A 56,013-nucleotide genomic window follows, 5' to 3' on the forward strand; every position below is an offset into this window, starting at 1 on the left:
GCTGCCGGTGACCTCGCTGGACCGGGAATGGTACGAGCTGGTCGCCGGCACCTACATGGATGAGTTCGCCGAATGGCATGCCAAGGATCTGGTGGTGCGCGAAAGCCTGTCCGGCACCGTGCCGTCGGCGGGCGTCGGCACCTGCTTCTCGCGCCGCGCATTGCTGGCGCTGAGCGAGGAAACAAACAACCAGCCGTTCAACACCGACAGCCTCACCGAGGACTATGACATTGGCGCTCGGCTTGGGCGGATGGGTATGCAGTCGATCTTTGCCCGCTTCCCGGTGGAGTTCCGCGTGCGGCGCCCATCGTCATGGTTTGGTTGGGGCGGCGCACGCGAGCGCACGGTGAAAATGGCCTTGTGCGTGCGCGAGTATTTTCCCGACAACTTCCGCGCCGCGTACCGGCAGAAGGCGCGCTGGGTGCTGGGTATCGGCATGCAGAGTTGGGAGACGCTGGGCTGGGGCGGCAGCCTGGCCAACCGTTATCTGTTGCTGCGTGATCGCAAGGGCATCATCACCTCGTTCGTCAGCATTCTGGCCTACGTGTTGTTTGCGCAGCTGCTGCTGTTCTGGTTGTTGAAAGTGACCGGCGTGTGGACGATGGAATTCCCCACGGTATTCCAGGCCGGCTCATGGCCGATGCGCATTGCCTTGTTCACCACTGCTGCGCTGGGCATGCGCGTGCTGCAACGCATGTATTTCGTCAATCGCCTGTATGGCTGGGAACATGCACTGATGTCGGTGCCACGCATGATCGTGGGCAACGTCATCAACTGCGCGGCCACTGCGCGCGCCTGGCGCTTGTTTGCGGGCTACCTGCTGCTCGGCAAGAAGCTGGTCTGGGACAAGACCATGCATGATTTCCCCAGCAACTCCCAGCTGGTGCAGACGCGCCGGCGTCTGGGCGAACTGTTGGGCGTGTGGCAGGCGGTGGAACCGGCACGCTTGCAACAGGCGCTTGATGAACAGCAGGACGGACGACAACAGCCGTTGGGTCGGATCCTGGTATCGCAGGGTTGGCTCGACGACGAAACCCTGGCTGAAGCTATTTCCTTCCAGGAAGAATTGCCGCGCGCCAGCATCGACGTGGACTACCTGAAGCAAGGTTACTTCCCGCTGTCGGTGGATGCCTGCGTGCAGTGGCGGGTACTGCCGCTACCCAGTGCCACCGCGGATGTACTGCGCTTGGCCGTTGCCAGCGCGCTGCCCGAAGCGACGCTGCAGATACTGGCTGAGCACGCCAAGGTGGAGCAGGTCGAGCAGCTGATTGCCCGCGAAAGCGAGATCAATGCTGGCCTCCGTCTGATCTGTGGTTCGGACTATCGGATCAATGCGGTGCCCTTGCTGGGCGATCTGCTGGTGGAAATGAAGCTGATCTCGCGTGAGCACTTCCAGGCCGCGCTGGACGAGTACCGGCCACACCGCGATGGCCGCATCGGCGACTACCTTGTACGCCGGGGTGTGGCCAGCGAGCAGGCCATCGCCACCGCAGTGGAAGAACAACAACGACGTGCCGATGGAGCACGTCTGCACCCGGATGTGTTCCTGGCATGAGCATGAAGCTGCTGAAACCCCTCGTTGCTTTCGTACTTGCTGGTGCCAGCGTGACAGCGCTGGCGCAGGAGTTGCCGTTATCGGGTGCTGCGTACCGGGTGGCCGAGCAGGCGTATGCGGCGTATGCCCGCGGTGACTATGCGGAAGCCGCGCGGCAGGCCAGCGAAGCGGTGCGTTTGCGTCCGGACGTGCAGCGTCTGCGCGACCTGCTGGCGCAGTCGCAGGCGCGGGCCTCAGGTCGTGGCGGCTCCAATGTCGCGCGCCCGCCGGGCCGCACCACGGCGGCAGGCACATCGCGCCCGGCTGCCAGCCGGCAGGCCGCTACTGCAGCCACGGCGAGGCAGACACCGTTCGAGAAAGGCTATCCGCTGGCCACCGAAGCCTACGCCAGCTACTACCGCGGTGAGATGGCGCTGGCCGAGCAACAGGCCGAACAGGCCTTCCGCATTGATCCGACCCAGGGAACCTGGGCCATGTTGTGGGTGGATTCGCTGGAAGCCCAGGGCAAGCCGGATGCCGCCTTGCAAGCCCTGCAGACCGCAGTGGATCTTGGCGCGAAGAACATCACCGACCTGGAGGCACGCAAGCTGCGCATCAAGCGTGCGCAGGCGGTGGCGCCGGCGCAGGCCGGTTACGCCGCGATGATGGCATTTCGTCCTGCCGATGCCGTGGCACCGGCCCGCGAAGCGGTCGCATTGGCGCCGGAATCGGCCAGTCATCGGTTGCTGCTGATCAGCGCATTGATGCTCAACGATGAACTGGAAGCTGCCGTGCAGGCCGCCACGGATGCACTGGTGCAGGACAGTGAAGACATCAATGCCTTGGTTTTGCGTGGCTATCTGCTGCAACGGCTGGGGCGTGATGCAGGCGCCAATGCCGACTTTGACCGAGCACTCGCACAGGATTGGCTGGACGAGCAGCAGCAACACAACATCCGCCTGCTGGCGGTGGATGCAGCCTTGGCCGCCGGCGACGCCGAGCGCGCCGGCATCCTGCTGGATCCGATGGATGCCAATGATGAGGCGGTGATCAGTCGCCGCGCCGCGTCGCGCAAGCGCTCTTTGGCGCGGGCATTGGATGCAAGTCATTTCCCCGCGCCGTTGCAGGCCTGCCGTGACACGCCTTACGGCACCCAGTGCGAAATGCGGCCCGCCGACCAGACTCTGGATACACCGGCGGCCCGCGCCTATGCGGCCTATGGTCGCCAGCAATGGGCCGAGGCGATCAACCAGGCGCAGGCGGCCGTGCGGGCGAGCCCGGATGATCCGGCCATGCAGCGGCTGCTGACGTCGACGCTGGCAGCGGGCAATGCCGGGCAGCGGGCGCAGGCCGTACAGCGTTTGGATGAAGGCCTGCAAAAGGAACCAGGCAACGTCGACCTGCTGATGCAGCGTGCCAACCTGCACCAGCGTGCAGGCGAGGCCGCGCTTGGTCTGGCGGATCTGGAAGCGGCCGCCGCCACCGGCAAGGCACCGCCGACGATTGGGCTTGACCAAGCCTACGCGCGCATTGGCATGGGCGAGCGCGGGCAGGCGTCGCAGCAGATCCGGCAATCGCTGGAAAGCTCCGAACGCGGTGAACTGACACTGACGCCAGAACAACGGCGCTATGCGCGTAATTCGTTGACTGAACTGGAACGGCGCTGGGGCATCACCGCCAGCGTCGGCTGGCGTGGTGCGCGGCAGACCACCGCCACGCTGGGCGGTGCGGCGCTGAGCACGCCAGGCGATGCGGCCTTCAGCTCGGTTGAGGCCTATTGGCGGCCGATCGCCTACCAACCCAACGTTGAGCTCTACGCACGGCTCACCAATGTGCTGTACGACGGCGGCGGCAAGTACGAAGCCTTGCGCAACATCGACCCATGTACCGGTGAGGATCTGGGCGGGCTTGATGACACGCAGAATGGAATGACCACGCGCACCGCCACGGGATGGCCCAGCAGCATCGCTGCGCTGGGTGCACGCTTCCGGGTGCCGGGCACCGGGCTGGGCTATGGTATCGAGCGCCGCCAGTTCATTGGCTCTGCCAACCGCCATGGTGGGCTCTACGCGCAGACAGCGGCCGAGCAATGCCGGCTTTCCGCAACCGTCGGTCGCGGCGAAGGCGTGCAGGGGCGGTATCAGCTTGACGATGCCGCCGGTGGCTGGATGACCTATCTGTCCTACGGCTGGTACCACGGTGCTGCCAGCAGCCCGGATGACCGCAGCTGGCCGAACATGCAGCTGTATGCACAGGGCGGTTATGCGTGGAGCAACAACGATGCGGATTTCCGGGTCGGCCGCATGGACGTCAACGGTGTGCAGGTGGAAGAGGTGCGTTCCAGCGGGCAGCTCAAGCGCAGCCAGCTGTTTGCTTCCAGCGAGTTCCGCTTTGGCTGGAGTTATCGCCCGCGTACGGCCAGCGACAACTGGACCCTGAACCCGTTTGCGGTAGTGGGTGCTGACTGGTACCGGCAGCGTGATCGAGCACAAGGCGTTGTCTATCCGGATGGATCACGGCAGAGCTTCCGCCTGGCTGCTGAAGATGGCGACCTGGCGCTCGGTGCAGGTGTCGGTATTGGTGTCCGTCGACTGTTCCGCGAGGACCGCTTGCATGGACCGCGTTCGTCGTTCGATGCCAGCGTGCAATACCGCTTTGCGCTCAACGGTGACCAGGCCGAACGCAACCGCGGGCTTTTCATCAACATGACGTTGTCTTACTGAGCATGACGATCGAACTGGGAAACATGGGTATGAAAAAAACAGGATGGGTGATGCGTGCCGCCGTCGCGATGGCGCTGGTTGCGGCGACGCTGGCCGCGCCGTTGCAGGCGCAGCAGTCGGACGTGGTGATCGTCGGCAAGGAAGGTTGGTTGTTCCCGGCGTGGGGCAGCTTGAGCGAGGTGGATGAAGCTGCAGTGCAGTCTTCGACCGCGCTGATTGCCGACGCCAAGCAGGCATTGGCGGCCCGCGGTGTGCAGTTGGAAGTGCTGGTGCTGCCGGACAAGGTCACCTTCTATGAAGATCGGCTGCCCGAGGGCCGGGTGGTCAGTGATTCGGTGGCCAAGCGCTACGACACCATCCGCAACGCATTGCAGGCGGCCGGTGTGGATACGCTGGATGCACGCAAGGTATTGGCCGATACCCGCGCCACCGGCAAGGACGTGTTCTATCGCAGTGATCAGCACTGGACCCAACCGGCGGCCGACGCCGTCGCCGACGCCATTGCCGCGCGCATCAAACAGAAAGTGCCGAACCTGGCCGGTACGCCAGGCACCGGCATGCCGCTGGGCAGCGAAACACGTGAGCGCCGCTATGGCGACCTGGCCGAGCTGTTCCTGGACCCTGCGCAACGCGCGGCAGTTGGCCGCGACACCTTCGTGGTGCGGCGCGCAGCCGAAGGCCAGTCGTTGCTGGACGACGACAAGGCACCGGTGCATGTCACCGGCCACAGCATGGTGCAGGCGTACTTTGGTTTCCCGCAGAAGCTGTCCAATGCCATCGACCGGCCGGTGACGGTGAACTGGAAGTCCGGCAACGTCGGGCCGTGGGTGGTGTTGCTGGAGTACCTGGAATCGGCCGAGTTCCGTGACAACCCGCCGCAGGTACTGGTGTGGCAGATGTTCGAGCCGGTATACGGCTTCGGCCCGGCCGCGCAGGGGCAGTGGGACAACGCATCGATCATGACCGCTGCACAGTGGCAGCAGCGCCTGCACAAGGCGTTGGGGCATTGATTCGATGAGTACTCGTCCTGGTGCGCCGGCGCCATTGCCGGCCGCAGTTCCTGCGCGCGTGCACCGTGCCACCTCCTGGGTGGTGTTTACGCTGCTGCTTGGAGGTTTCTGCGCGGGTGTATGGATGTTGGCCAAGGCGCAGCTGCCGGCGGACAAACTCACGCCGTCGCAGTGGACGGACGGCGCGGCGGGCAAGGTCATCAACGACGCGTTGAAACTGCCGATGCAGGGCAGCGCCGATACCTGGAATGCCGCCTTGCGTTATCGCCTGCTGGGCGACACCGGGGCGCAGGTAGCGCTGGGCTGTCCGGGCTGGTTGTTCTATCGCGATGGCCTGCGTCCGCAACCCGGCGTCGGCAGCGAGGTGTTCGAGCAACGTATCAAGCTGATGCAGCATTGGTCGCAGCAACTGCAGGCGCAAGGCGTGCAACTGCTGGTGACGGTGGTGCCGGACAAGTCGCGGGTCGAACAGGCGCATGCCTGTGGTCTGCGCCACTCGGCACCGATGCGTGAGCGCTACGGCCGCTGGCAGCAGGCCTTGCACGCCGTTGGCGCTGGCAGCGTGGATCTGTTGCCAGCGCTGCAAGCCGGCAACGCACCGTTGTTTTTTTCGACTGACGTGCATATGAATCGCACCGGCGCACAACGTGCGGCCGACGCGGTCGCTGCGCAGGCGCTGCCGTTGCTTGGCGGCACAGGTACACAGGCGTTCGAGGTGGGCCCGCTGGGTGCACCGCAGCCGCGCATGGGCGACCTGATCGTACTGGCCGGTCTGGAACATGCGCCGCCGGCATGGCGACCTGCGCTGGACATGGAGCCGGAACAGGTGATCGCCCCGCTGCGTGGCGGCGGACTACTGGATGACACCCCACCGGTGGAGGTGCTGCTGCTGGGCAGTTCCAATGGTCGCCGCAGCCTGTTCGCCGAGCGTCTTGGCAAGGCGATGGGGCGTGAGGTGTGGAACCAGAGCCTGGATGGCGGCCAGTTTTCCGGGGCGCTGCTGGCCGCATGGCCGCAGCGAGCGCAATGGCCGCCGAGCCTGAAACTGGTGATCTGGGAATTTTCCGAGATGGCGCTGTCTTTGCCGTTGACCGACGGCGAGCAGGCGGCATTGGCCGATATCGACTGAGCGCCTGACGACGATGCTGTTCAACTCTTTCCTGTTTCTGCTGATTTTCCTGCCCATCGCGCTCGGCGTGCACTACCTGTTGGGCGCGTTGCGGCCTCGGTTGGCGGCGCTGTGGCTGTGCGTGGCCTCGTTGCTGTTCTATGGCTGGTGGAACCCCCAGTTCGTGGTGCTGCTGTCGGCCTCGATCCTGTTCAATTACCTGGTCAGCCTAGCCATTCTGGGGTTGGCCAAACGCCCGCGCATGCAGACGCTGGTGACCGGTCTGGGCATCGCGGCGGACTTGGTGTTGCTGGTGCACTACAAGTACGCCGCAGCGATGGTGACCTTTGTCCATGACCTGGGTTTTGCGGTCGGGCCGATGGACGCACTGATTCTGCCACTGGGTATTTCCTTCTTCACCTTCACCCAGATCGGTTACTTGCTGGACTGCCGCGCCGGCGTGGTCAACGACCGCAGCCCGCTGAGCTACGTGCTGTTCGTGACGTTCTTTCCGCATCTGATTGCCGGCCCGATCCTGCATCACAAGGAGATGATGCCGCAGTTCAGCAAGCCGGAAACCTACCGTTTCAAGGCCGACAACCTGTCGGTGGGCGGCATGCTGTTCGTGATCGGCCTGGCCAAGAAAGTGTTGTTGGCCGACAGCATCGCGCCGTATGCCGATGCCGGCTTCGCCAGTACCGGTGAGCTGCAGTTCTGGGGTGCGTGGGCCACCGCAACCAGCTACGCGCTGCAGCTGTATTTCGATTTCTCCGGTTACTCGGACATGGCGTTGGGCCTGGCGCGGATGTTCGGCATCCGCTTCCCACTGAATTTCAACTCACCGTACAAGGCGACCAGCATCATTGATTTCTGGGCGCGCTGGCATATCACCTTGACCCGTTACATCACTGCCTACCTGTACTACCCGGTGGCGATGGCGGTGACGCGTTGGCGCAGTCGCCATGGTCGTCCCAATGGTCCCGGTGCAGTGGCAACGGCCGGCGGTTTTGCCTCATTGATCGTATTGCCCACCGTTTTTGCGATGGGGCTGGCGGGTATCTGGCATGGCGCCGGCCTGCAGTTCCTGATCTTCGGCCTGTTGCATGCAGGTTATCTGGCCATCAACCACGCCTGGCGCATTTTCCGTGGCGGTCCCATGGCCGCGGCTCAACGCAAAAGCAATTGGCTGCAGCACCTGGGCTACCTGCTGTTGACCTTCGCCGCAGTGCTGGTGGCGCAGGCGTTCTTCCGTGCCGATGGCGTGGCCCAGGCGTGGCAGCTGGTGCAGGGCATGGCCGGCGTGCGTGGCTGGGAAAGCATGGAGAGCCTGACATACCTCGCCGGTATGGGCGTGGCCGATGGATGGCGCCTGCTGGCCGGTCATCATGTGCAGTTGCTGTACGTTGCGGTGCTGTTGGCCATCGTGTGGCTGGCACCCAACGCGCACCAGATCATGGGCGTGTATTCGCCGGCGCTTGCCAAACCTGATCCGGCGCCGCGCACGTGGATGCGTTGGCAACCCAATTTCCAATGGCTGCTGGTGATGCTGTGCCTGCTCGCGCTGTGCCTGCTCAACCTGCACAAAGAAAGCCGTTTCCTTTATTTCCAGTTCTAGACAAGGAGCAACACGATGGACATGCAAGCACTGCAGGGCCAATTGATCGACACCGTGGAGGCCGTCATCGGCGTACGCGTGCAGGCTGACGAGTACATGGAGTCGTTGTTCGACTCGATGTCCAAGGTGCAGCTGATGGTGGAAGTGAAAGACCGTCTCGGCGTGACCTTGCCGGTGGATGAGATCGATACGCTGGTCGAATCGGTGCAGGTGCTGGCCGACTACGTGGCCTCGCGCCGCAACGCCTGATTACCGGCCCGGGAGCGGCAGCCATGCGTTTTGATTTCGAGCATTGCCGGTTCGTTGAAGCTGACGTGGCTGTTGCCGCGCCGGCGCTGTACAGCAGTGCCGGGGTGATGGACTGGGGCAGCCTGCAAGCCGCCACCGACGCCTGGATGGCGCGCGCACAGGCCGCCGGCGTCAGTGCCGGCCATGCGCTGGTGATCAGCGGTCACAAACAGGCGGCCTTTGTGGTGGCAATGCTGGGTTGCCTGCGCATGGGCGTGACCTATGTGCCGGTGGATACCATCAACCCGGAGGCGCGCCTGCACAAGATCACCCGGCTGGTGCACGCGCAGGCGGTGTACGACGCTGCTGCCGATGCTTTTGTGCCTGGCGTGGCGCAGCCAAAGCCGCTGGCCGAGCGCGATCTGGCCTACATCATGTTCACCTCCGGCAGCACTGGCGATCCCAAGGGTGTGCAGATCGGCCGTGACAGCGTCGCGCTGTTCACCGGTTGGATCCGTGATTGCCTGGGGTTGGCGCCAGCGCCGGCGTTCATGAATCAGATGCTTTTCAGCTTTGATTTCTCGCTGTTCGACCTGTGCGGCGCGCTCGGTCTGGGAGGCAGCTGCGTACTGTGTCCGCGTGAGGTCATTGCCGACAGCAACCAGTTCATCGAGCACCTGGGTGATGCGCAGGTGGCGGTATGGGCATCCACACCGTCGTTCGTGCGCCAGCAGATGCTCAACCCACAGTTCAATGCCGAGCATCTGCCAGCGCTGAGCATGTTCGTGTTCGGTGCCGAGTCGCTCACGCCACGCGTTGCCGAAGAACTGTGGGCGCGCTTTCCGCAGGTACGGATCATCAACTCCTATGGCCCGACCGAGGCAACCTGTTCGACCACCTGGGTGGAGATCGATGCGGCATTGCGCGCTGCTGCCCCCAATCCATTCCCGATTGGTGTGGCCAAGCCATATGCGGAAGTGTTCATTGACGATGGTGAAATCTGCATGGCCGGGGACCATGTGATGCGCGGCTACCTGGAGCGCCCCGATCTGGATGCCGGGGTGTTGTTCGAACATCACGGCAAGCGCGCTTACCGCAGCGGTGACCTGGGTGACATGGACGCGCAGGGGCGGGTGTATTTCCGCGGCCGCAAGGACGACCAGATCAAGCTCAATGGTTACCGCATTGAACTTGCCGAAGTCGATGCGGTGTTGTCCACCTTGCCTGGTGTCATTGCTGGCGCCACCGTGGCGATGCGCCGTCCAGACGGTACGTTGGTGCGGATGGTGGGGTTTGTCGAACTGGCAACGCCAGGCGAGGGAGCGGTGCAGCCGTTGCCGCCGGCGTTGCAGGATTGGAAGGCACAGCTCGCTGAGCGGGTGCCGGCCTACATGATTCCGTCCGAACTACTGGCAGTGGACAGTTTTCCATCCACGGTCAGCAACAAGGTTGACCGCAAACAATTGGAGCAGCGCTATGCATTGGCGCGTACGCTGCGCACGCAGGAGCCGAAATGATGATGTCCCCTAAATGGATGATGGCCGCAGCCTTGTCACTGTCGCCGCTGTTTGCCAGTGCGCAGCATGCCGCCGGTGAAGGCCGCCTGGCCCAGCTGTACGCCGCTCGGCCGCCGGCCGGTTCGGCCTTTGTGCGTGTGGTCAATCCCGGCGCTGCCACGCTGGTGGTAGCCCCGGGCAATGGCGCCGCACAGCAGGTGGGCCCAGCCAGCCGCGCCACGCGCTATGCCATTGTTGAAGGTGGCAAGCCGTTCACCGTGCGCGTAGCGGGCCAGGCGCGCACGCAGCCCGCGGTGGCGGCGGGCAGCTTCACCACGCTGGTACTGGACCCGGCCGGCGTGACCCGCCCGCTGCGGGTGATTGCCGATGGCGGTGGCAGCACCGATGCACTGAAAGCGGAGATCCGTTTCTACAACCTCGCAAGTAGTTGCCCGCAGGCCAGGCTGGCGATGGCCGACAACGGCCCGGTGGTGTTCAGCGCGGTGCCTGCAGGCAACGGCGTTGCCCGTGCCATCAATCCAGTCAAGGCACGTTTGGTTGCCGGCTGCGGCGGCAAGGACAGCGTCGCGTTTGAGTTGCCGCGTCTGCAGCCGGGTGACCGCTACAGCCTGTTCCTGACTGGCAGCGCCAGCGCGCCGGTATTGCAGGGGCAACCCAGCAGCACTGATGCAGTAGGTCGCTGAACCATGCTGGTGCGTAGCATCTTTGGTGAAGACCACGCCTTGTTTCGCGAGCAGGTCCGGCGTTTCATCGCTGAACAAATCCTGCCGCACTACGCGCGTTGGGAGCAAGACGGCATCACCCCGCGTGCGCTGTGGCGCGCGGCCGGCGATGCGGGCCTGCTCAACTGCCAGTTGCCTGAGCCATACGGTATGGGCGGCGACGTTGGCCACGCCGCCTGTGTGATCGAAGAACTGGCACGCGCCAACTGCCTTGGGATTGGCTTCTCCATCCATTCGGACATGGTGGCGCCGTATCTGCTGCAGTACGGCAGCCAACAGCTGCGTGACACCTGGTTGCCGGCCATGAGCCGCGGCACCGCCATCGGCGCCATCGCAATGACCGAGCCCGGCGCCGGCAGTGATCTCAAGGCGATCCGCAGCCGTGCTGAGTTGCGCGGTGACCACTACCTGCTCAATGGGCAAAAGACCTTCATCACCAATGGCGTCAATGCCGATGTGGTGGTGGTGGCTGCCACGGTTGCGCCGGAGCTGGGGGCGCGTGGACTGACATTGTTCTGCGTGGACATGCGTCTGCCTGGTGTCAGCAAGGGCCCGCCGATGGCCAAGATCGGGCAGCACGCGCAGGACACCGCCGAGCTGTTTTTCCAGGATGTGCAGGTGCCGCTGGACTGCCTGCTCGGCGAGGAGCAACGCGGCTTTGAGTACATGGGCGAGCAACTCGCCGGCGAGCGCCTGGCCATTGCCCTGCGTGCGGCGGCCTCGGCCGAAGGCATGCTCGATGAAACGCTGGCATATGCGCGTCAACGCAAGGTGTTTGGCCGCCTGCTTGTTGATCACCAGAACACCCGCTTCGTGCTGGCTGATGCGGCCTCGCAACTGACCATGCTGCGCAGCTTCCTGGACCATTGCCTTGGCCAGCAGATGCAAGGCGCACTGGATGCCAACACTGCGGCCATGGCCAAGCTCAATGCCACGGAAATACAGGGCCGGGTGCTGGATGCGTTGCTACAGCTGCACGGTGGCTACGGCTACAGCAGCGAGTACGGCATCGGCCGGGCCTGGGCGGATGCGCGTGCGCTGCGCATCTTCGGCGGCAGCAGCGAGATCCTGCGCGAGATCATCGGCCGCGCACTGTAATTGCTACAGCCGCCAGGCACGCCGCAGTGCTTCGGCTTGCGGTGTGTCCTGGGTAAGCCAGGGCTCCAGCGCGTAGACCAGCACATTGCCGGCACCGCTATCGCGGGCCCACTGTAACTGCTGCTTCACGCGTGCGAAGTCGGCACTCTCGCCACGAAACTGGGTGCCGTCGCCGCCCGCCGTGGGCAACTCGTGGAACAACTCGACGATGGCATCGAAAGCGATGCCGCGCTGCTTGAGCAATGCCAGCAAGGGCGCCAATGCCAGGTGATCGTCGTCGCCGGCCACGCCGACGCCATCCTGGATCATCGGCCGCAACGTGGTGGAGGCAAGCACGCTTTCCCAAAGGCTGACCAGGCTGCCCTCGGTGGGTAGCCTGCTGTAGTAGGTGGAGATGGCGCAGTCACCGCCGCGCGCCACTGCCGCCCGCTGCATTGCCTGCAGCCACTCCGCCAGCGATTGCCGGCGTTGCGCATCGGCCCAGTGGTATTGCTCCAGCTCATAGGGTAGATACCAGCCGGCGAAGCGGCGTTGGCGTGGCAGTGCGGATTGCTGCAACCACTGAGTTGCACGTTGCAGGCTTTCCTCAAAGAAGGCGCGCAGCGCCGCGTCATCGCCACCTATCGCCTGCCACCAACGTTGTTCGAATGGCAGGCCGACACGAACGTTGATACCTGCCTGGTCTGCTGCGCGGAACAACATGCCGAAGTTGGAATCGGATAGCTGCCAATCACCTTCGGTGCCGCCGAGGATGCCGCTCCATTGCACAACCAGTTGCCGACAGCCCACACGCTGGGCAAGGTTCATTGACCGTTGCCAGTCCGCCGCTGTCCAGTTTGTGTGGTCCAGCCAAGGCTGCAGGAATGTGCCATCCACCTGCTCCGGAAGCGAGCAGCCCGGCAGACCGGCCAGTGCTGCCATCGTTGGTGCCAGCAAGGCAGCTTGCAGCAAGCGGCGACGTCGCGGGGAGGTCGGCTTGGATGAAGGGGTTTCGATCATCGTGCGTACGATTGCCAGCTGGTAAGGAGCATGACTACACAGTTCAGTGTTTCTGCCAGAAGGTCAAGCTGGGCTGTGGCGTCATGGGCGATTTTAGTTGCTCAACAGGTAATAGTTGCGGATGCTGGAGTTCTCCGCGCCTCTTCCTGGGTGTGGCCTGGGCAAGTCATGATGGAGTGCCTTCCGGCTGATCACCGGACCGACTGCGGCACCCGTCGCAGCTTGCTCAGATCGTAGCCCATCGCCTTGATGCTCTCCACCGCACGTTGGTAATCCGCCGCCGAAACCTGCGGGGTGCGCGCCATGTACCAGACATAGTCGCGCTTGCTGCGGGCGACGATGGTCTGGCTGTAATCCTGGTCCACCCAGGCGATGATGTATTCGGCCTGGATCGGCCAGATGAACTGCATGCCCCAGACTGCGCCATTGCCTTCGGCTTCGACCTTGCCGATGGGGTGCATTGATTTCAGCGGCGCCTGGAAGCTGCCCTTGCGATAGGTGAAGGTGGTCTGGATGCGTCCGTCGGGCCGCAGTGCATAACTTTCCACCGCATCGAAGGCTTCGCGTTCCGGCCGCGACGGAATATGCGCGATCACATACCAATCGCCCATGAAGCGCGGAACATCCACCGATGCCGGGCGCGGGATCGGGCGCGTATCCAGATTGCTGCAGCCAGCGCCGAACAAGGCGATGGACAGCATCGACAGCAGCGGCAAGGTTCGCATGCGCGTGTCCTTTTCAGCGGGGACGGAACAGGTAGTGCGCCACCAGCCATTGCTGGCCGTCGTCGTAACCGAACAGCTCCGCGCAGGCCATCCAGAACATGCGCCAGCGCTGCCACCAGATACGTGCCGCGGCATCACTGCCGTAGGTCTGCGCCAGCAGCGGCATGAGCTGCTCGCGGGCGGCATCCTGGCGTTGCAGCCAATGGTTGGCGGTGCGTTGATAGTGGCGGCCATCCAGCAGCCAGCGCTGCTGCAACTGCATGTCACGCTGGAAATGCAGCAGGGTATCGGCAGCCGGCATCAGCCCGCCGGTGAAGAAATGGCGACCCATCCAGTTGTCTTCGCCGATCGTGTCGAACGGATACATATGCGTGCGATGGGCAAAGATATGCACGAACAAGGCGCCGTCCGGCTTCAGCCAGCGCGAGATGCGGCCAAGCAGGCGTTCGTAGTTGCGGATGTGCTCGAACATCTCCACCGAGACACAGCGATCGAACGTGGCGGCAGGCAGCTGCAGTTGGTTGACGTCGATGGTCAACACCTCGACGTTGTCCAGGCCGCGTGCCTTGCACTGGGCGAGGATGTGCTTGCGCTGGCTGTGTGAGTTGGAGACTGCGGTGATGCGCGCGCCGGGATAGCGTTCGGCCATCCACAGGGTCAGCGAGCCCCAGCCACAACCCAGCTCGAGGATGTGCTGGCCATTGGCGAGCCCGGCGCGTTGCCCGTACAGCTCCAGCATTGCGTCCTCGGCCTGATCCAGGGTCTCGGTGCCGGTATGGTAGTAGCAGCTGCTGTACTTCAAGCGGTGGCCAAGGCAGGCCTGGAAGAACGCAGCAGGTACTTCGTAGTGCTGGCGGTTGGCAGCATCCACATGCAGGGCGAGCGGGCTGCTGGACAACTCGGCGATGCGCCGGCCGAACCGCTCCGATTGCGCTTGCAGGCCTTCCTCCGATTCCTCATCCAGTCGCTGTGCGCACAGGCGGCGGATACCCCAGCGCAGTGCGGCATCCGGCAGCCAACCGCGCTCGGCCCACCCGGTCAGGCCGGGCTCGGCATGGATGGCGGAATCCAGTTGCGTGGCTGCATTCATGGTGATTGCTCCTTGGCGGTGCGAGGAAACCAGGGGAAGAACATCGGCGTGCTGCGCTGGTATGCGAGGTAGTCTTCACCGCGGCTGCGTAGCGCCTGCTTCTCGGTGAACGGCACGCCGCTCAGGTAGCGCAGGAACAGGTACATCAGCACCGGGCCGGTCCATGCCAGCCACCATAGTGGCGAGCCAACGGCCAGTAGCACGTAGGTGAACCAGTGCAGCCATTCGAAGAAATAGTTGGGATGTCGCGAGTAGCGCCACAGACCCTGCCGACAGGTGCGGCCTTTGTTGGCTGGCACGGCACGGAAGCGCGCAAGCTGGCGGTCGGCAACGGACTCGCCGAGCACGCTCAGCAGCCAAACCAAACCTGCTGCCTTCACCCAGAGGTAGCCATCGGTTCGCGGATTGCTGGCCACCGCGAGGAACGGCAGCGCGAACAGAACTATCAGCAACGCCTGTGCAATGAAGAAGCCGAAGATCTTGCCCTGATGGCTGTGCCAATGTTCGCGCAGATACGTGTAGCGACCATCTTCGGACTCGTGTCGCACGCGCTGCCATAGATGCAGGGCAAGCCGGCTTCCCCACAATCCGCCGAGCACGGCCAAGCTGATGCGCGGCAATGCTGCGCCGTCGCCCAACCACGCGAGCAGCAGCGCAGCGGCAGCCAGGCCCTTGGCCCAGAGCACATCGACGATGCCGATATTGCGATGGCGGCGCTGCCAGGCCCAGCCCCAGAGCATGATCGCCACGGCGTACAACAGTACCCAGCCCAGATTGCTCATGTTGAAGCACCTGTTGGTTGCCCTTGTGTTGGACTGCGGGTCCAGCTGCGCGCGTTCGTGACCAGCAGCGTCAGCGCCACGCTCCAGCCGATGCCAAGCAACAGCAATCCATGCCAGGCGGGCGCGGCAAAATGCACGGCGTCAAAGCCGCGTGCAGCGGATAGATAGGCCAGCGGCGCCAACAGCAGGCCGAACGTTGCTGGCAGCGCCCAATGCCGTTGCAGGAAGGCCATCGAGCAGGTCAGTGTCATCGCGAACGCGGCCCACAGCGCCATGATCCAGGGCGGCGGCGCCCTGCCGAACGGCGCAGCGGCGTAGGCGACACGACCGCTTGCCGCTGCAAGCCCATCGACCAGCCAGACGCACACCAGTGCGAGCAGCAGCAGGCGCAGCTCGGTCCGCGGCTGCGCGGCGCTGTAGAGCTGGCTGACGATGTAGAGCACGGAGGCCAGCAGCGCCGGCCACTGCCAACCTCGTCCGGCGCCGGCCACGGCGCACAGCCAGACCAGTTGGTTGCCGAGCAGGTTGAGCAGGGTCCGGCGCATGTCAGCTGATCAGCCCGGCGTTGGCGGCGGGTTGATGGCCGGGCCGGGCCAGCAACAGGTGCGAGACGCCGATCGAACGTTCCAGGAAGCCGCCCTCGCAGTAGGCAAGATAGAACTCCCACAGCCTGCAGAAGCGCGCGTCGAAGCCCTGTGCGTGCACCGCAGGCAGCTGCGCCATGAAGCGCTGGCGCCAGGCGTGCAGGGTCAAGGCATAGGAGTAGCCGAAGTCGTGCTGGGCCACCAGCTGCAGGTCGCTGGCGCGGGTCTTCGCCGCCAGGATCGCTGCGATCGAGGGAATGAAGCTGCCGGGGAACACGAAGCGCTTGATGTAGTCCACGCTGCGCCGTGCCTGTTCGTAGCGATGGTCCTCGATGGTGATCGCCTGCAGCAGCGCAACTCCATCGGGCTTGAGCAGGCGCTGCAGCGTGGCCATGTAGGTGTCCAGGTATTCGGCACCGATGGCCTCGATCATCTCGATCGAGACCAGCTTGTCGAACTGGCCCTCAAGATCACGGTAGTCCTGCATCAGCAGGGTAATCCGGTCCTGCAGCCCGGCCTCGTGCACGCGTTGCACGGCCAGTGCGTGCTGTTCGGCCGAGATCGTGGTGGTGGTGACATGGCAGCCGTAGTGCCGTGCGGCGTGCAGGGCGAAACCACCCCAGCCGGTACCGATCTCGATCACGCGGTCGCCGGCCTGCAACTGCAGTTGCTGGCAGATGCGGTCGAGCTTGCGCTGTGAGGCCTGCTCAAGCGATGTGTTTTCGTCGGCAAACAGTGCGGAGGAATACATCAGGTCCGGCGACAGGAACAGCGCGAAGAAATCGTTGCCGAGGTCATAGTGCGCGGCGATGTTGCGGCGGCTGCCTTCGCGGCTGTTGCGCCGCAGCCGGTTCCAGCCACGCAGCAGCCAGCCGCCAATACGCGCGGGGCCGCGTTCCATGCCATCGAGCAGGTCGCGGTTGCGCACCAGGATGCGCACCAGCGTGACCAGGTCATCGCAACGCCAGTCGCCGTTTATATAGCTCTCGCCAGCACCGACGCTGCCTTGTGCGGCAACCTTGCGATAGAACGCGGGATCATCAATGGTCACAGTGGCCTGCAGCTGCGCTGAAGCATCGCCGAGCACCACCTCGCCGAGCACGTCGTGCACACGCAGACAGCCCTCACGCAACGGTGCGAGTTCGGCCAGCAGCCGGCGCCGCAGTAGTGCATCCAGTGCGCCGGGCTGTGGCAGGGCCACCGAGGAAGTCATCTGGTTCATCGCGTTTTCTCGGCGAGGGAAGGATGGTCATGGACCGGGTTGCGCTTGAGCCACAGCCGCAGTGCCTGCCAGTGGATGGCGGCGACCACCTGCAGCGTCATCAGCGGATAGCAGGCCAGCACCCGCGCCAAACCGGCGCCATTGAGCGGGTGGCGCTGCATGGACTGGGTTGCGTCGAACTGGCGCTTGCCTTCGCGCCATACCTGCATATGCACCTGCAGGTCGTCATCGGGCGCGGTGAGGCGCCAGTCGTAGCGGCAATCCATCGCCATGAACGGCGAAACATGGAAGCACTTGTCGAACTGCCAGCGCAGCGCCCGGCCGTTGCTGAGCGCGGTTGCCGCGGGCAGTACATAGGCGTGGCGTTCTTTCCATGGCGTGTTGGTGATGTCCGCCACGATGCAGTCCAGGTTGACGCCATCGGCCCGGTAGCAGTAGTAGAAGCTGACCGGATTGAACACGTGGCCGGCAACGCGCAGATGGGTAAGCAGGCGCACCGGTCCGGCCGGCCGATGGCCAAGCACGGTTGCAGCGTGGTCTCTCACCGCATCGGCCAGCGGCCGCGCCGGATCGCCGAAATAGTCGCTGCGGCGGAACTCGGCCAGGTTGCGACGGTTCACCGACCACAGCCAGCGCCCGGCAAAGACCTGCTCCAGTTCGTCCAGGTCCAGCAGCAGCTGGGCGATCGGATAGCGGAACGCATGTGGATGCGGCAGATGGCGGCGATGCACCACATGGCCGAGGTAGATCGCGCTGCTGGTCATGCGGTCGCCTCCGGCTGCGGCAGCCAGAAGGCGCTTGGCCTGCGCGCAGTCAACGCATCCACCACGCGACGGGCACTGCGTATGCCATCTTCGTGGAAGCCCCAGCCCCAGTACGCGCCGGCGAACCAGGTGTGGCGCTGGCCCTGGATATCGGCCCAGCGCTGTTGTGCCGCCACGGCGGCATGGTCGTGCACCGGGTGTGCGTAGCGCATGCGCCGCAGCACCTTGGCCGGATCGATCCGAGCGCTGTCGTTCAGTGTCACTACCAGCGGCGTATCGCCTGGAAGTCCCTGCAGCAGGTTCATGCAGTAGCTGACCGTGCATGGTGCGTCGGTTGCGTCCGGCACGTGCGCGTTCCAGGCCGCCCACGCCTTGCGCCTGCGTGGCAGCAGGGAAGCATCGGTATGCAACACCACGTCGTTGTGCTGGTAGTTGATGGCGCCCAGTATCTGCTGCTCAAGCGGGTCCGCGTCATCGAGCAGGCGCAAGGCCTGGTCGCTGTGGCAGGCCATGATCACTTCATCGAAGCCTTCAACGCCTGCGGCGCTGTGGACCCACGCCCCGTCCGCTTCGCGCTCAACCTTCCAGACCGCGCATTCAAGCCGTTCGCGCACCTGCCAGCGTGCCCGCAGGGCGTCGATATAGCGCGCCGAGCCGCCTTTCACCACGCGCCATTGCGGGCGCCCGCTGACCTGCAGCATCTGGTGGTTGGCCATGAACTGGACCAGGTAGCGCGCCGGGAAATCGCGCACGGTTGCGGTCGGCGAAGACCACAGCGCCGATGCCATCGGCAGCAGGTGTTCCTCGACGAATGCCTCGCCGTAACGCTGGCTGCGCAGGTACTCACCCAGCGTGGGGCCGGCGCCGCCATCCAGCAGCGCCGGGGCATCACGGTAGAAGCGGCGCAGGTCACGCAACATGCCCCAGAAGCGTGGCGACAGCAGGTTGCGACGCTGGCAGAACAGGCCATCGAGCGAGGTCGCGTTGTACTCCACGCCACTGCGCTCGCTGCGCATGGAAAAACTCATCGTGGTCGGCTGCGATTCCACCCCAAGCTCATCGAACAGCGCGCTCAGCAGCGGGTAGTGCTGCGGGTTGAAGACGATGAAGCCTGTATCCACGGCCATCGGTATCCCGTCCACCTGCAGCGCATGGGTGTGGGTGTGGCCGCCGAGGTAGTCATTGGCCTCGAACAAGGTGACTTCATGCGCGCCATCCAGCCACCAGGCGCTGGCCAGCCCGGCAATCCCCGAACCAATGACGGCGATGCGCATGTCAGTTCCTCGCCTTGGCCAGCACCCAGGCCGGGATCGGCTTGAGCTCCTTGACCAGGCCCAGCATCGCCATCACCCGCAGGCCATACCAGGTCAGGTCTATCTCCCACCAGCGGAATCCCTGCCGCACCGTGCCGGGGAAGAAATGGTGGTTGTTGTGCCAGCCCTCGCCGAAGGTGAGCAGCGCCAGCCAAAGGTTGTTGCGGCTGTCGTCGCGGGTGTCGAAGCGGCGGCGACCGAAGCGGTGGGCCAGTGAGTTGATGGTGACGGTGGCGTGGAACAAAACCACCGTGGAGATGAAGAAACCCCATACCAGCAATTGCATGCCCGAGGTCTGCAGGCCCGGTGCCCAGCGTTCAAGCAGCGCACCCAGTGCATACAGGGCTGCGGCGAGCAGCAGCGGGACCACGGTGTCGAAGCGGTCCAGCCAGCGCAGTTCCGGGAAATGGGCAAGATCCGGCACGCGCTGCAGGTCGGTGGCGAACGCCTCACGGGTGAGGAACCAGCCGACGTGACTGCGCCAGAAGCCTTTTTGCTGCGGGGAATGTGGGTCCAGCGGCTGGTCGGCATGGCGATGGTGATGCCGATGGTGCGCGGCCCACCACAGCGGACCGCGCTGCACGCTGGACGCGCCGACAAGGGCGAACACGAACTGCACCGCGCGCGATGTCTGGAAGGTTCGATGGGAAAAATAGCGGTGATAGAAGGCGGTTATCGCGAACATCCGCACCGCATACAAGGCCAGCGCGACGCCAACTGCCGTCCACGACACTCCTGCCCAGATCACCCCCAGGCAGCCGACGTGCAGCAGGACGAAGGGCAGAGCGCGCATCCAATCAATGCGATCGCCTCGCTGAACCTCGCCAGCAGCTTCCCCAGTGCTGGCGGTGTCGAACCAACGCTGGAGCGTGCGCAGCAGGGCCACACGTCGGCGGGGAAGGGGCGCTGCGGATGCCATGGAACGGATCTCGAGAGGTTTCCTACCTCCCTCTACGCAGCGCGGCGATGATTGGATGCAGCGTAATGAAGATTCCATCGGGTCAGCCCGGCGCGGCGGCACAGCGCACCACCAGTGCCTGCTGCAGCTCCGCCTGCCATTGTGCAAGCGGACGCTCCACTGCCTTCTGCGCGAAGCGCACCGTCACCACCGGGTAATCACCGCCGCCATCACGCAGGTTGCTGGTGCCGTGGAACTCCAACAGGCGCCGATCAGCATCGGCATAGACCAGCGCCAGACGCGGCGCGACCACCCCGTACCACGCATCCAGCTGCACCTGGATCGACTGGGCATCCATTCCCTGCCAGCGGACGGCGCCGACACGCTGCACCTGCACCGGGTAGTAGCGCTGACGGCTGGGTACCAGGAACTGCAGGCTGAGCCGTTCGCCCTGCATCAATCGTTGCCAGTGCGCGCGCACGACGGCGTCGAACCCTGCATCGATCACGGCATCGGCCGGAAGTGGCAGCCGCTGTGCCCGTGCTTCCGCCGCCGCATCTTCTTTCCAATTCAGTTGGACGACGCCTCCTGCCGCTGCCACGCTGGCGGTCTGGCCACTGCGCCGGTCCTCCCAGCGATAGCTGGGTGCCTGGGCGGAACCGTTGACCTGCATGTGCTTGCGCGCAAAGGGCCGGCCGTCGGGGCACAGGTAGTGCACCCAGCGCTCCGCTGCGTCGCCGGCTCCGCGCTGCCAATGCACCTCGCGGTAGGCCACAGCCCCGTTGCGGGTCGTGGCAACGCCTTCACCGCGCAGCAGCGGCGCTGCCGACACTGTCAGGGGCAGGAACAGCAACAGGCAGGCCATGCGCATGGGGGCGTTCCGGAATGAGCTCCCATTGCCTACGGGCGGGGCCGGCCGCTGGATGCAGGCAGGGCAGTGCATCCAAACGCCGCCAACGCGCGTAGGAAGGACAACACATTCACTGCAACCCTGCCCACGCAGATGTACCCTGATCTCCGCCAAGCCCCTTCCCCATTCGACACCGCCCGGATCGTGTCCAGTTCACCGCAGCTGAGCAAAGAGCCAATGAACTGGGCCGGTGACATGGACGGCGTGGCGCGGCTGCGCGACCGTGATTGCTTCATGCGTATCTACGATCACTTCATGCCACGCCTGTGCGTATACCTGCGTGGCCTGGGTGCCCCGGAAGCGGTAGCCGAGGAACTGGCGCAGGAGTGTCTGCTGCGTTTGTGGCTGCGGGCCGCAGAATTCGATCCAGCCCAAGGGGCGCTGAGTACCTGGCTGTATCGCATCGCCCGCAACCTGCACATCGACCGTGTGCGCCATGAGCGTAGCTGGACGCTGGTGCAGGCCGCAGTCGAGCATGCGGCGGCGGCTGACGACCTCGACCGCAGCAGCGCCGAGCAGTTCGCCGATCATGCGAGGTTGCGCCAGCGGATCAATGAGCTGTCAGCCGTGCAGGCGCGGCTGGTGCGGATGTCCTACTTCGAAGCAAAGAGCCACGGCGAGATCGCGCAGGCCTTGGGGATGCCCTTGGGTACGGTCAAATCACATCTGCGGCGGGCTTTCCTGCTGCTGCAGTCCAAGGTCGGAGGTGGCTCATGAATCCGCACCACCACCTGCATGAATCGACCTTGATGAGTTACGCCGCCGGCGCCTTGCAGGCGCCGTTGAGCATCGTTGCTGGCGCCCATCTCGAGCAGTGCCTGCATTGCCGGCTACGCCTGCGCGATGCCGAAGCGGTCGGCTCGGCACTGCTGGAGCAAACCCAGCCGGTGCTGGAGGAAACGCGGCGCGAAACATTGCGCGCCGCCATGCTGGCGCAACTGATGGAACCCAGCACGGCTGCGATGCCGGAGCAGAAGCCAGAGCGCCCCTTGCCACCCGAGCGGCCACAGGCCGACCCGGAATATCTGCCCGCATCACTGCATCCTTATTTCGGCGACTCGCTGGGCAGCCTGCGCTGGCGTTGGATGGCACCGGGTGTGCATTGCATCCGCGCGAGGCAGATGCCGTCACTGATCATGCTGAAGATCGCTCCTGGCAAGTGCCTGCCGATGCACAGCCATGGCCGCAGTGAGCTGACCCAGATCCTGCGCGGCTCCTACAACGACGCGTTGGGCTTGTTCGCGCCCGGCGATGTGGCGGATCTGGATGCCGACGTGGAACACCAGCCGGTGACCGCGCCCGGGGTGCCGTGCATCTGTGTGTCGGCGCTGGATGCTCCCTTGGTGTTCAGCGGCTGGATGGCACGCAAGATCCAGCGTTTCGTCAAACTCTAGTTCGCACGGAGATGCCAGCCATGAACGATGCCGGACGCCTGAAAATCGTGGTGACCGGTGCCAGCGGTCTGGTCGGTCAAGGCGTGGCCTTGGCCTGCGCAGGTTCCGCGCACGTCAAGCGCACGGTCGCGCTGGTGCGGCGCGCGGGGGGGGGGTTACGGCGACGGAGGAGTTGACGCTGGAGGATTTCCAGCAGGCGCACCGCCGCCGTGCGGACTTGGTCGGCTTTGATGCCTGCTTTTGTTGTGCGGGTGCGGCGCCGATTGGCACCGCGGAGGATGAGTATCGGCGAGTCACGCTGGACACCACACTGGCAGTCGCGCAGACCTGGTTCGCAGCCAATCCACAAGGGATGTTCCTGTATGTATCGGGTGCGCACGCCAATCCTGAAAGCCACTTGATGCCCCTGCGCATCAAAGGCGAAACAGAGCGGGCACTTTCCCAACTGTCGGGACGTACGGTGATGCTGCGGCCAGGTGGTGTGCGCCCGGCAGCTGGAACCGGCACCCAGCATGGATTGTTGAAGCCCCTCTATGTGTTTGGCGGGCCACTGATGCAGCTGGCAGGTGTGGCCTTGCCATCGTTGTTCACCAGCAACCTGACGCTTGGCCGCGCGATGATAGCGTTGGCACGCATGCGCGATCCGCCTGCCGTGGTGGAGTGCGCACAGATCAACCAGTTGGGGGATACCGATGCGGCGTAGCCCTGCTGCCGCGCAGGCAAGGCCTTGGATTGTTTACAACAGCCCGGGATTCGCCTGCCAGACCGCGTAATTGAGCACACTGGCAAAGCTCACCCAGGCAAGATAGGGAAGCAGCAGGCAGGCCGCCAGCTTGTGTACGCGCCAGAACGCCACCAACGTGGCAAGGATCAACGCCAGCAACAGCAGGATGTCGGCGAAGGCCAAGCCACCTAGTTTCCAGCCGAAGAACAGCCAGCTCCACAATGAGTTGATGCCAAGCTGCAGCAGGTAAAGGGTCAACGCAGGTGCAGCCGCGCGCCAACCGCGTTCGCGCCAGACAAGAAACGCTGCCAGCGCCATCATCGCGTAAAGCGCTGTCCACACGGGGCCAAACAGGCTCGCCGGTGGTGCCCATGCCGGTAGTACAAGCTCGGCGTAGAAGCTGGAGGCCGAGATGGAGGCGCGGGCACCAAGCGCAGCGGCGAAGAAGGTGACCAGGAGCCAGCCGGAGAACCCGAGGAACTGTCTACGTATCTGCATGGCGCTTGTTGGTCCTTTCTGGCGTGTGCGATGTCGCTTGTACGTAGCGGCGCTGGGTTTGGATGCAGTGACAACTGCCAATAATGGTGATCGATGCCTGGATCACCCCAGCAGACCGATCCGCCTGCCTTGCATCCGCCTGAAACGGGAGGGTTGTCAGGACGCGTCACGGCTGCACGCGGCAGCCGCGACGCCCGCCATGATCGTTACTGTTTTTCGATAGCGGAAATCCGTGTCTTGCCGATTCTCCTGCCCTCCAGGTCGATGACCTGGAGGCGCCAGCCAGCCGATTCGACAGTATCGCCAGCCACTGGAAGTCGCTCCAGGGCATGCAACAGCAAGCCGGACAGGCTGACATACAGCGGACTTCTTTCCAGGGTGATGCTGGTGATGCGCTCCACGTCTTCGATCGACATGGACGCATCCACGATCCAGCTGCCGTCCACCTGTTCGGCGCCGAAATCGGCGTCGCGGGTATCGGCAAGATCGCCTGCAATGGCCGCCAGCAGATCGTTGGCGGTAACCAGACCCTGCACGCTGCCGTATTCGTCGACTACCACCGCCAGCGGAATCGGGTGCTGCTTGATCCGTTCCAGCGCACGCAAAGCAGTCGCGCCCTCGGGTAGGGTCAGCGGCTCGCGCAGGTAATCCGCCAGTACCAAAGGCTTGCCGGCGAGAACGCCTGCGAGCAGGTCGCGGCTCTGCACAACGCCTTGCAGGTTATCCAGTTCGCCATCGGCCACCAGCAGGCGGGTATGTGGCGAGCTCATCAACTGCGCGGAGGTGTGCTCTGGACCCTTGCCGAGATCGATCCATTGGATATCGGCGCGCACGGTCATCACGCTTGCCACCGAGCGGTCGGCCAGGGCCAGCACGCCACGGATCATGTCGTGCTCGGAAGCGGCAAGACCTGATGGCAGCTGATCGGCTGGCGCGTGGGTCTCGCCGGCAACGGTCTGCGTTGGGCGCGACCCCAGCAGCTTGAGCACCGCGTTGGAGGTGCGCTGCCGGAAGGACAGGTTCTGCGTGTGCTTCTCGCGGTTGAACTGGGTCCACTGGTTGAAGCCCTCGATCAGCACCGAGAACGCAATCGCAGCGTACAGATAGCCCTTGGGAATCTTGAAGCCCAGGCCTTCGGCGACCAGGCTGAAGCCGATCATCAACAGGAAGCCAAGGCACAGGATCACCACCGTCGGATGACGGTTGACGAAACTGGTGAGCGGCTTGCTGGCCAGCATCATGACTGCCATCGCAATCGTCACTGCGGCAAACATCACGCCGAGGTGGTCGACCATGCCGACCGCAGTGATCACCGAGTCCAGCGAGAACACCGCATCGAGGATGACGATCTGCGTCACCACCAGGCCGAAGCTGGCGTACACCTTGTTGTCGCCGGTTTCGTGCGAGCGCCCTTCAAGCCGCTCGTGCAGTTCCATCGTTGCCTTGAACAACAGGAACAGGCCACCGACCAGCAGGATCAGGTCACGGCCGGAGAAGGTCTGGTCGAATACGGAGAACAGTGGCGCGGTGAGCCGCATGATCCAGGACAGCGTGGCCAGCAGGCCCAGTCGCATCAACAGCGCCAGGCTCAAGCCGATGAGGCGCGCCTTGTCACGCTGGTGTGGGGGAAGCTTGTCCGCAAGGATCGCGATGAAGACGAGGTTGTCGATGCCGAGGATGATTTCGAGCACGACAAGTGTGGAAAGACCCATCCAGATTGTTGGGTCGGATAACCATTCCATGCAGGGTTGAGGTAGCGGAGGGACTTCGATCATCGCACGCTGCGGCAACCCGCTTCGCTCAAGCGCGTTGATTTCTAGTGTTGTTCATTTTCATGTTCATTCGCGCCGGGACGCTGCATTGTCGCGTGGGCAGGGATCAACGCAGCCGGTCACTTCTTGCGAGATCCGGCCGCGCATGGTCTCCATGGGCTTCGGCCCTTGGTAGAGATGTTGCAGTCTCCGCTTGGCAAATCCGCCAGGGCGTCACCTGCTGCTGATAGGCTAGGGCAGCAGCCGACGCTGTACCGGCATGCGCTCGATTGGACCTGAATGGTGATGGTGGCAGGCATTTTCCTGCAGCGACTGTGATCGGAGGAGTGGCACATGCGTGTTGCACTTGTAGCGATTTTCAATGGATTTCTGGCGATAGGTGCATCAGCAGCGCAGGCACAGGAGGCGCAGCTTGATACGCAGTTGCAGGCAGCGGCCACGGCCCAGCAGCCGGCCGTCATCGAGACGCTGCGAGAGTTGGTGACGGTGGAATCGGGCTCAAACGATCATGAGGGCGTTGCCAAGCTGATGGCGTATCTGGACAAGCGTCTGCTTGCACTGGATGCCAAGGTTGAGCGGTTCGCTTCGGCCACCGGTGGCCCGGATCTGGTCCGCGGCACCTTCACTGGCAACGGAACGTTGAAAGTGATGTTGATCGCCCACGCCGATACCGTCTACGACCGCGGCATCCTTGAGAAGGAGCCGTTCCACCAGAAGGGCAACCTGCTGTATGGCCCGGGCATTGCCGACGACAAGGGCGGCATCGCGGTAATCCTGCATTCGCTGGCCCTGCTCAAGGCGCGTGGCTGGAATGATTACGCGATGATCACCGTATTGTTCAACCCGGACGAAGAGATCGGCTCGCCCGGCTCGGGCGAAACCATTGCCAAACTTGCGGACGAGCACGACGTGGTGCTGTCCTTCGAGCCATCGCCGGCCAAGGCGGTGATCGAAAGCGAAGGCGTGCTGCTCAGTGCCGCCGGCACCTCGCAGGTACGGATGACGGTGCAGGGCCTGTCCGCACATGCAGGTGCGGCACCGGAGCAGGGCCGCAACGCACTCGTCGAGCTGGCCCACCAGATCATCCAGACCAAGGACGTCGCTGCCGGCGTCCCCGGCGCGCAGCTCAACTGGACCACTGCCAATGCCGGCACGGCGCGTAACCAGATTCCGGAGCGCGCGGAAGTTGGTGGCGATGCGCGGGTGATGCAGGTCGATAGCAATGCCAACCTGCTGGCGGCGCTGCAGGCCAAGGTCAAGCAGAGTCATCTGGTACCGGACACCATCACCACGGTGACGCTGGAGCCTCTACGTCCCATTTACATGGCGGGGGAGCGCGGCCGCGCATTGGCCGACCTGGCACAGCAGATCTACGCCGAACTCGATGGACGCAAGCTGCTGATGCATCCAACCACCAATGGCGGCACCGATGCCGGGTTTGCCGGCCGCTCCGGCCATGCGGCAGTGCTGGAAGGCCTTGGGCTTGCCGGTTGGGGCTACCACGCACGCAATGAGTACATCGAGATCGATTCCATTCCGCCACGTCTTTACCTGGCATCGCGGATGCTGATCGAGCTAGCCAAGCGCGCGCCGAACTGAGGCGGCTGACCAGGCGACGTTCGCACCCTTGCAGGTGTTTGGATGCGCGAAAGAAGCCCGCGGCAACGTGGGCTTCTGCTTTTCTTTCCTGTTGTTGATGATCCGGATGGAGGATCTGGTGGGTGGTCATCCGATGCGCGCGGAACCCGTTCTTCGTCTTGCATCTCCCCCATCGCAGCGCAGCGGAGGCCGCTGGTAGATCTGGCCTGCTATGGATAGGTGGTTGCTAGGACGCATCGATTCTGGCGAACGCGCGTATGCACAACGCCAGCGCGATGACTAGCAGACCGATATACACGAAAAGCGAAGTCATCATTGGATAGTTTCCCGGCTGCCCCATTGCTTGTCGGATGAGGTCGACCAGGTAGGTTGCTGGGTTGAACCTGATGAGCGTCCCGAGGATGGGGGCATGATGGCCTGCAGGAAGGGGGAAGAGCGCCCCGGACAGGAAGATCATTGGCATAAGGATGAAGCTGATGATGACCTGTATGGCTTGGAAGTCGTCGATGAGTGCACCGCACAGCGTGCCGAGGACGGCGAACAGGAAACCGATGGCGAGAATTGCAGCTTCCAGTCTCAGCAAGGTGAGCACGCCTGGCCATTGCGCAAGGATGAGGTACACCAAGGCCAGCACCAGCGAAGCCTGCAGCGCGGCTGTGGTGGCTGCGCCCAGGCTCCTGCCGACAACCAATTGCCAGCGCGGCATCGGCGCCACCAGGGTTTCCTTCAGGAAGCCGAATTTCCGATCCCAGAGCACCGAAAACCCGCTGATGAACGCTGTGATGATTGCCGTCATCGCAACCACACCGGGGGAGAGGAATCGTTGGTAGCTGATATGGCCGGCGGCTTGGAACACCTGATCCATGCCCATTCCCATCACTACCAGATAGAGCACAGGCTGGGCCAGGCCGCTGATGATCTTCCAGCGGCTGCGACTGAACTTCCTGATGTCGCGTAGCCACAGGCCATGTATGGGTTTGAACATGATCAGCTTGGCTCCTTGCCTGTCAGCTGCAGGTAGGTGTCGGTAAGCCCGGTCGTGCCCAGCGCACTGTTCATTGCCTGGATGGTTCCGCTGCCAAGTAATTGCCCGCGATTGATCAGCGCGACTCCATCAGCGATTGCCTCGGCCTCTTCGAGGTAATGCGTGGTGAACACGACGGTGATGCCCTCCGCCGCGGAGATGCGCTTGAGGTATGACCACAGCGTGTTCCTGACCTGGGTGTCCAGGCCGACGGTTGGCTCATCCAGACAAATGATCCGCGGCCGATGTAGCAGTGCACGCGCGATCTCGACGCGTCGCTTCTCACCGTCGGACAGGCCGCGCACCAGTTGGCCGGCACGCGCGGCCATACCAACCAGCTCCAACAGTGCGCTTGCGCGACGTCTGGCATCGGCCGCCTGCATCGAATGAATCATTGAATGCAGCTGCAGGTTTTCGTTGACGGTGAGCTCTTCGTCCAGGGAGTGGTTCTGGAACACAACGCCAATCTGGCGGCGCACGGCTACGGCATCTCTTTCCACATCGTGTCCCGCGACCGTGATCGTGCCGCTGCCCGGCCGGGTCAGGGTCGACATCATCCGGATGGATGTTGTTTTTCCAGCCCCGTTGGGGCCGAGCAAGGCAAAGAAGGTACCGGCAGCGACGGTCAGCGAGAGATCAGCGACGGCAGATCTCCCCCGATAGCGCTTGCTCACGTGGCTGAGCTCGATGATGGGATGACTTGCGTACTCACCTTCGTATTGCAAGGCTGGCTGCGGGGCGGTGGCTTTGCCAGGATTGGTATTGCGTGTTTCTGCTTCCATGTCAGGTAGCACTACCTTGCGAGGGACGACGGCTGCAGCGAAAGGGGCTGGGCGCAGCGCGAGGCTGAAATTTCAGTCGTCGCGTGCGGCCAGATCGGGATATCCGCGCTCAGATGCCAGAGTCGGTCCACACGGCAATACCGCCATGGAAGGCCAGCGCGGGTGTCGTTGTCAGTTACCCGCATCGCCGCCGGATGATCAAGTGCAGGCCACGAGGCAGCGCTGGGTACGGCAACGGGTAGGACAAGGTACGGGCGACGGAGGACGAGCGCGAGCGCAGGATGCTCGAGCGCCATGCTTAGCTTGGCAGCGGCGTTGCCCTGTATTTTCGGACGGCTGCAACCCCTATCGATGGGTTCTGGCCAGCGCAAGGTTTGATCGCGGTCCTTCAAGCATGGTGACGGCCGCGATCGTTCACCGCCATGTGGTGCTTATGGGCGCCTCAGGGGGTTGAGCCAATGCCTGTGCGTGTGTGATGCACAGGCTAAGCTTGAGCGCGTCTGTGTGGCTTAGTGCGCGGCGGTGTAGATGTCCTGCAGTACCGCTTTTTCAAGTTCCAGCTCGCTGAGCAGGTTCTTGACGATATCGCCGAGGCTGAGGATGCCAACCAGCTTGGAGCCTTCGGTCACCATCAGATGGCGGTGACGCGAATACGTCATCAGCGCCATGGCTTGCTTGAGGCTTGCCTCCGGTGCAATGCCTTCCAGGCCAGCCGAAGGTAGGCTGGAGATGACCCTGCGTCCTGCCTGAGGGCCATCCTCGGCCAGAGTGCGCACGATGTCCTTTTCGGAAATGATGCTCGCCGGTGCGTCGTCTTTCATTACCACCAGCGCGGCGATCCTGTTAGCGCTCATCTTATGCGCGGCGGCGCCGATGGTGTCTTCGACGTCGATGGTGACTACGGTTTGTTTCTTGGACTGCAGGAGTTCGCGGACGTTCATTGATGTTTCCTGGTGCAGGTTACTCAAACGGAATAGTTCGCCTGGCTACCTGTGTGCTGGTAGCCGTGGTGCCGCGATTTCCTCGGCACTTCGATGATACGAGCCCGCCAGTGCCGGTGTATTTGCGTAGATGAGACGGTTTGTCGCGGATTTACGGGTGATTCATTCCGCATTGGTTTAGGCAGCATAGTTGCGTGTGACGCTATGCCAGCGTGGTTGTCCTGTGCTCGGCGCCATACGTTCCAGTGCGGTGATTCGATGATTCTTTGGCGCCGGTCTGGCTCTGCCAAGGAAGCGTTCCATTGTGGAGTGGGAACGCAGTTGCGGCTGAATTGCCGCCGCTCGCAAAGCGTGTTTTCGCAGCAAAAATGAGCATCTGCGAAAAGCCGGGAGGCGGGGCTCTACCGCCTCCCGGCGCGTACGTCATCGCGACATTCGCGCAGCCCGATGGACTGCAGGACTCCACGGTCGGGGGAGAGACCGGGAGTTATCTCTGCTGAAGGAGAGTCAGCAGGAGATTCATTTGGCCTGACGCACATGCTTGATCATGTGCATCAAGCTGTTGATTGATGCAGAAGACTTGACCGTTGCAGCTACTGGGAAACGAACAGCGGAACGGGAACCTCCGACAGCAGTGTCCGGGTCACACCGCCGAATAGCGCTTCACTCAGCTTGGGCCGGCTATAGGCACCAAACACCACCATGTCGCAGTGCGCGGTTTTTGCGTGGGTGACGATCACCTCAGCGACCGAAGCCCCCGCCGAAGCAACCCGTTGCAGATCGACTTTCACATGATGCCGGGCGAGATAGGCCGCCATGTCCGCGCCGGGTTCGTCGCCGTGCAATTCGGCCTTGCGCTCCGCATCGATGATCAGCAAGGTGACTTCTTCGGCATTGATGAGCATTGGCATCGCATCGGCGATGGCCCTGCGCGATTGCCTGCTGCCGTTCCATGCGACAAGTACCTTCTTGCCAACCGGCTTGTCGCCCCAATCACGCGGTACGATCAGGATCGGAATGCCCGATTGCTGCAGGATCTGCGGCGCCGACCAGGTCAGAGGCGAGGCCGGAATGTTCGGGTGACTCACCACCAGCAGGTCGCAGTACAGCGCATGCAGCGAGGACTCGCTGCTGCATTCAGCATGCGATATCACCCGCAACTCACCACTGACCTCATGACGACTCAAGGCGTCATTCAAGCTTTGCCCGAGTTGGAACGCGCGCGCGGCCATTACCGACTGGTGGCGAACGATGACTTCATGCAGCGCCTCGCCTTTGGCGAAACCCGCCTGCAGGGTGGCCGGCTGCTGGGCAAGGGCGGTGATCCCGATCAGATGCGAGGCGTGGCCGCCGGCAAGACGGGTTGCCGTATCCAGGATCTGTTGGCCGGATTCGCTGGCGTCGAACAGCACCGCGATGTCTTTCAGCAGGGTGGTCATGGGCGTGCTCCGTTGTGCTCGGCTCGGCGCCGGGGTGGCCATCCAAGCGTTCAACCAGAATTAGAATGATCGTTCTAGTTAGAATGATCGTACTACACAACGCCATCGCGGTCATGTGCAGATCCGACCACGTCATCCCAGGGTGCGTTTCATGAATGCGAGCAGTAGCGCTCCAGCAAGTCAGGAAAAAGGTGAGGCGCGTCGCCAGCAGGTGCTGGACGCGGCTAGCGCCTGCTTCCGACGCAATGGTTTCCACGGCACCAGCATCGCCAAAATCTCGAAAGCGGCCGGGATGAGCCCAGGGCACATCTATCACTACTTCGAGAACAAGGAGGCCATCGTCGAGGCCATCGCAAAGCGCGAGGAACAGAACCTCTCCGAGCTTGCCCGCAAGCTGCAGGAAGACGAGAGCGGTGGCAACCTGGCAACCCGGGTGGCGCGGCAGACGGCCGACTCGGTGGACCGTTGCCTGGACCCGGCCTATCTGGAGCTGCAACTGGAGCTGGCGGCTGAGGCCGCGCGCAATCCAGCCATCCGCCGCATCCTTCGCCAATCGGACAAGGTTGTGACGGGTGAATTCATGGCTTTGTCCAATCGGGTCGGCCTGCCGAAGGGTTTGGGCGCGGCCGAGGTGGAGCTGCGGATGAACATGATCTCGGCCATTTTCAACGGTGTGATGGTGCGTGGTGCGGTGGGCACGGACGTGGACCGCAAGCAGGTGAGCCGTCTGGTCGAGAAGCTGGTGCGCTGCCTGCTTGATGATGCTGATTGAGCCCTGGGCCCACGCTTCGCAGCGGAAAAAATTTGGCGAAGAAGGTCCTTGTGTTACTCAGAAGCCAGCTGAGTTCTTGAATCCGGCGATTGCCGCTGCAATGGCGCCATCCACGCTGGCCAGTGCAGCGGGATCGAGCATCGCGCCATTGACGAACGCGTCGGCCGCACCCTGTTCGCCAGCACCGTTGGCGACGGCGCGGTAGTGGGTGAACGTGTCGAAGCCGGCGCGGCCGTGGTAGGCGCCTGATCCCGAGTTTCCTATGCCACCGAATGGCGTATCGGGCAGCAGTCCGTGGATGAAGCCGTCGTTGCGGCTGACGCCGCCGCTGGTTGTATGGCTTAGGAAATGGCGGAAGTCAGCGCCGTCTTCCCCGTACCAGTAGGCGGCCAGCGGGGCCGGGTGATGCGCGATGTAGTCGGTGGCCTGCTGCACTTGGCTGTAGCGCTTCAGAACCAGCACCGGGCCGAAGATCTCGTGGTGGTTGATCTGCGCATCCTCCGGCACGTCGATCAGCAACGTGGGCGCGATCCTGCGTGATGCGCGGTCAGGGAGGCGCTGCAGCTGGCTTTCCGGCAGGGGCTCCAGTTTCTGGGCGCCCAGGGCCACAGCATCGTCGATTAACGCCAGTACGCGCTCATAGTTGCGCTCATTGACGATGGGAACGGTCGCCGGATTGTGCAGGTAATCGCCAGCAACTCTGCGGATCTGTGTCTTGAGGTGACCAATGAATTCCTCGAACTTTTCATCCGGGACGAACACATAGTCGGGACATAGACAGACCTGGCCACCGTTCACCAGGCGTGTCGAGGTGATCCTGGTTGCCGCCAACGACAGATCCGCGTCGCGGGCTACAACTACAGGGTTCTTGCCACCAAGCTCCAACGTCACCGGCACCAGATTCCTGGCTGCCGCCTGCGAAACCAGTGCGCCTACTTCCGGGGAGCCGGTAAAGAACAGGTGGTCAAAGCGCAGCGTGGAGAACTGCTGCGCAGTGCCGAGGTCGCCATTGAAGATGACTACTTCGGCCTCATCGAAGCGGGCGCTGAATATTTCCCGTAGCAAGGCGCCGGTACGCGGATGTTGTTCGGGGAAGTTCAACATCACCCGATTGCCGGCAGCAAGCGCCGCCATGGCAGGTTGGAGGGTGAGCGCCAGCGGGAAGTTCCATGCGCCGATGATGCCAACCACCCCTTTGGGTTTGGCCTGCACGAAGCCGCCCGGTACCACGCGCGGGGCCATCCACTGCGCGAGGCTGGCCAGGGAATGTTCGATGTCACGCACCCAGCTGAGCCCTTCAAAGGCCTTGGACAGCGCGGCTGGGCGCCCGCCGTAGTCGTCAGACAAGGTCGCACTGAGGGCGTCGATGTTCTCCAGCAATGCCAGTGCCATCCTGCTTGCGCGCGCGCTGCGCGCCTGCTGGCTGGCCTCGCCCTGGCTGAGGAAGTCAGCGCGTTGCAGGTTGAGTACCCGCTCCAGCTCATTCTTGTCGTACATAGTCCATCTCCGTTACCGGTTTTTTGCCAGGGGTCTGTCTGATGTCTGTTTGACAAGGCGCCTTTCCGAAGCAGCAAAGGCGTTGCGCTGCGTTTGCAGCGGCCGGCGCGAGCTTGGATTCGGATTACCTTGATGTGGAGACCATTGCTGGGCGCGGCGCATTGCTTGCAGTCGCAGGTTGCGGACATCTTTCAACGGGAACATGCCTGGTGCTGCGGACTTCGAGGAGCGAGGTTAAGGGAAGGCAGCAGCTGCAATGTGTCAGGTCAGCCCGGACAGAAAGTTGGAGATACAGCACCATCACGCGGCGCGCAGCGTGCCTGCGACATGACCAAGTCATGGTTGTCATCCAGGCAGCAGACATATGGCGCAGCTACCGCGCCGTGAGAAAAGCCGGGCCAGGTTCAAGGGCGAGGTCATTGCTTTCACATTGCAAGGTTCCGTAGCAATGTTTTCAGGCCGCGGCCGGGTAAGCAGGCCATCTTGCTGGGCGCATACGGGGCGCACTGTTGGCGGCTATGCGGCATGGGTTGCCAGCGGATTTGACCCGCCCGCGCCACAGGTGCAAGCTCGGGTACAGTGCTGCGCAACTCAGGAGTCCCGATCATGACTGCTGTTGGTTCGATGAGTGCCCCGGGCGACAAGCTGCCGCCCTCACGCCTGTGGCGGGTGTTCTGGCTGCAGGGGGTGATTCCCAGCAATCTGTTATGGGCCGCCGCGCTATGGGCGCTGATGCAAGGCAAGACCAGCTTGCTGCTTGGCCTGTTCGCGGTGTTGCTGCTCTACACCGGCTGGATCATCCCCGCGGTGTGGCGGGCTGCGCCCAGCGCACATAACCCCGGCTATGGCATGGCCGCACGGGGGCTGACCGTGGCGTGGGGGGTGAACACCGTGCTGGTGATCTTCTTCCTGTTGCTGCAGTTGGCGACCTAGTGGAACTGGGCGCTGCTTGAGCTGCGGGCTAATAGAACTGTACGGGCGCGCCATCGCGGTCGAACGCGGCGAAGCGGCTGATCTGGCCGTCGTTGACCGCATTGACCATCAAACGCAGTGGCTGCGCGGCCTCATCACTGGAGGGAGCAATGCCCGCGCGGCCGTCCAACGAGGCGACGAATACCAGATCCCAGGGCAGGCCGGTATTGGCGGACTCGGCGGCCAGTGCGGCGAACGAGGCGATTTCCTGCGGGGCTTTGTCCACGCACAGCACCGGGCTCAGGGTGCCGCCTTCGCCGCTGTCATGGCGCGCATGTTGATCGGCGGTCGGGGATTCAGGCAGGTCGGCTTTGACGAACACGAACAACAGGCGTTGTGGCTCGGTCTGCTCCGAAGCGGCACGCAGTAGATCGTCGAAATCACTCAGCATCATGATCGTTTTCACAAGGAGGAAGCCATTGAGAAGCCATGCTGCCACAGCTGACCAGGGTCTGGCTGGGGTCTGAATTGATTTAAGTCATGCCATCGTCGCAATGCCCCGCGTAGGCTGACAACCTGTCAACAAAGGTGAGGGCATCCCGGCATGCCGGGCGAGCGTGCAAACGTGGAGTCAGAAGGTGAAACAGCCATGAGCCAACTCACCGACGGCTTCGGTCGCAGCTTTCCATACCTGCGTCTGTCGCTGACCGAGGCCTGCAACTTCCGTTGCAGCTACTGCCTGCCCGACGGTTACCAGGCCGATGGCCGGCCGCAGTTCATTGCGGTCGATGAGATTGAACGCTTGGTGCGCGGGTTTGCCGCGCTGGGCATGCACAAGATCCGCCTGACCGGCGGCGAGCCCAGCCTGCGCAAGGACCTGACCCAGATCATCGCCACCGTGGCGCAGGTGCCGGGTATCCGCAAGGTGGCCATCACTACCAATGGCTGCCTGTTGCCGCGGCATCTGCCCGGCTGGCACCGCGCCGGGCTCACGGCGCTCAATGTCAGCATGGACAGCCTGCAGCGTGATCGCTTCCACGCCATCACCGGCCATGACCGCCTGCCCGAAATCATGGAAGGCCTTGCCCTGGCGCAGGAACTTGGCCTGCAGTCGATCAAACTCAACGCGGTGCTGCTGCGCGGCCTCAACGATGACGAGCTGCCGGCGTGGATGGAGTTTCTGCGCGAGCGCCCAATCAGCGTGCGTTTCATCGAGCTGATGCGCACCGGTGACAACCGCGAGTACTACGAGCGCCATCATCTGCGCGCCGACGTGGTGATCGAACAACTGTTGGCTGCCGGTTGGCGCGAGCGCAAGCGCGCCGCCGATGCCGGCCCGGCACGCGAGTTCAGCCACCCCGAGCATCGCGGCAGCATTGGCATCATCGCCCCGTATTCAAAGGATTTCTGCAAAGGCTGCAATCGCCTGCGGGTCACCGCGCGCGGCGATCTGCGCCTGTGCCTGTTCGGTGACTTCGGCGTGGCATTGCGTCCGCTGCTGCAGTCCGACGATGACCAGGACGCGCTGCTGGCGCGCATCACCACCCAGCTTGGGCTCAAGGCAGCCGGGCATGGACTGCACTTCGGCCAGACCGGGCTTACCCCGCACCTGGCCTCGATTGGAGGATGAAACACGCAATGAGTGGGCAGATAAGTGCGGCATTCCATATGGCCGATGTACGCGACAAACGCATCACCCGCCGCCGCGCGGTGGCGGTGGGCGAGCTGATCGCCGGGCCGATTGCCTATCCATTGATCGTCGAGCGCCGCCTGCCCAAGGGCGATGCGCTGGTGATGGCTGAGATCGCCGGTCTGCAAGGGGCAAAGATGGCTTCGGCATTGATGCCGATGTGCCATCCGCTGCCGTTGGAGCTGGTGCGCGTGTACTGCGCGCCGGTGCCGGAACGGCAGGCGATCCGGGTCTGGTGCGAGTGTGCCAGCGAAGCGCGTACCGGGGTGGAGATGGAAGCGCTGGCTGGCGTCAATGCGGCCTTGCTGACCTTGTACGACCTGAGCAAGCCGGTCGAGCCGGCGCTGGAGATCAGCGCCATCCGCCTGCTGTTCAAGGAAGGCGGCAAGAGTGGCGTGTGGACGCATCCGCAAGGCATGGATGCCGGCGAACTCGAACGTTTCCGCCCGCGCCGGCCCAAAACCTTGGGGGCCGCGCGCTGTGCAGTGATCACCCTCAGCGACCGCGCAAGTCGCGGCGACTATGTCGACGAATCCGGGCCGGTGCTGGTCAAGGGCCTGCAGGCCTTGGGCGGTGAGGTGGTCAGCAACGAAATATTGGCCGACGGCATCGAACCGCTGGTCGCGCGTCTGCGCGCGCTGGCTGCAGATGGCGTACGTCTGTGCCTGTGCACTGGCGGCACTGGCCTGGGGCCGCGTGATCTGACGCCCGAGGCCTTGCAGGCATTGGGTGGACGCCCGGTGCCCGGACTGGCACAGATGCTGCGCGGGCTCAGTGCCCAGCACACACCGATGGCCTGGCTGAGCCGCGCAGAAGTCGTGCAACTGGACGATCTGCTGGTCATCGCCTTGCCTGGCAGCCCGCGCGCCGCCGCACAGTGCATGAACATCCTCACCCCCGTGCTTGGCCATGCGCTGGCAATGATGGACGGGGGCGCACACGCATGATCAGTTATGCGCAGGCGCTGCAGCAGTTGCTGGCGGCCGCACCAGACGCGCGCAGTGAACAGGTTTCGATTGCTGCTGCCGTCGATCGGATACTGGCCGCACCGGTAAACAGCGCGCAGGACCTGCCGCCGTTCGACAACGCCGCGATGGACGGATTCGCGCTGTGCGCAAACGGGCAGCCGGTGATGGCGGGCAGCGTGTTGCAGGTGCAGGGTTGGCAGGCCGCAGGCGATACCGCCGCTGCAGACGGTGATTCCGCGCAGGCTTGGGAGATCATGACCGGCGCGCGCATGCCGTCGGGTCTGGACAGCGTAGTGCCGGTTGAACAGGTGGAAGTGCTGGAGGCCGTGGAAGGCCGTCCCACCCGCGTGCGCCTGCAGGCACCGGTGAAGCCCGGTCAGCACGTTCGGCTTCGAGGCCAGGATGTGGAGCAGGGCGAAACCGTGCTCGCTGCGGGCGCGATGCTCGACGTCAATGCGATGACCTTGCTGCATGCACTCGGCGTAGCCACCGTGCAGGTGCAGCAGCAACCGCAGGTTGCGGTGATCAGTACTGGCAAGGAGTTGATCAGCGATGCGACCGCAGAGCTGCAGTCCGGGCAGATACGCGACAGCAACCGCCCGTTCCTGGTCAGCCGCCTGCGTGCTGCAGGTGCGGACGTGGTCTGGAACGGCGTGGTCAGTGATGACGTGGCCGCCTTTGATGCCGCGCTGGACGCGGCCTTGGCCGCCGGTGCGCGTGTGGTGCTGAGCACCGGCGCGGTGTCGCAGGGGCGCTACGATTTCATTCCCGATGCGCTGCGCGCGCGTGGTGCCGAGATCATCTTCCACAAGGTCGCGATCCGTCCCGGCAAGCCGCTGCTGTTCGCGCGGCTTGCCGATGGCACGCTGTACTTCGGCCTGCCGGGCAATCCGATTTCCGCTGCGGTGGGTCTGCGTTTCTTCGTTGAGCCGGTGCTGCGAAAGATGCTGGGCTTGGCCGAGGAGACCGTTCTGAAGTTGCCGCTGCAGGCCGACGTGCGCAAGCCACCGGGCCTGCGCTTCCATGCACGCGCACGCGTGCAGGCCGATGCAGGCGGGCAGCTGAGGGTGAGTGTGCTGGCAGGGCAGGAGTCGTTCCGCCTCAAGACCATGCTGCGCGCCAATGCGTGGGTGGTGCTGGAGGGCGATGACGATCTGGCCACGGCCGGCAGTCTGGTACGTGTACAGGGTTGGGGCCACCGCGAGCCGGTGCAGTTGAGCCCGTTGGAGATGTCATGAAAGAGATAGTGGTGCAGTTGTTTGGTGCGTTCTCGGAGCTGAACCCGCAGCGCGAGATCAGCGTGCCTGTCGAAGGCGGGCAAGTCGTCGATCTGCGCAGGGCGCTGCGCGCATTGCTGCAGCAGCGCTTCCCGCAGTTCCGTGCCGGACTGGTCGATTACTCGGCTTTTGCTGATGAACAACGCGTGTTGCGTGATAGCGACTCGTTACCCGGCGATGGACGCGTTGCCATCCTGCCGCCAGTAAGTGGAGGCTGAAATGAGCTTCGAAAGCGTATGGAAAGTGGTGGACCGCGCCGATGCGGCGATTGATCCGGGTGAAGGCATCGCGGCCGTGTCCGATCCGGGCTTCGGCGGCATTGATGTCTTCATCGGCAAGGTGCGCGATCTGAACCAGGGCCGGCCGGTGCTCGGCATCACCTACGACTTGTTCGAGCCGCTGGTCATGAACGAATTCCAGCGGCAGATCGCCGATATCACCGCCGACTTCGGCCCCCGCATCAAGTTGTATGTGGCACATGCCAAAGGCCGTTTGGCGGTCGGTGATGTCGCCGTGGTCGTCGCTGCCGGCAGTCCGCACCGTGACGAAGCCTTCCGCGCCTGTCGGCAGCTGATCGAGGGGGTGAAACACCGTTCGCCGATCTGGAAGCAGGAGCATTACCAGGATGGCGACAGCGAGTGGAGCGAGGGCTGCAGCCTGTGCCAACCCGATACCGAGCACGCGCACATCGACGGACATGTCCACGACCACTCGCATTGAGCCGGCGCCGGTCGCCGGCATCGTGCTGGCCGGCGGGCTGTCCAGCCGCATGGGTCAGGACAAGGCCCAGCTGCGTTGGCGCGGGCGGAGCTTGCTTGAGCACAGTTGCATGCTGCTCGAGTCGTTGGGCGCCCGGCCAATACGCGTAAGTGGCGACTATCCCGGCTTCGATTCGGTGCCCGATGCGGTGCCGCGCTGCGGCCCGCTGGGCGGCCTGCACAGCGTGGTGGAGACCCTGGATGACGGGCCTGCATGGGTAGTGGCGGTGGACATGCCCTTGTTGGATGTGACATTGCTGCGACAGCTGGCTGGGGCGGGAGCCGCGTCGTGTGCAACTTTTTGCGGGGAACCGGTGCCGATGTACTTGAACATCGACGGCACTTGTCGCAGTCTGCTGTATGAAATGGTCACGGGTACAGACGGGCCACGCTCGCTACGGATGTTCCAGCGCCGCCTCGGCGGCTTGGAGCTGCCGCTGCCAGCCGGTGCCGAAGCCCGCCTTGTGAACTGCAATACCCCCCGCCAATGGGAGGAAGTTGCGTCATGAAAGTCCAGATCCAGTCGCAGTCGCTACGGCTGCGCATTGATGAAAGCGAGCTGGCACGCCTGCTCGCTGGCGAGGTGCTGGAGAACCAGACCTGGCTTGGCACGCCCGGAGCCCTGTCGCAGCACTTGCAGCTGCACGACATGGCGGAGGCGCTGCTGGATGGCGATGCAAACACGTTGATGATCAAGCTGCCGCGCGAAGACGTGCTGGCGCTGCAGGCACGTTTACCGTGCCGTGACGGTTTGAGCTTCGTGCTGCCGACGCAGGCATTGCCGCTGCAGCTTCAGTTCGATGTGGATGTACGTGACAGCGTGCGTCAACGCGGCGTGCAGCGCCGAAATCCGGCCGACGCCGTAAGCATCAGTTGATATTTGTCAGGTAGTCGGCGCGAGAGCGCCGTTGGATTGATCAAGATCAAGACTGCCCCAGGGGGCGCCGGGCTTAATGACGCCGTGGCGACTGGGCAAGCAACCGCACAGCAAGCCAGCGCCGTATCAAACAGCCTTGGAGCGATGCATGAGTGCCAGTCGCGATGTAGCAAAGCAGAGCAGTTCCGGTCCCGGTCGCGTCATCAACGATTGGAGGCCGGAGGATCCTGATTACTGGGAACGCACCGGCAAGAAGGTCGCCACCCGCAATCTGGTCATATCGATACCGTCACTGCTGCTGGCGTTCTCGGTATGGGTGCTGTTCTCGGCAGTGACCATCAGCCTGCCCAAGATCGGTTTCGCCTTCACCACCGACCAGCTGTTCTGGCTGGTGGCCCTGCCCAGCCTGTCCGGCGCAACGCTGCGCATCTTCTACTCATTCGTGATCCCGATCTTCGGCGGCCGCCGCTGGACCGCGTTGTCGACCGCATCGCTGCTGCTGCCGACCTTGTGGCTGGGCTTCGCGGTGCAGAACCCGGCCACGCCGTACTGGGTATTCGTGCTGATCGCCATCCTTTGTGGCTTCGGCGGCGCCAACTTCTCCTCGTCGATGTCCAATATCTCCTTCTTCTATCCCAAGCAACGCCAGGGCATGGCGCTGGGTTTGAATGCGGGCCTGGGCAACGTAGGCGTATCGGTATCGCAGGCCGTCGTTCCGTTGGTGATCAGCGTTGGCGTGTTCGGCGCCATGGGCGGCGCTCCACAGGCCGTGGTCGATGGTGGCGCGCCCTTGTTCGTGCAGAACGCCGGTTTCATCTGGGTGCCCTTCATCGCCTTCTTCGCGATTGCCGCCTGGTTCGGCATGAACGATCTGACCAGCGCCCGCTCCTCGTTCTCCGAGCAGGCGGTGATCTTCCGCCGCAAGCACAACTGGCTGATGTGCTGGTTGTATATCGGCACCTTCGGTTCCTATATCGGCTTCTCCGCCGGCTTCCCGATGCTGGTGAAGAGCCAGTTCCCGGACGTGAATCCACTGGCCTATGCCTTCATCGGCCCGCTGCTGGGCGCGCTGATGCGCTCGGTCGGCGGCAGCATGGCCGACCGCTGGGGCGGTGCACGCCTGACCTTCTGGGTATTCGCGCTGATGATCGCCGCGGTATTCGGCGTGCTGCACTTCCTGCCCAGCAATGGCCAGGGCGGCAACTTCTACGGTTTCCTGCTCTCGTTCATGGCCTTGTTCGTCCTCAGCGGCATCGGCAATGGCACCACCTTCCGGATGATCCCGGTGATCTTCCGCACCCTGCACGACCGCCTGTCGGCCAATGAAGGTGCCGAAGGCAAGAAGGCCGCTGCCCACCAGGCCAGCATCGAATCCGCCGCCGTTGTCGGCTTCTCCGGTGCCATCGGCGCCTACGGCGGCTTCTTCATTCCCAAGAGTTACGGCTCGTCCATCACCTTGACCGGCAGCCCGGATATGGCGCTGTACGGCTTCATTGCGTTCTACATCACCTGCCTTGTAGTCACTTGGTGGTGGTACTACCGGCGCGGGGCTGAAACCCCCTGCTGAGTAACACACGCACCGCAGCCAGATTCCACACATAGCCACGATGCAGCAGTTTGCGAACGGAGATTCACCATGAGCTATTTCCTTGATCGCTTGCAGTTCTTCAAGCGGGATCCACAACCCTTTGCCGATGGCCACGGGTTCAGCAAGAGCGAAGGGCGGGACTGGGAAAACAGTTATCGCGCCCGCTGGCAGTACGACAAGATCGTACGTTCCACCCACGGCGTGAACTGCACTGGCTCGTGCAGCTGGAAGATCTACGTCAAGAACGGCCTGGTCACCTGGGAAACCCAGCAGACCGACTACCCGCGTACCCGCCCGGACCTGCCCAATCACGAACCACGCGGTTGCCCGCGAGGTGCCAGCTATTCCTGGTACCTGTACAGCGCAAACCGGCTGAAGTACCCGCTGATCCGTGGCACCTTGCTGCGCATGTGGCGGCAGGCCCGCAAGACCATGTCGCCGGTCGAGGCCTGGGGCAGCATCGTGCAGGACCCGGCCAAGTCGCGTGAGTACAAGCGCCGCCGCGGCATGGGTGGCTTTGTGCGATTGAACTGGGACGAGGCCAACGAGATCATCGCCGCCTCCAACCTCTACACCACCAAGGAATACGGCCCGGACCGCATCGTCGGCTTCTCGCCGATTCCGGCAATGTCGATGGTGTCCTACGCGGCCGGTGCGCGCTATCTGTCGCTGCTCGGTGGTGCCTGTCTGTCCTTCTACGATTGGTATTGCGATCTGCCGCCGGCCTCGCCGCAGGTGTGGGGCGAGCAGACCGACGTGCCGGAATCGGCCGACTGGTACAACAGCCGCTACATCATCGCCTGGGGCTCGAACGTGCCGCAGACGCGCACGCCCGACGCGCACTTCTTCACCGAGGCGCGTTACAACGGCACCAAGACGGTGTCGATCTGCCCCGACTATTCCGAGCTGGCCAAGCTCACCGACCATTGGCTGCACCCCAAGCAGGGCACCGACGCGGCGCTGGCATTCGCCTTCGGCCACGTGATCCTGCGTGAGTTCCACGTCGACACGCCCTCGCAGTACTTCCAGGACTACTGCCGCCAGTACTCGGACATGCCGATGCTGGTGCGTGTCGAGCGCCGCGCCGATGGCCGCTTGGTGCCGGGCCACTTCCTGCGCGCCAGTGAGCTGGGCGGGCTGGGCGAGAGCAACAACCCCGAATGGAAGACGCTGGCGTTCGACGAGAACAGCGGCGATATCACCGTGCCGAATGGTTCGGTCGGCTTCCGCTGGGGCGAGAAGGGCAAGTGGAACATCGAGGAAAAAGCCAGCGATGGCCATGACACGCGCCTGCGCCTGAGCCTGGCCGATATCCACGACGGCATCGAAGCGGTGAGCTTCCCGTACTTCGGTGGCATCGAGAGCGACGGCTGGACCGCGGCACCGGCCGAAGAAGTGCTGGAGCGCAATATCCCGCTGCGTCGCCTGCCGCTGGCCGATGGCGGTGAAGCGCTGGTGGCGACTGTTTACGATCTGTTGCTTGCGCAGTACGGCGTTGATCGCGGCTTCGGCGGCGGCAATGTCGCCAAGAGCTTCGACGACAACGTGCCGGGTACGCCGGCCTGGCAGGAACGCATCACCGGCGTGTCACGTGCCGAGGTGATCGAGATCGCCCGTGAGTTTGCCCGGACCGCCGACAAGACCCATGGTCGCAGCATGATCATCGTCGGCGCCGGCATGAACCACTGGTTCCACAACGACATGAACTACCGTGGCCTGATCAACATGCTGGTCATGTGTGGTTGCGTCGGCCAGACCGGTGGTGGCTGGGCACATTACGTGGGCCAGGAAAAGCTGCGCCCGCAGACCGGCTGGCAGCCGCTGGCCTTCGGTCTGGATTGGAGCCGTCCGCCACGTCAGATGAATGGCACCTCGTTCTTCTACTTCAACACCGGGCAGTGGCGTTACGAGAAGCTGCAGGTCGACGAACTGCTGTCACCGCTGGCCGATGCCTCCAAGTACAGCGGCAGCCTGGCCGACCTCAACCTGCGCGCAGTGCGCATGGGTTGGTTGCCGAGTGCGCCGCAGCTGGATCGCAATCCGCTGCAGCTGGTGCGCGAGGCCGAACAGGCCGGCATCGCGCCGGCCGACTATGCGCTGTCCAAGTTCAAGGACGGTTCGCTGGACTTTGCCTTCGCTGATCCGGATGCCGCGCAGAATCACCCGCGCATGATGTTCATCTGGCGCTCCAACCTGCTCGGTTCCTCCGGCAAGGGCCACGAGTACATGCTGCGGCATCTGCTCGGCACGCGTCATGGCCTGCAGGGCAAGGACCTGGGCGAGATGGGCGCGGTCAAGCCCGAGGACGTGAAGTGGCATGACGAAGCCCCGGAAGGCAAGCTCGACCTGCTGGTGACGCTGGACTTCCGCATGTGCACCACCGCGTTGTACTCGGACATCGTGCTGCCGACCGCCACCTGGTACGAGAAGGACGACCTCAATACCTCGGACATGCATCCCTTCATCCATCCGCTGTCCAAGGCAGTGGACCCGGCCTGGGAATCACGCAGCGATTGGGACATCTTCAAGGGCGTCGCACGCACGCTCAGCGACATGGCACCGGGCGTGCTCGGTGTCGAGAAGGACCTAGTGCTGGTGCCGACCCTGCACGACACACCCAACGAACTGGGCATGCCGTTCGGCGTCGCTGACTGGAAGAAGGGCCAGTGCGAGGCCATCCCCGGCAAGACCATGCCGAGCATGGCGGTGGTCGAACGCGACTATCCCAACCTCTACCGCAAGTTCACCTCGCTGGGCCCGCTGCTGGACAAGCTCGGCAACGGCGGCAAGGGCATGAGCTGGGATACCAAGCACGAGGTGGAATTCCTCGGCAAGCTCAACCACACCGTGCTGGACGAAGGCATCAGCCAAGGCCGCCCGTCCATCGACACGGCGATTGATGCCTGCGAAGTGGTGCTGCACCTGGCACCGGAAACCAATGGCCATGTCGCGGTCAAGGCCTGGGAATCGCTGGGCACCTTTACCGGCCGCGACCACACCCATCTGGCGGTGGGCAAGGAACACGAGGCGATCCGCTTCCGTGACATCCAGGCGCAGCCGCGCAAGATCATTTCCTCCCCGATCTGGTCCGGGCTGGAAGACGACAACGTCAGTTACAACGCCGGCTATACCAATGTGCACGAGCTGATTCCGTGGCGCACCGTCACCGGCCGCCAGCAGTTCTACCAGGATCACGAGTGGATGATCGACTTCGGTGAGGCCTTCATGAGCTACCGGCCGCCGGTCAACACACGCACGGTGGAGCCGCTGCTCAACAAGCGCCAGAACGGCAACAAGGAGATCGTGCTGAACTGGATCACCCCGCACCAGAAGTGGGGGATCCACAGCACCTATAGCGACAACCTGATCATGCAGACGCTGTCGCGTGGCGGCCCCATCGTCTGGTTGAGCGAGGACGATGCACGCAATGCCGGCATCGAGGACAACGACTGGATCGAACTGTTCAACGTCAACGGTGCGATCGCCGCGCGAGCGGTGGTCAGCCAGCGTGTGATGCCGGGCATGGCGATGATGTACCACGCCCAGGAACGCATCATCAACGTGCCGGGTTCGGAGATCTCCGGCACCCGCGGCGGCATCCACAACTCGGTGACCCGCATCGTGCTCAAGCCCACCCACATGATCGGCGGCTACGCGCAGCTGGCCTGGGGCTTCAACTACTACGGTACCTGCGGTACCAACCGCGATGAGTTCGTGATCGTGCGCAAGATGGACAAGATCGATTGGCTGGATGGTGAAGAGTCGGTTGTCGCCGCACGGGAGGTGGTGTGATGAAAGTACGTGCCCAGATTGCGATGGTGTTGAACCTGGACAAGTGCATCGGCTGCCACACCTGCTCGATCACCTGCAAGAACGTGTGGACCTCGCGCGAAGGCGTGGAGTACGCCTGGTTCAACAATGTCGAAACCAAGCCCGGCATCGGCTACCCCAAGGAATGGGAAAACCAGGAAAAGTGGAACGGCGGTTGGGTGCGCAACGGCAGCGGCAAGCTGGTGCCACGCGCCGGCGGCCGCTGGCGCATGCTGGCCAAGATCTTCTCCAACCCCGACCTGCCGCAGATCGACGACTACTACGAGCCGTTCGATTTCGATTACCAGCACCTGCACGACGCGCCCGAGCTGAAGCATCAGCCGACCGCGCGTCCACGCTCGCTGCTGACCGGCCAGCGCATGGAGAAGATCGAGTGGGGCCCGAACTGGGAGGAAATCCTCGGTACCGAGTTCTCCAAGCGTTCGCGTGACTACAACTTCGACAAGGTGCAGAAGGAGATCTACGGCGCCTTCGAAAAGACCTTCATGATGTACCTGCCGCGCCTGTGCGAGCACTGCCTCAACCCGGCCTGTGTCTCGGCGTGCCCCTCCGGTGCGATCTACAAGCGCGAGGAAGACGGCATCGTGCTCATCGACCAGGACAAGTGCCGTGGTTGGCGCATGTGCGTGTCGGCCTGCCCGTACAAGAAGATCTATTACAACTGGAAGAGCGGCAAGTCCGAGAAGTGCATCTTCTGCTACCCGCGCATCGAGATGGGCGAGCCCACCGTGTGCTCGGAGACCTGCGTGGGCCGCATACGCTACCTCGGGGTGATGCTGTACGACGCCGACCGCATTGCTGAGGCCGCATCGGTGGCGGCGGAGAAGGACTTGTACCAGTCGCACCTGGACATCTTCCTGGACCCGTTCGACCCGGCGGTGATCGAGGCCGCACGTGCCGAAGGCATTCCCGACAGCTGGCTGGAATCGGCCAAGCAGTCGCCGGTCTACAAGCTGGCCATCGACTGGAAGCTGGCGCTGCCGCTGCACCCGGAATACCGCACCTTGCCAATGGTCTGGTACGTGCCGCCGTTGTCGCCGATCCAGTCGGCGGCCGAGCGTGGCCATGTCGGCATGAGCGGCGAACTGCCGGATATCGCCTCGCTGCGCATCCCTGTGCGCTACCTGGCCAACCTGCTGACCGCCGGTGATGAAGCGCCGGTCATCCGCGCCCTGGAACGGCTGATGGCGATGCGTGCCTGGCGCCGCGGCAAGAACGTGGACGGCGTGGAAGACATGCGCGTGCTTGAACAGGTCGGTTTGACCCCGGCGCAGGTGGAAGAGATGTACCGCTACCTGGCCATCGCCAACTACGAGGACCGTTTCGTCATTCCGAGTGCGCACCGTGAGTACGCCAACGACGCCTTCGGCGAGCGTGGCGGCTGCGGCTTCACCTTTGGCAATGGTTGCAACGGCGACAGCCCGGCCGACCTGTTCAGTCAGCGCAAGAACACCACCTTTGCGGTGCATCCCAATCGCCAGCACCGGCACGAGGTGACGAAATGAGTGTGCTCAAACTGATTGGAGTACTGCTGGACTACCCACGCGACGAGCTTTGGCAACATGGCGAGGAGCTGCTCGAGGCCTGCGACGATCCGGCGCTGTCGCCGGCCCGTCGCAGGCAGTTGCAGGCCTTCGTCCGCGACCTGCTCGCCAGCGACCCGCTGGACGCGCAGGACCGTTGGCTGGCCACCTTCGACCGTGGTCGCTCGATGAGCCTGCTGGTGTTTGAACACATCCACGGCGAATCACGTGACCGCGGTCAGGCCATGGTCGACCTGATCGATGCCTATCGCAAGAACGGTTTCGAGCTGGATGCCCGCGAACTGCCGGACTACCTGCCGCTGCTGCTGGAGTACCTCTCGCACCGGCCGCAGGCTGAGGCCAAGGACTGGCTGCACCACATTGGCCACATCGCCGGCATGCTCGCCGCACGTGCCGCCGAGCGTGAGCTGCCGCATGCAGTGTTGCTGGAGATCCTGGTCGAGGCCGGCGAGGGCAAGGTCAACCTGGCCGTGCTGCGCCAGCGCGCAAGCGAAGAAGTGCGCGACGACACCGTCGAAGCCATGGACCAGCTGTGGGAAGAAGAGGCGGTGCGCTTCGGCGCCGATGCGCCTTCGCAGGAATGTGATCCACCCCATCGTTCACCGGCACGCGCGCAGCCGCGGGAGATCCAGCCATGAATTACCTCAATCAGTTCGCCTTCCAGTTCTATCCCTACATCGCCGTGGCAGTGCTGTTGATCGGCAGCTGGGCGCGCTATGACAAGGCCATGTACAGCTGGCGTACCGGCTCCACCCAGCTGCTGTCCGACCGCGGCATGCGCTTTGGCAGCAACTGCTTCCACATCGGCATCATCGCCATCCTCGGTGGTCACTTCGTCGGCCTGCTGACTCCGCATGCGCTGTATGAGCCTTTCATCACTTCCTCGCAGAAGCAGTTGCTGGCGATGGTGGTGGGTGGCTTCTTCGGCGCGCTGTGCTTCGTCGGCATCACCATCCTGCTGGTGCGGCGGCTGACCAATGCGCGGGTGCGTGCAATCGGCAGCTTCGGTGACACGCTGGTGCTGGTGCTGCTGTTCGCCCAGCTCTGTCTTGGCCTGTACAGCATCAAGATATCCGCCGGCCATCTTGATGGCGGCGTGATGGTGATGTTGGCCGAGTGGGCGCAGCACATCGTCACCTTCCGTGCTGGTGCCGCCGATTACGTCGAGGGCGTGCACTGGGTCTACAAGGCGCACATCTTCCTCGGCCTGACGCTGGTGCTGATCGCACCATTCACTCGTCTGGTGCATGTGTGGAGCGTGCCGATCAGCTACCTGTGGCGTCCGTACCAGGTGGTGCGTCGCCGCCAGGCCACGCTGCGCTACGGTCCGCGGGAGTAAATCATGGGCAGCCTGCCACGCATTCTCCCCATCACCGTCATCGATTCGCAGACACCGGTGCCGGCCGAGGCCGGCCACCATCACGGCGCCGATGACGGCCCGCGCAGCCTCGGCCAACCGGCGCCGTGCAGTCTGTACGTGCAGGACACCGCGATCAGCGAGGCTGATATCGCCCGCGAGATGCAATACCACCGGGCAATGCGCCCGGAGCAGTCACGTGCCGATGCGGCACGTGCACTGGTGGTACGCGAGCTGCTGCGATTGGAAGCCGAGCGGCGTGGACTGACCGACGCCCCCGGCGTCGGCCAGGAGACCAGCGAAGAAGCACGCATCCAGCAACTGATCGAACAGACGCTGGTAGACCGCGTGCCCAGCGAGGACGACTGTCAACGTTACTTCGCGCAGAACCCCGAGCGCTTCCGCTCACCGGACCGCATCCGTGTACGCCACATCCTGCTGGCGGCACCGGCCGACGATATCGCCGGCCGGCTGAAGGCGCGCACCCAGGCCGAGAAGCTGATCGCCGAACTGCTGGAACAGCCGCATCTGTTTGCCGATCTGGCCGCGCGTCACTCGCAATGCCCGTCCAGCAGCGAAGGCGGCGATCTGGGCTGGCTGCAACGCGGCCAGACCACGCCCGAGTTCGACCGCCAGGTATTCCGCCTGCGGCAGGGCTTGGCGGGGTTTCCGGTGGAATCGCGCTGGGGCTACCACGTGGTCAACATCGATGTGCTGGAAGCCGGTGTAGCACTCAGCTACGAACAGGTGCAGCCGCAGATCAGCGATTACCTCGAACTGCAGGTGCGCCAGCGCGACGTGCAGCAGTTCCTGCTGGAGCTGCGTGAGCGTTACCCGGTACGCGGGCTGGAAGATATCGAAGCACAGGCTGAGTAAGACGCAATCCCCCAGGAGCGGCAATGAGCCAGAATCTACAGAACATCAGCAACAGCGAACAACAACGTGCGCTATGGCTGAGCACCTTCGCCTTCACCGTGTGTTTCGCGGTGTGGATGATCTTCGCCATCATCGGCATCCAGATCAGCGAGCAGCTGGGCTTGAACGACACCCAGTTCGGCCTGCTGATCGCTACCCCGGTGTTGACCGGCTCGGTGATCCGCGTCTTCCTCGGCATCTGGTCCGACCAGTTCGGTGGCCGCAAGGTGATGACCCTGGTGATGCTGTGCGGCGCGGTCGCGACCTGGCTGCTGACCTATGCGCAGACCTACCCGCAGTTCCTGTTGGCCGCACTGTTCGTCGGCATCGCCGGCGGCAACTTCTCGGTCGGCGTCACCTATGTGTCCAAGTGGTTCCCTGCGGAGAAGCAGGGCACCGCGTTGGGCATCTTCGGTGCCGGCAATATCGGTTCGGCGGTAACCAAGCTGCTGGCGCCGCTGGTGATGGTGGCCTCGGGCTGGATGATGGTGGCCAAGCTGTGGGCGGTCGCGCTGGCGGTCACCGCCATCCTGTTCTATCTGTTCAGCAAGGAAGATCCCTCGCTGGAAGATCGTCGTCGCAGTGGCGTCAAGCCGATGTCCTTCGCCGAGCAGATGGCACCGCTGAAGAACCTGCAGGTGTGGCGCTTCTCGCTGTATTACTTCTTCGTGTTCGGTGGCTTCGTCGCGCTGGCCTTGTGGCTGCCGCACTATCTGGTTGGTGCCTACGGCATGGATGTGGGTACGGCCGGCGTGCTTGCAGCGTGTTACTCGATCCCGGCCAGCCTGTTCCGGGTGGTGGGCGGCTGGCTGTCGGACCGCATCGGTGCGCGCCGGGTGATGTACTGGACGCTGGGTGTGTCGTCGATCTGTACCTTCATCCTGGCCTATCCGGATACCCGCTACATAGTGCAAGGCATACACGGCGAGATCAGCTTCCATCTGGCGATCAGCGTGACCCTGTTCACCGTGCTGGTATTCGTACTCGGCTTCTTCATGTCGCTTGGCAAGGCTGCGGTCTACAAGCACATCCCGGTCTATTACCCGCAGCATGTGGGCTCGGTGGGTGGCGTGGTCGGCATGATCGGCGGCCTCGGCGGCTTCATCCTGCCGATCGTTTTCGGCGCGCTCAATGATGCGCTGGGCATCTGGAGCAGCTGCTTCATGCTGCTGTTCGTGCTGGTCAGCATCTCCCTGGCCTGGATGCATTTCGCCATCCGTCGGATGGAGCGTCGCAACTTCCCGCAGCTCGATCGCGAGACCGACCTGCCCGAAGCCATTGATGCCGGAGCAGCGGAGAAACAGCGCCGGGCTTGATCCAGATCAGTGAAAACCGGCGGTCGCTACGCGAGGATGCTTGCATGTCAGTAGAGACCGCCGGGATGGATGACGCCACATTGCATGTTGCACTGCTGCAGCAACCCGCGCACGTGCTGTTCCCGGCGCCGGCGGAGCTGAGCCCGGGCTTCGCCGAAGCCGGCTGGCGCGCAGCCATGCAGGCGAGCAACGAGCATCTGATTCCACGTGCGTTGACCCTGGGTTTCTGTGCGCCACCGCATGACCTGGAGCGCGCTGAGAACGTGCTGGATGCGCTGCTGGTGTGTCTGCGCCTGCATGCGAACATGCTGGCCAGCGACCGCGAAGTGGCGGCCATGGTGCTGCAGCCGGGCATCGTCGAGCATCTGCCGCCCGCCCTGCTGGGGCGCTTGCTGGATGCGGTGCCGGAGCAGCTGTGCACCATTGCCCGGCCGCAGGTGGAAGTGCGTCTGGATGCGGCCAGCGATGTCGCACCGGCTTCCCTGCGCGAGGTCGGCTGCACCCGGATGACGGTGATCGACCATGCCGGCGTCGACGGCCCGGCAATGCTGGCACAAGCCCAGCAGGCCGGGTTCACCGCGTGTTATTACCAGCTGCGCGTGCCGTGCTACGCCGACGTGTCGTTCCTGCAGCGGCTGCAGCGGGTAGTGGAGCTGGCGCCCGAACGCATCATCCTGCCGTCGCCCGCGCTGCTGCCCGAGTATCCGCTGCCGGCGGACTGGCTGCAGGCATGGCGGCTGCTGCGTGCGGCCGGCTACCTGCCGCTGGGCGGCGACCACTACCAGCGGCCGGACCTGCCAATGCCGCTGCGCAACGGCGACGGTCAGCGTCATTGCGACCTGCTCGGGGTGCCGCGCCGCGAACGCCACGACCTGCTCGGCATTGGTGTGGGCGCCTGCAGCCAGATCGGCGATGTCATCTGCCGCATCGAGCCGGAGCCGCGTAACTGGCGCGCCTGCCTGGTGGTTGGCCAACCTGGCATATCCTCCGGGCTTATTCTTTCCGAGCATGAACGTATGACCGATGAGGTGGTGCAGAGCCTGGCCTGCGATCACGCGTTGGACATGCGCGCCTTCGAATGGCGCAACGCACAGCCATTCGACGCCTGTTTCGAGCACGCTTGGGAGCGCGTCGGTATGTTCATCGAACGCGGCTGGCTGCGTCGTGACGGCGACATGCTGTTGATCCAGAATGAAGGTGAGCTGCTGTGGCGTATGATCGCAGCGTGCTTCCGCCCCTTGGCCGCTGTAGCTTGAAAACGGAATGACGTCACCTACACCCCCACCGCGCGGCCCCTTGGGAACCGCGACGCCGAATCCAGCCGCTGCCGGCGACGGTGACGCGCTGCATTTCTGTACGACCTGTGCGTTTTCCGATGCCTGCAGCTCGCAGGGCTACGACAAGACCGCGCTGAATGAGCTGCACGTGATGGTCGATCACGTTGGGCCGTACCATGCCGGGGATTACATCTTCCGCGCGGGCGAGCCCTTCGATTCCATCGCTGCGGTGCGCGCCGGCATGGTCAAGACCTTTGTCGATGACAGCCTGGGCAACGAGCAGGTGCTGGGCTTTGCCTTGCCCGGCGAAGTGATCGGCTTGAACGCCATCCACGGCTCGCGTTATCCCTGCAATGCGGTGGCGTTGGATACCGTGCATCTGTGCCGTATCTCGTTTCCGCGTATCAGCATGCTGGCCAGCCGCATGCCCGGCCTGCAGGCCAAGCTGTTCAGCCTGCTCAGTGCCGAGATCGGCAAGGCGGCGCTGCTGGCTGCCAATTACCGTACCGAGGAACGCATGGCCGCGTTCCTGCTGGATATCTCCAACCGCTACGCGCGGCGCGGTTTCTCGGCACACCGCTTCAACTTGACCATGACCCGCACCGAGATCGCCAACTACCTGCGCATGGCACCGGAAACCGCCAGCCGGGTGCTGCGGCGCTTGAGCGATGAACAAGTCATCGCGGTGAAGCAGCGCGAGATCATCCTGCTGCAACCGGAGCGTCTGGCGTTGATGGCGGCCACCGATGACGCAAGCGAATGATGCCCAACCGAGGATGCGTGCATGAACAAACTGTGGGCGTTGTTGTTGCTGGCTGCCACGCTGCCGGCAAGCGCTGCTGAACTGACGGTCTCGGCGGCTTCCAGCCTGACTGAAAGCTTTCGCGAGATTTCCGCTGCGTATGAGAAGGCCAACCCGGGCACGAAGGTTGATCTGAACTTCGCCGCATCGGGGACGCTGCTGCAGCAGATCGCGCGCGGCGCGCCGGTCGATGTGCTGGCCTCGGCCGACCAGACCACGATGGCGCAGGCCAACACCGAAGGACTGATTGATCCAACGACCCTGCACGTGTTCGCGCAGAACAGCCTGTGGGTGGTGGTGCCGCCGCAGGCCAGCAACAAGCCGACCACGTTGGCGGCGCTGGCCAAGGCAGATGTGAAGCGCGTCGCCATCGGCAACCCCGACAGCGTGCCGGTCGGTCGCTATGCACGCGGCGCGCTGCAGCAGGCCGGTCTGTGGCCGGCGGTGCAGGCCAAAATGATCAGTACCCAGAATGTGCGGCAGTCACTGGACTATGTAGCGCGCGGTGAAGTGGATGCCGGCTTTGTCTACGCCACCGACGCACAGGCGATGAGCGAGCGCGTGCAGCGCGCCTTCCAGGTGCCGGTTGCCGGTGGTATCAGTTATCCGCTGGCAATGGTGAAGACCAGCCGCAATGCCGCCGAGGCCAAGCGCTTCATTGCCTTCGTGCGCTCGGCGCCGGGCCAGGCGATTCTGCACAGGCACGGATTCGGCAGCCCTTGATGGTGGATCTGGACTGGAGCGCGCTGTGGTTGTCGCTGAAGGTGGCCGGCTGGGCGACCGCGATCAACCTCGTGCTCGGTGTCGGATTTGGTGCCTTGCTGGCACGGCGACGCTTTCCCGGCCGTGAGTTACTGGACACGATATTCACCCTGCCGATGGTGTTGCCGCCGACGGTGCTGGGCTATTACCTGCTGGTGCTGATCGGCAGCAAGGGGCCGCTTGGTGCATGGCTGGAGAGCAGCTTCGGCATCAATCTTGTGTTTACCTGGCAGGCGGCGGTGATCGCTGCCGCGGTGGCCTCGTTCCCGCTGGTATTCAAGCCGGCGCGTGCTGCGTTCGAGGATGTGGATGGACAGCTGGAACAGGCGGCACGTACCTTGGGCGTGTCCGAACTGGCGCTGTTCTTCCGTGTGACCTTGCCGCTGGCATGGCGCGGCATTCTTGCCGGCCTGTTGCTGGCGTTTGCCCGCGCGATGGGCGAGTTCGGCGCCACCATCATGGTCGCCGGCAGCATTCCCGGGCGTACCCAGACCTTGTCCATCGCCATCTACGAGGCGGTGCAAGCCGGTAACGATGGCCGCGCAAACGCCTTGGTGCTGCTGTCCTCGCTGGTCTGCATCAGCGTGCTGCTGCTCGCCGCGCGGTTGGTGGGACGGCGGCAGGAGGGGGCTCGCAATGTGGCTTGAACTGGATATCCGTCGCCAGCTGCAGGCGGCAGGCCAGCAGTTCCAATTGCATGCGGTGCTGCGCTGCACGCAGCCCAATGTTGTGTTGTTCGGCCCGTCCGGCGCGGGCAAGAGTTTGACCTTGAAGGCGGTGGCCGGGCTGTTGCGGCCGGATGCCGGTGTGATCCGCATGCACGGGCAGGCGCTGTTCGATGCGGCGGCAGGTATCAACCTGTCACCGCAGCGGCGCCGCATCGGCTATATGTTCCAGGACTACGCCTTGTTCCCGCACCTGACGGTGCGGCAGAACGTTGGCTTCGGGCTGCAGCAAGGTTTGTTGAACCCGCCGCGTGGTCGCCGCATCGATGCGGTGGAACAGTGGCTGCAGGCTTTCCGCATCGATCACCTAGGTGACCTGCTGCCGGCGCAGATCTCCGGCGGCCAACGTCAGCGCACCGCCTTGGCACGGGCACTGGTGACCAAGCCGCAGGCGTTGCTGCTGGATGAGCCGTTCGCGGCGCTCGATCACGCCTTGCGTGCGCATCTGCGCCAGGAGCTTGAAACGGTGCTTGACCAGACCGGCATCCCGCTGTTGCTGATCAGCCATGATCCCGAAGATGTGGATATGTTCGGGCAGCAGGTCGTGCATCTGGCTGACGGTCGTGTGCAGGTCTGAGCGCAGCGCTCAGTCCGGTTTTCCATCCGCACGCTGGCGCCAGTAGATCCACCCCAACCGCAGCAACCACGGTGCAAACACCAATAGCCAGCCTACGGCGGCGACGGCATGCCAACGCCAGGGATCGTCCAGCAGCGGTGCGAGGATGCGCAGCACTGCGACCAGCTGCAGGCCGAGCAGGGCGATCCAGGCCACCACCGGCATCACCAGCGCCCGCCCGGAATGGCCTTGGGTTACGCGGGTGACCATCGCCACCAGCAGGCTGCCGAACAGGCCGATCGCCAAGGCATGCAGCGGCGCGCGTTCCAGCCAACCAGCATGGCCGCCGAGCGCGGCGATGTCCTGCAGCAGATACAGCAGGATCGCCAGCGGCCACCACGCCAGCCCGTAGAACAATACCGTCAGCAAGGCAGGCTTGGGACCGCGCGGCCACCAGCGCCACAGCGAGTACAGCGACAACAGCAGGAGCCCAGCATCGGCAAGCAGCGTTGCCAGTGCCAGCTGCAGGCTTTCACCGGCCAGATGCAGCAGACACAGCACCCACAGGATCGCCAGCCATTGCGGTGGCCGCCACGGCTGATAACCAGACACCACATTGCCGGCAAAGAACGGAAACATGCGGTGGGCAACGCTGGCGTAGATCGGCAGCAACAGCCCGAACGTGCCAACCGAAACGCTCAGTGCCTGCCAGCGGATATCCGCGCCTGCCGCCGCAGCGGCGAAGGCCAGCAGGCCGATCCAGCCCAAGAGCAATGCAGCCCAGCAGGACCATGCATGCCAGGTGCGGCCCTTCTCTTGCAACAGCAAGCGGCCGAGTACGACCAGGCCGAATGCCCAACCCAGCACCGCCAGCAACAGGGCCAGCCGCAACCCGGGTTGCCAACCGATGCTGGCGGTCAGCAGCGCGATCTGCGCACCGAACAGGCCGCCGCCAACGCCCGCGTACTGCCAACGCGGAAGTGCAGACAATCCCATCCAGCGCGGGAACACCGTCAGCAGGAAGCCGAAGATGAAACTGGGCAATACCAGGTATTGCATCCACAGCCCGTGCAGCCAGGCCGCCGGCAAGCCGGGTGCTGGCAGGGGTTTGCCCAGCTGCAATCCGCCCAGCCACAGCGCCCACCAGCCCATCGCCAGGCCGAGGTTGCAGACACCAACGAAGAACAGCAGCCGGTGCGGCGCGTTGAAGATGTGCAGGCGGGTGGGAGTGGTGTTCACGACGAAAGTATCCGTCTGCTGGAGGCCGCCTGTACTGATCAATGTCAACGTCGGTGACGGCAGGTGGAACCCCGGGCAGCGGTACCCAAAAATTCAAAATCGGTGCTGCAACGCAGCGTCGTCGTTCCGGCCAGCGTCGTCTGGGGTGTTATGCAGGCCAGCCTGCCCTGTTGCGTGCATCCAGTGTTTTATCCGTAGAGCGCGGGCATATCCCAATTCAGCGTCATGTGCGGGATCTGCCATATGAAATCCTTACGTCATAGTGCGCTTGACAGCGTTTTTTTCTCGGCTATATCTTTGCCGAACCGGGCACAACTGCATCAACGTCGATGCGG

52 protein-coding genes and 1 pseudogene (1 of these 53 cut by a window edge) are annotated in these 56,013 nt (G+C 63.7%); 34 read left to right on the forward strand and 19 right to left on the reverse strand.

The window, feature by feature from the left end; all coding sequences use genetic code 11:
* The 9 genes in view from ACVOK8_RS00230 to ACVOK8_RS00270 are tightly spaced (at most 29 nt apart) and all read left to right on the forward strand, a layout consistent with a single transcriptional unit that may run on beyond the window.
* Nucleotides 1-1,555: the 3' portion of a glycosyl transferase family protein gene (locus tag ACVOK8_RS00230; RefSeq protein ID WP_481565041.1), read on the forward strand. It extends 590 nt beyond the left edge of the window; only the last 1,555 of its 2,145 coding nucleotides appear in the window; its start codon lies beyond the left edge, outside the window; it ends in the stop codon at nucleotides 1,553-1,555.
* A complete protein-coding gene (locus tag ACVOK8_RS00235; protein WP_481565042.1) occupies nucleotides 1,552-4,257 on the forward strand; it encodes an NfrA family protein in 2,706 nt (901 codons plus the stop codon). The genes ACVOK8_RS00230 and ACVOK8_RS00235 overlap by 4 nt, the downstream gene beginning before the upstream one ends.
* A 29-nt stretch (nucleotides 4,258-4,286) precedes the next feature.
* Nucleotides 4,287-5,267, forward strand: a complete 981-nt coding sequence (locus ACVOK8_RS00240) for an alginate O-acetyltransferase AlgX-related protein (protein ID WP_481565043.1) — start codon at nucleotides 4,287-4,289, stop codon at nucleotides 5,265-5,267.
* Between the two features lie 4 nt (nucleotides 5,268-5,271).
* Nucleotides 5,272-6,396, forward strand: coding sequence for an alginate O-acetyltransferase AlgX-related protein (locus ACVOK8_RS00245; protein ID WP_481565044.1), 1,125 nt, complete (start codon nucleotides 5,272-5,274; stop codon nucleotides 6,394-6,396).
* 13 nt (nucleotides 6,397-6,409) lie between these two features.
* A complete protein-coding gene (locus ACVOK8_RS00250) occupies nucleotides 6,410-7,990 on the forward strand; it encodes an MBOAT family O-acyltransferase (RefSeq protein ID WP_481565045.1) in 1,581 nt (526 codons plus the stop codon).
* Nucleotides 7,991-8,005: 15 nt separating this feature from the next.
* Nucleotides 8,006-8,239 carry an acyl carrier protein gene (locus ACVOK8_RS00255; RefSeq protein ID WP_481535231.1) on the forward strand — a complete coding sequence of 78 codons (234 nt, stop codon included), beginning with the start codon at nucleotides 8,006-8,008 and terminating at the stop codon, nucleotides 8,237-8,239.
* A 23-nt stretch (nucleotides 8,240-8,262) separates the two neighbouring features.
* Nucleotides 8,263-9,735, forward strand: coding sequence for an AMP-binding protein (locus tag ACVOK8_RS00260; protein ID WP_481565046.1), 1,473 nt, complete (start codon nucleotides 8,263-8,265; stop codon nucleotides 9,733-9,735).
* Nucleotides 9,732-10,418 carry an alginate O-acetyltransferase AlgF gene (locus tag ACVOK8_RS00265; RefSeq protein WP_481565047.1) on the forward strand — a complete coding sequence of 229 codons (687 nt, stop codon included), beginning with the start codon at nucleotides 9,732-9,734 and terminating at the stop codon, nucleotides 10,416-10,418. Before ACVOK8_RS00260 ends, ACVOK8_RS00265 begins: the two co-directional genes overlap by 4 nt.
* 3 nt (nucleotides 10,419-10,421) lie before the next feature.
* The gene (locus ACVOK8_RS00270; protein ID WP_481565048.1) at nucleotides 10,422-11,555 is read left to right on the forward strand and encodes an acyl-CoA dehydrogenase family protein; all 1,134 of its coding nucleotides are present in this window, start codon (nucleotides 10,422-10,424) and stop codon (nucleotides 11,553-11,555) included.
* Nucleotides 11,556-11,558: 3 nt separating this feature from the next.
* On the opposite strand, the gene ACVOK8_RS00275 is transcribed toward ACVOK8_RS00270, so the two are convergent.
* From ACVOK8_RS00275 to ACVOK8_RS00320, 10 genes are all read right to left on the reverse strand, one after another.
* Nucleotides 11,559-12,554, reverse strand: a complete 996-nt coding sequence (locus ACVOK8_RS00275; protein WP_481565049.1) for a DUF4434 domain-containing protein — start codon at nucleotides 12,552-12,554, stop codon at nucleotides 11,559-11,561.
* A 191-nt stretch (nucleotides 12,555-12,745) separates the two neighbouring features.
* Nucleotides 12,746-13,255, reverse strand: coding sequence for a lipocalin family protein (locus ACVOK8_RS00280; protein WP_481565145.1), 510 nt, complete (start codon nucleotides 13,253-13,255; stop codon nucleotides 12,746-12,748).
* 37 nt (nucleotides 13,256-13,292) lie between these two features.
* Entirely contained in the window at nucleotides 13,293-14,369 is a 1,077-nt protein-coding gene (locus tag ACVOK8_RS00285) for a cyclopropane-fatty-acyl-phospholipid synthase family protein (protein ID WP_481565050.1), read from the reverse strand.
* Nucleotides 14,366-15,151: a DUF1295 domain-containing protein gene (locus tag ACVOK8_RS00290; RefSeq protein WP_481565051.1), complete on the reverse strand. Its 786-nt coding sequence runs from the start codon at nucleotides 15,149-15,151 to the stop codon at nucleotides 14,366-14,368. The genes ACVOK8_RS00285 and ACVOK8_RS00290 overlap by 4 nt, the downstream gene beginning before the upstream one ends.
* Complete coding sequence (locus ACVOK8_RS00295; RefSeq protein ID WP_481565052.1) at nucleotides 15,148-15,696, reverse strand: DUF2878 domain-containing protein; 549 nt, start codon at nucleotides 15,694-15,696, stop codon at nucleotides 15,148-15,150. The genes ACVOK8_RS00290 and ACVOK8_RS00295 overlap by 4 nt, the downstream gene beginning before the upstream one ends.
* A gap of 1 nt (nucleotide 15,697) precedes the next feature.
* Entirely contained in the window at nucleotides 15,698-16,957 is a 1,260-nt protein-coding gene (locus tag ACVOK8_RS00300) for a class I SAM-dependent methyltransferase (protein WP_481565053.1), read from the reverse strand.
* A complete protein-coding gene (locus tag ACVOK8_RS00305) occupies nucleotides 16,954-17,721 on the reverse strand; it encodes a DUF1365 domain-containing protein (protein ID WP_481565054.1) in 768 nt (255 codons plus the stop codon). The genes ACVOK8_RS00300 and ACVOK8_RS00305 overlap by 4 nt, the downstream gene beginning before the upstream one ends.
* Complete coding sequence (locus ACVOK8_RS00310) at nucleotides 17,718-18,995, reverse strand: NAD(P)/FAD-dependent oxidoreductase (protein WP_481565055.1); 1,278 nt, start codon at nucleotides 18,993-18,995, stop codon at nucleotides 17,718-17,720. Before ACVOK8_RS00310 ends, ACVOK8_RS00305 begins: the two co-directional genes overlap by 4 nt.
* Nucleotide 18,996: 1 nt before the next feature.
* Nucleotides 18,997-19,953: an acyl-CoA desaturase gene (locus ACVOK8_RS00315; RefSeq protein WP_481565056.1), complete on the reverse strand. Its 957-nt coding sequence runs from the start codon at nucleotides 19,951-19,953 to the stop codon at nucleotides 18,997-18,999.
* Between the two features lie 82 nt (nucleotides 19,954-20,035).
* Nucleotides 20,036-20,803, reverse strand: a complete 768-nt coding sequence (locus ACVOK8_RS00320) for a hypothetical protein (protein ID WP_481565057.1) — start codon at nucleotides 20,801-20,803, stop codon at nucleotides 20,036-20,038.
* A 132-nt stretch (nucleotides 20,804-20,935) separates the two neighbouring features.
* Between ACVOK8_RS00320 and ACVOK8_RS00325 the strand changes: the two genes are divergently transcribed.
* From ACVOK8_RS00325 to ACVOK8_RS00335, 3 genes and pseudogenes are all read left to right on the forward strand, one after another.
* Nucleotides 20,936-21,559, forward strand: coding sequence for a sigma-70 family RNA polymerase sigma factor (locus tag ACVOK8_RS00325; protein WP_481565058.1), 624 nt, complete (start codon nucleotides 20,936-20,938; stop codon nucleotides 21,557-21,559).
* The gene (locus tag ACVOK8_RS00330; protein WP_481565059.1) at nucleotides 21,556-22,236 is read left to right on the forward strand and encodes a ChrR family anti-sigma-E factor; all 681 of its coding nucleotides are present in this window, start codon (nucleotides 21,556-21,558) and stop codon (nucleotides 22,234-22,236) included. The genes ACVOK8_RS00325 and ACVOK8_RS00330 overlap by 4 nt, the downstream gene beginning before the upstream one ends.
* A 20-nt stretch (nucleotides 22,237-22,256) precedes the next feature.
* Nucleotides 22,257-22,939: pseudogene (locus tag ACVOK8_RS00335) on the forward strand (Rossmann-fold NAD(P)-binding domain-containing protein).
* A 33-nt stretch (nucleotides 22,940-22,972) separates the two neighbouring features.
* Here ACVOK8_RS00335 and ACVOK8_RS00340 read toward each other — a convergent pair.
* A complete protein-coding gene (locus tag ACVOK8_RS00340; RefSeq protein ID WP_481565060.1) occupies nucleotides 22,973-23,458 on the reverse strand; it encodes a TspO/MBR family protein in 486 nt (161 codons plus the stop codon).
* A 206-nt stretch (nucleotides 23,459-23,664) separates the two neighbouring features.
* Nucleotides 23,665-25,200, reverse strand: a complete 1,536-nt coding sequence (locus ACVOK8_RS00345) for a TerC family protein (RefSeq protein ID WP_481565061.1) — start codon at nucleotides 25,198-25,200, stop codon at nucleotides 23,665-23,667.
* Between the two features lie 363 nt (nucleotides 25,201-25,563).
* Between ACVOK8_RS00345 and ACVOK8_RS00350 the strand changes: the two genes are divergently transcribed.
* A complete protein-coding gene (locus tag ACVOK8_RS00350; RefSeq protein ID WP_481565062.1) occupies nucleotides 25,564-26,829 on the forward strand; it encodes a glutamate carboxypeptidase in 1,266 nt (421 codons plus the stop codon).
* Nucleotides 26,830-27,055: 226 nt separating this feature from the next.
* Here the strand turns inward: ACVOK8_RS00350 and ACVOK8_RS00355 are convergent, their stop codons facing one another.
* The 4 genes from ACVOK8_RS00355 to ACVOK8_RS00370 form a co-directional block, all read right to left on the reverse strand.
* The gene (locus ACVOK8_RS00355) at nucleotides 27,056-27,814 is read right to left on the reverse strand and encodes an ABC transporter permease (RefSeq protein WP_481565063.1); all 759 of its coding nucleotides are present in this window, start codon (nucleotides 27,812-27,814) and stop codon (nucleotides 27,056-27,058) included.
* A gap of 2 nt (nucleotides 27,815-27,816) precedes the next feature.
* Nucleotides 27,817-28,635 (reverse strand): ABC transporter ATP-binding protein, encoded by an 819-nt coding sequence (locus tag ACVOK8_RS00360; RefSeq protein WP_481565064.1) that lies wholly within the window; start codon nucleotides 28,633-28,635, stop codon nucleotides 27,817-27,819.
* Nucleotides 28,636-29,144: 509 nt separating this feature from the next.
* Nucleotides 29,145-29,576: a CBS domain-containing protein gene (locus tag ACVOK8_RS00365; protein WP_481565065.1), complete on the reverse strand. Its 432-nt coding sequence runs from the start codon at nucleotides 29,574-29,576 to the stop codon at nucleotides 29,145-29,147.
* Between the two features lie 593 nt (nucleotides 29,577-30,169).
* Nucleotides 30,170-31,015, reverse strand: a complete 846-nt coding sequence (locus tag ACVOK8_RS00370; RefSeq protein WP_481565066.1) for a universal stress protein — start codon at nucleotides 31,013-31,015, stop codon at nucleotides 30,170-30,172.
* A 151-nt stretch (nucleotides 31,016-31,166) separates the two neighbouring features.
* On the opposite strand from ACVOK8_RS00370, the gene ACVOK8_RS00375 reads away from it, so the two are divergent.
* The gene (locus tag ACVOK8_RS00375) at nucleotides 31,167-31,787 is read left to right on the forward strand and encodes a TetR/AcrR family transcriptional regulator (RefSeq protein ID WP_481565067.1); all 621 of its coding nucleotides are present in this window, start codon (nucleotides 31,167-31,169) and stop codon (nucleotides 31,785-31,787) included.
* A gap of 57 nt (nucleotides 31,788-31,844) precedes the next feature.
* Here ACVOK8_RS00375 and ACVOK8_RS00380 read toward each other — a convergent pair whose 3' ends face one another.
* Nucleotides 31,845-33,284: an aldehyde dehydrogenase family protein gene (locus ACVOK8_RS00380; protein ID WP_481565068.1), complete on the reverse strand. Its 1,440-nt coding sequence runs from the start codon at nucleotides 33,282-33,284 to the stop codon at nucleotides 31,845-31,847.
* A gap of 606 nt (nucleotides 33,285-33,890) precedes the next feature.
* Here ACVOK8_RS00380 and ACVOK8_RS00385 point away from each other — a divergent pair.
* Nucleotides 33,891-34,217 carry a hypothetical protein gene (locus ACVOK8_RS00385; RefSeq protein ID WP_481565069.1) on the forward strand — a complete coding sequence of 109 codons (327 nt, stop codon included), beginning with the start codon at nucleotides 33,891-33,893 and terminating at the stop codon, nucleotides 34,215-34,217.
* Nucleotides 34,218-34,245: 28 nt separating this feature from the next.
* Here the strand turns inward: ACVOK8_RS00385 and ACVOK8_RS00390 are convergent, their stop codons facing one another.
* Nucleotides 34,246-34,650, reverse strand: coding sequence for a ribonucleotide reductase subunit alpha (locus tag ACVOK8_RS00390; RefSeq protein ID WP_481565070.1), 405 nt, complete (start codon nucleotides 34,648-34,650; stop codon nucleotides 34,246-34,248).
* 195 nt (nucleotides 34,651-34,845) lie between these two features.
* On the opposite strand from ACVOK8_RS00390, the gene moaA reads away from it, so the two are divergent.
* The 19 genes from moaA to ACVOK8_RS00485 all read left to right on the forward strand — a co-directional run bounded on the left by moaA (nucleotide 34,846) and on the right by ACVOK8_RS00485 (nucleotide 54,460).
* Nucleotides 34,846-35,826, forward strand: a complete 981-nt coding sequence (gene moaA, locus ACVOK8_RS00395) for a GTP 3',8-cyclase MoaA (RefSeq protein ID WP_481565071.1) — start codon at nucleotides 34,846-34,848, stop codon at nucleotides 35,824-35,826.
* 8 nt (nucleotides 35,827-35,834) lie between these two features.
* On the forward strand, nucleotides 35,835-36,833 hold the full coding sequence (moaCB, locus tag ACVOK8_RS00400) for a bifunctional molybdenum cofactor biosynthesis protein MoaC/MoaB (RefSeq protein WP_481565072.1): 999 nt from the start codon (nucleotides 35,835-35,837) through the stop codon (nucleotides 36,831-36,833).
* Complete coding sequence (locus ACVOK8_RS00405) at nucleotides 36,830-38,092, forward strand: molybdopterin molybdotransferase MoeA (protein WP_481565073.1); 1,263 nt, start codon at nucleotides 36,830-36,832, stop codon at nucleotides 38,090-38,092. Before moaCB ends, ACVOK8_RS00405 begins: the two co-directional genes overlap by 4 nt.
* On the forward strand, nucleotides 38,089-38,349 hold the full coding sequence (locus tag ACVOK8_RS00410) for a MoaD/ThiS family protein (RefSeq protein WP_481565074.1): 261 nt from the start codon (nucleotides 38,089-38,091) through the stop codon (nucleotides 38,347-38,349). The genes ACVOK8_RS00405 and ACVOK8_RS00410 overlap by 4 nt, the downstream gene beginning before the upstream one ends.
* A 1-nt stretch (nucleotide 38,350) precedes the next feature.
* Nucleotides 38,351-38,851 carry a molybdenum cofactor biosynthesis protein MoaE gene (locus ACVOK8_RS00415; RefSeq protein ID WP_481565075.1) on the forward strand — a complete coding sequence of 167 codons (501 nt, stop codon included), beginning with the start codon at nucleotides 38,351-38,353 and terminating at the stop codon, nucleotides 38,849-38,851.
* Complete coding sequence (gene mobA / locus ACVOK8_RS00420) at nucleotides 38,829-39,398, forward strand: molybdenum cofactor guanylyltransferase (protein ID WP_481565076.1); 570 nt, start codon at nucleotides 38,829-38,831, stop codon at nucleotides 39,396-39,398. Before ACVOK8_RS00415 ends, mobA begins: the two co-directional genes overlap by 23 nt.
* Nucleotides 39,395-39,766: a DUF7009 family protein gene (locus ACVOK8_RS00425; RefSeq protein ID WP_481565077.1), complete on the forward strand. Its 372-nt coding sequence runs from the start codon at nucleotides 39,395-39,397 to the stop codon at nucleotides 39,764-39,766. The genes mobA and ACVOK8_RS00425 overlap by 4 nt, the downstream gene beginning before the upstream one ends.
* Nucleotides 39,767-39,914: 148 nt before the next feature.
* Nucleotides 39,915-41,333: a NarK family nitrate/nitrite MFS transporter gene (locus ACVOK8_RS00430; RefSeq protein ID WP_481565078.1), complete on the forward strand. Its 1,419-nt coding sequence runs from the start codon at nucleotides 39,915-39,917 to the stop codon at nucleotides 41,331-41,333.
* A gap of 69 nt (nucleotides 41,334-41,402) precedes the next feature.
* Nucleotides 41,403-45,146, forward strand: coding sequence for a nitrate reductase subunit alpha (locus tag ACVOK8_RS00435; RefSeq protein ID WP_481565079.1), 3,744 nt, complete (start codon nucleotides 41,403-41,405; stop codon nucleotides 45,144-45,146).
* On the forward strand, nucleotides 45,146-46,690 hold the full coding sequence (gene narH, locus ACVOK8_RS00440) for a nitrate reductase subunit beta (RefSeq protein WP_481565080.1): 1,545 nt from the start codon (nucleotides 45,146-45,148) through the stop codon (nucleotides 46,688-46,690). The genes ACVOK8_RS00435 and narH overlap by 1 nt, the downstream gene beginning before the upstream one ends.
* Nucleotides 46,687-47,367: a nitrate reductase molybdenum cofactor assembly chaperone gene (gene narJ, locus ACVOK8_RS00445; RefSeq protein WP_481565081.1), complete on the forward strand. Its 681-nt coding sequence runs from the start codon at nucleotides 46,687-46,689 to the stop codon at nucleotides 47,365-47,367. Before narH ends, narJ begins: the two co-directional genes overlap by 4 nt.
* The gene (gene narI / locus ACVOK8_RS00450) at nucleotides 47,364-48,068 is read left to right on the forward strand and encodes a respiratory nitrate reductase subunit gamma (protein WP_099475673.1); all 705 of its coding nucleotides are present in this window, start codon (nucleotides 47,364-47,366) and stop codon (nucleotides 48,066-48,068) included. The genes narJ and narI overlap by 4 nt, the downstream gene beginning before the upstream one ends.
* A gap of 3 nt (nucleotides 48,069-48,071) precedes the next feature.
* Entirely contained in the window at nucleotides 48,072-48,962 is an 891-nt protein-coding gene (locus ACVOK8_RS00455; RefSeq protein WP_481565082.1) for a peptidylprolyl isomerase, read from the forward strand.
* 23 nt (nucleotides 48,963-48,985) lie between these two features.
* Complete coding sequence (locus ACVOK8_RS00460) at nucleotides 48,986-50,317, forward strand: MFS transporter (protein WP_481565083.1); 1,332 nt, start codon at nucleotides 48,986-48,988, stop codon at nucleotides 50,315-50,317.
* A gap of 44 nt (nucleotides 50,318-50,361) precedes the next feature.
* Nucleotides 50,362-51,573: an oxygen-independent coproporphyrinogen III oxidase gene (locus tag ACVOK8_RS00465; RefSeq protein ID WP_481565084.1), complete on the forward strand. Its 1,212-nt coding sequence runs from the start codon at nucleotides 50,362-50,364 to the stop codon at nucleotides 51,571-51,573.
* Between the two features lie 7 nt (nucleotides 51,574-51,580).
* Nucleotides 51,581-52,357: a helix-turn-helix domain-containing protein gene (locus ACVOK8_RS00470; RefSeq protein WP_481565085.1), complete on the forward strand. Its 777-nt coding sequence runs from the start codon at nucleotides 51,581-51,583 to the stop codon at nucleotides 52,355-52,357.
* Nucleotides 52,358-52,378: 21 nt separating this feature from the next.
* Nucleotides 52,379-53,119, forward strand: a complete 741-nt coding sequence (modA, locus tag ACVOK8_RS00475) for a molybdate ABC transporter substrate-binding protein (RefSeq protein WP_481565086.1) — start codon at nucleotides 52,379-52,381, stop codon at nucleotides 53,117-53,119.
* Between the two features lie 2 nt (nucleotides 53,120-53,121).
* Nucleotides 53,122-53,805 carry a molybdate ABC transporter permease subunit gene (modB, locus tag ACVOK8_RS00480; protein ID WP_197606690.1) on the forward strand — a complete coding sequence of 228 codons (684 nt, stop codon included), beginning with the start codon at nucleotides 53,122-53,124 and terminating at the stop codon, nucleotides 53,803-53,805.
* Nucleotides 53,795-54,460 (forward strand): sulfate/molybdate ABC transporter ATP-binding protein, encoded by a 666-nt coding sequence (locus ACVOK8_RS00485; protein ID WP_481565087.1) that lies wholly within the window; start codon nucleotides 53,795-53,797, stop codon nucleotides 54,458-54,460. Before modB ends, ACVOK8_RS00485 begins: the two co-directional genes overlap by 11 nt.
* Before the next feature lie 9 nt (nucleotides 54,461-54,469).
* Here the strand turns inward: ACVOK8_RS00485 and ACVOK8_RS00490 are convergent, their stop codons facing one another.
* Nucleotides 54,470-55,678, reverse strand: a complete 1,209-nt coding sequence (locus tag ACVOK8_RS00490) for an NnrS family protein (protein ID WP_481565088.1) — start codon at nucleotides 55,676-55,678, stop codon at nucleotides 54,470-54,472.
* Nucleotides 55,679-56,013 lie beyond the last annotated feature (335 nt).

It is taken from the genome of Stenotrophomonas sp. STEN083 (assembly GCF_056759195.1).

Coding starts and splice junctions, on each gene's coding strand:
- ACVOK8_RS00255 (WP_481535231.1), top strand. CDS start 8,006: ATGGACATGCAAGCACTGCAGGGCCAATTGATCGACACCGTGGAGGCC.
- ACVOK8_RS00350 (WP_481565062.1), top strand. CDS start 25,564: ATGCGTGTTGCACTTGTAGCGATTTTCAATGGATTTCTGGCGATAGGT.
- ACVOK8_RS00285 (WP_481565050.1), bottom strand. CDS start 14,369: ATGAATGCAGCCACGCAACTGGATTCCGCCATCCATGCCGAGCCCGGC.
- ACVOK8_RS00260 (WP_481565046.1), top strand. CDS start 8,263: ATGCGTTTTGATTTCGAGCATTGCCGGTTCGTTGAAGCTGACGTGGCT.
- moaCB (WP_481565072.1), top strand. CDS start 35,835: ATGAGTGGGCAGATAAGTGCGGCATTCCATATGGCCGATGTACGCGAC.
- ACVOK8_RS00270 (WP_481565048.1), top strand. CDS start 10,422: ATGCTGGTGCGTAGCATCTTTGGTGAAGACCACGCCTTGTTTCGCGAG.
- ACVOK8_RS00245 (WP_481565044.1), top strand. CDS start 5,272: ATGAGTACTCGTCCTGGTGCGCCGGCGCCATTGCCGGCCGCAGTTCCT.
- ACVOK8_RS00430 (WP_481565078.1), top strand. CDS start 39,915: ATGAGTGCCAGTCGCGATGTAGCAAAGCAGAGCAGTTCCGGTCCCGGT.
- ACVOK8_RS00435 (WP_481565079.1), top strand. CDS start 41,403: ATGAGCTATTTCCTTGATCGCTTGCAGTTCTTCAAGCGGGATCCACAA.
- ACVOK8_RS00320 (WP_481565057.1), bottom strand. CDS start 20,803: ATGCGCATGGCCTGCCTGTTGCTGTTCCTGCCCCTGACAGTGTCGGCA.
- ACVOK8_RS00405 (WP_481565073.1), top strand. CDS start 36,830: ATGATCAGTTATGCGCAGGCGCTGCAGCAGTTGCTGGCGGCCGCACCA.
- ACVOK8_RS00330 (WP_481565059.1), top strand. CDS start 21,556: ATGAATCCGCACCACCACCTGCATGAATCGACCTTGATGAGTTACGCC.
- ACVOK8_RS00465 (WP_481565084.1), top strand. CDS start 50,362: ATGTCAGTAGAGACCGCCGGGATGGATGACGCCACATTGCATGTTGCA.
- ACVOK8_RS00390 (WP_481565070.1), bottom strand. CDS start 34,650: ATGATGCTGAGTGATTTCGACGATCTACTGCGTGCCGCTTCGGAGCAG.
- ACVOK8_RS00485 (WP_481565087.1), top strand. CDS start 53,795: ATGTGGCTTGAACTGGATATCCGTCGCCAGCTGCAGGCGGCAGGCCAG.
- ACVOK8_RS00280 (WP_481565145.1), bottom strand. CDS start 13,255: ATGCTGTCCATCGCCTTGTTCGGCGCTGGCTGCAGCAATCTGGATACG.
- ACVOK8_RS00275 (WP_481565049.1), bottom strand. CDS start 12,554: ATGATCGAAACCCCTTCATCCAAGCCGACCTCCCCGCGACGTCGCCGC.
- ACVOK8_RS00425 (WP_481565077.1), top strand. CDS start 39,395: ATGAAAGTCCAGATCCAGTCGCAGTCGCTACGGCTGCGCATTGATGAA.
- ACVOK8_RS00410 (WP_481565074.1), top strand. CDS start 38,089: ATGAAAGAGATAGTGGTGCAGTTGTTTGGTGCGTTCTCGGAGCTGAAC.
- ACVOK8_RS00415 (WP_481565075.1), top strand. CDS start 38,351: ATGAGCTTCGAAAGCGTATGGAAAGTGGTGGACCGCGCCGATGCGGCG.
- ACVOK8_RS00370 (WP_481565066.1), bottom strand. CDS start 31,015: ATGACCACCCTGCTGAAAGACATCGCGGTGCTGTTCGACGCCAGCGAA.
- ACVOK8_RS00365 (WP_481565065.1), bottom strand. CDS start 29,576: ATGAACGTCCGCGAACTCCTGCAGTCCAAGAAACAAACCGTAGTCACC.
- ACVOK8_RS00250 (WP_481565045.1), top strand. CDS start 6,410: ATGCTGTTCAACTCTTTCCTGTTTCTGCTGATTTTCCTGCCCATCGCG.
- ACVOK8_RS00300 (WP_481565053.1), bottom strand. CDS start 16,957: ATGAACCAGATGACTTCCTCGGTGGCCCTGCCACAGCCCGGCGCACTG.
- ACVOK8_RS00355 (WP_481565063.1), bottom strand. CDS start 27,814: ATGTTCAAACCCATACATGGCCTGTGGCTACGCGACATCAGGAAGTTC.
- ACVOK8_RS00290 (WP_481565051.1), bottom strand. CDS start 15,151: ATGAGCAATCTGGGCTGGGTACTGTTGTACGCCGTGGCGATCATGCTC.
- mobA (WP_481565076.1), top strand. CDS start 38,829: ATGTCCACGACCACTCGCATTGAGCCGGCGCCGGTCGCCGGCATCGTG.
- ACVOK8_RS00240 (WP_481565043.1), top strand. CDS start 4,287: ATGAAAAAAACAGGATGGGTGATGCGTGCCGCCGTCGCGATGGCGCTG.
- ACVOK8_RS00375 (WP_481565067.1), top strand. CDS start 31,167: ATGAATGCGAGCAGTAGCGCTCCAGCAAGTCAGGAAAAAGGTGAGGCG.
- ACVOK8_RS00235 (WP_481565042.1), top strand. CDS start 1,552: ATGAGCATGAAGCTGCTGAAACCCCTCGTTGCTTTCGTACTTGCTGGT.
- narH (WP_481565080.1), top strand. CDS start 45,146: ATGAAAGTACGTGCCCAGATTGCGATGGTGTTGAACCTGGACAAGTGC.
- ACVOK8_RS00310 (WP_481565055.1), bottom strand. CDS start 18,995: ATGCGCATCGCCGTCATTGGTTCGGGGATTGCCGGGCTGGCCAGCGCC.
- ACVOK8_RS00315 (WP_481565056.1), bottom strand. CDS start 19,953: ATGGCATCCGCAGCGCCCCTTCCCCGCCGACGTGTGGCCCTGCTGCGC.
- ACVOK8_RS00360 (WP_481565064.1), bottom strand. CDS start 28,635: ATGGAAGCAGAAACACGCAATACCAATCCTGGCAAAGCCACCGCCCCG.
- ACVOK8_RS00325 (WP_481565058.1), top strand. CDS start 20,936: ATGTACCCTGATCTCCGCCAAGCCCCTTCCCCATTCGACACCGCCCGG.
- ACVOK8_RS00295 (WP_481565052.1), bottom strand. CDS start 15,696: ATGCGCCGGACCCTGCTCAACCTGCTCGGCAACCAACTGGTCTGGCTG.
- narI (WP_099475673.1), top strand. CDS start 47,364: ATGAATTACCTCAATCAGTTCGCCTTCCAGTTCTATCCCTACATCGCC.
- ACVOK8_RS00265 (WP_481565047.1), top strand. CDS start 9,732: ATGATGATGTCCCCTAAATGGATGATGGCCGCAGCCTTGTCACTGTCG.
- ACVOK8_RS00380 (WP_481565068.1), bottom strand. CDS start 33,284: ATGTACGACAAGAATGAGCTGGAGCGGGTACTCAACCTGCAACGCGCT.
- ACVOK8_RS00305 (WP_481565054.1), bottom strand. CDS start 17,721: ATGACCAGCAGCGCGATCTACCTCGGCCATGTGGTGCATCGCCGCCAT.
- moaA (WP_481565071.1), top strand. CDS start 34,846: ATGAGCCAACTCACCGACGGCTTCGGTCGCAGCTTTCCATACCTGCGT.
- modA (WP_481565086.1), top strand. CDS start 52,379: ATGAACAAACTGTGGGCGTTGTTGTTGCTGGCTGCCACGCTGCCGGCA.
- ACVOK8_RS00455 (WP_481565082.1), top strand. CDS start 48,072: ATGGGCAGCCTGCCACGCATTCTCCCCATCACCGTCATCGATTCGCAG.
- ACVOK8_RS00340 (WP_481565060.1), bottom strand. CDS start 23,458: ATGCAGATACGTAGACAGTTCCTCGGGTTCTCCGGCTGGCTCCTGGTC.
- ACVOK8_RS00345 (WP_481565061.1), bottom strand. CDS start 25,200: ATGGAATGGTTATCCGACCCAACAATCTGGATGGGTCTTTCCACACTT.
- ACVOK8_RS00460 (WP_481565083.1), top strand. CDS start 48,986: ATGAGCCAGAATCTACAGAACATCAGCAACAGCGAACAACAACGTGCG.
- narJ (WP_481565081.1), top strand. CDS start 46,687: ATGAGTGTGCTCAAACTGATTGGAGTACTGCTGGACTACCCACGCGAC.
- ACVOK8_RS00470 (WP_481565085.1), top strand. CDS start 51,581: ATGACGTCACCTACACCCCCACCGCGCGGCCCCTTGGGAACCGCGACG.
- ACVOK8_RS00385 (WP_481565069.1), top strand. CDS start 33,891: ATGACTGCTGTTGGTTCGATGAGTGCCCCGGGCGACAAGCTGCCGCCC.